Source organism: uncultured Devosia sp. (assembly GCF_913055165.1).
GTDB lineage: Bacteria > Pseudomonadota > Alphaproteobacteria > Rhizobiales > Devosiaceae > Devosia.
The window spans coordinates 55362-106285 of sequence record NZ_CAJXJS010000005.1; the positions used below are offsets into that span (position 1 = coordinate 55362).

Annotated in this window: 52 protein-coding genes and 1 pseudogene (1 of these 53 only partly in view); 22 read left to right on the forward strand and 31 right to left on the reverse strand. The window is 61.8% G+C overall.

Annotated features, from left to right (window positions below):
• From QZ564_RS03245 to QZ564_RS03265, 5 genes are all read left to right on the forward strand, one after another.
• On the forward strand, window positions 1-895 hold the 3' portion of the coding sequence (locus QZ564_RS03245) for an ABC transporter permease (RefSeq protein WP_297104669.1). Its footprint begins 29 nt before the window's first position; the window shows 895 of its 924 coding nt (coding positions 30-924); the start codon falls outside the window, past its left edge; it ends in the stop codon at window positions 893-895.
• Window positions 896-950: 55 nt separating this feature from the next.
• The gene (locus tag QZ564_RS03250; RefSeq protein WP_297104496.1) at window positions 951-2039 is read left to right on the forward strand and encodes a BMP family ABC transporter substrate-binding protein; all 1089 of its coding nucleotides are present in this window, start codon (window positions 951-953) and stop codon (window positions 2037-2039) included.
• A gap of 187 nt (window positions 2040-2226) precedes the next feature.
• Window positions 2227-3453: a urate hydroxylase PuuD gene (locus tag QZ564_RS03255; protein ID WP_297104499.1), complete on the forward strand. Its 1227-nt coding sequence runs from the start codon at window positions 2227-2229 to the stop codon at window positions 3451-3453.
• Window positions 3450-4751: a guanine deaminase gene (guaD, locus tag QZ564_RS03260; RefSeq protein ID WP_297104501.1), complete on the forward strand. Its 1302-nt coding sequence runs from the start codon at window positions 3450-3452 to the stop codon at window positions 4749-4751. The genes QZ564_RS03255 and guaD overlap by 4 nt, the downstream gene beginning before the upstream one ends.
• A gap of 74 nt (window positions 4752-4825) precedes the next feature.
• Window positions 4826-6988, forward strand: a complete 2163-nt coding sequence (locus tag QZ564_RS03265) for a malate synthase G (protein WP_297104504.1) — start codon at window positions 4826-4828, stop codon at window positions 6986-6988.
• 39 nt (window positions 6989-7027) lie between these two features.
• Here the strand turns inward: QZ564_RS03265 and QZ564_RS03270 are convergent, their stop codons facing one another.
• The 3 genes from QZ564_RS03270 to ade form a co-directional block, all read right to left on the reverse strand.
• Entirely contained in the window at window positions 7028-8692 is a 1665-nt protein-coding gene (locus QZ564_RS03270; RefSeq protein ID WP_297104507.1) for a tannase/feruloyl esterase family alpha/beta hydrolase, read from the reverse strand.
• Window positions 8693-8910: 218 nt separating this feature from the next.
• Window positions 8911-10539 (reverse strand): CocE/NonD family hydrolase, encoded by a 1629-nt coding sequence (locus QZ564_RS03275; RefSeq protein ID WP_297104509.1) that lies wholly within the window; start codon window positions 10537-10539, stop codon window positions 8911-8913.
• 4 nt (window positions 10540-10543) lie between these two features.
• Window positions 10544-12253: an adenine deaminase gene (ade, locus tag QZ564_RS03280; RefSeq protein WP_297104512.1), complete on the reverse strand. Its 1710-nt coding sequence runs from the start codon at window positions 12251-12253 to the stop codon at window positions 10544-10546.
• Between the two features lie 134 nt (window positions 12254-12387).
• Between ade and QZ564_RS03285 the strand changes: the two genes are divergently transcribed.
• Complete coding sequence (locus tag QZ564_RS03285) at window positions 12388-12546, forward strand: hypothetical protein (protein ID WP_297104516.1); 159 nt, start codon at window positions 12388-12390, stop codon at window positions 12544-12546.
• Between the two features lie 4 nt (window positions 12547-12550).
• Here the strand turns inward: QZ564_RS03285 and QZ564_RS03290 are convergent, their stop codons facing one another.
• Entirely contained in the window at window positions 12551-14023 is a 1473-nt protein-coding gene (locus QZ564_RS03290) for a diguanylate cyclase (RefSeq protein ID WP_297104519.1), read from the reverse strand.
• Between the two features lie 163 nt (window positions 14024-14186).
• Here QZ564_RS03290 and QZ564_RS03295 point away from each other — a divergent pair, with 163 nt between their 5' ends.
• The gene (locus QZ564_RS03295; RefSeq protein WP_297104523.1) at window positions 14187-14678 is read left to right on the forward strand and encodes an MgtC/SapB family protein; all 492 of its coding nucleotides are present in this window, start codon (window positions 14187-14189) and stop codon (window positions 14676-14678) included.
• 291 nt (window positions 14679-14969) lie between these two features.
• Here the strand turns inward: QZ564_RS03295 and QZ564_RS03300 are convergent, their stop codons facing one another.
• Window positions 14970-15416 (reverse strand): response regulator, encoded by a 447-nt coding sequence (locus tag QZ564_RS03300; RefSeq protein ID WP_297104526.1) that lies wholly within the window; start codon window positions 15414-15416, stop codon window positions 14970-14972.
• Window positions 15417-15738: 322 nt separating this feature from the next.
• On the opposite strand from QZ564_RS03300, the gene QZ564_RS03305 reads away from it, so the two are divergent.
• Window positions 15739-17448: a tetratricopeptide repeat protein gene (locus tag QZ564_RS03305; RefSeq protein WP_297104529.1), complete on the forward strand. Its 1710-nt coding sequence runs from the start codon at window positions 15739-15741 to the stop codon at window positions 17446-17448.
• A 6-nt stretch (window positions 17449-17454) separates the two neighbouring features.
• On the opposite strand, the gene murD is transcribed toward QZ564_RS03305, so the two are convergent.
• The 7 genes from murD to QZ564_RS03340 all read right to left on the reverse strand — a co-directional run bounded on the left by murD (window position 17455) and on the right by QZ564_RS03340 (window position 24568).
• The gene (gene murD / locus QZ564_RS03310; protein ID WP_297104532.1) at window positions 17455-18765 is read right to left on the reverse strand and encodes a UDP-N-acetylmuramoyl-L-alanine--D-glutamate ligase; all 1311 of its coding nucleotides are present in this window, start codon (window positions 18763-18765) and stop codon (window positions 17455-17457) included.
• Window positions 18755-20086, reverse strand: coding sequence for a hypothetical protein (locus QZ564_RS03315; RefSeq protein WP_297104535.1), 1332 nt, complete (start codon window positions 20084-20086; stop codon window positions 18755-18757). The genes murD and QZ564_RS03315 overlap by 11 nt, the downstream gene beginning before the upstream one ends.
• 129 nt (window positions 20087-20215) lie before the next feature.
• A complete protein-coding gene (locus tag QZ564_RS03320) occupies window positions 20216-21427 on the reverse strand; it encodes a serine hydrolase (RefSeq protein WP_297104538.1) in 1212 nt (403 codons plus the stop codon).
• A 200-nt stretch (window positions 21428-21627) separates the two neighbouring features.
• Window positions 21628-22353 carry an amino acid ABC transporter ATP-binding protein gene (locus QZ564_RS03325; RefSeq protein ID WP_297104541.1) on the reverse strand — a complete coding sequence of 242 codons (726 nt, stop codon included), beginning with the start codon at window positions 22351-22353 and terminating at the stop codon, window positions 21628-21630.
• Window positions 22340-23005: an amino acid ABC transporter permease gene (locus tag QZ564_RS03330; RefSeq protein ID WP_297104544.1), complete on the reverse strand. Its 666-nt coding sequence runs from the start codon at window positions 23003-23005 to the stop codon at window positions 22340-22342. Before QZ564_RS03330 ends, QZ564_RS03325 begins: the two co-directional genes overlap by 14 nt.
• Window positions 23002-23676 carry an amino acid ABC transporter permease gene (locus QZ564_RS03335; protein ID WP_297104547.1) on the reverse strand — a complete coding sequence of 225 codons (675 nt, stop codon included), beginning with the start codon at window positions 23674-23676 and terminating at the stop codon, window positions 23002-23004. Before QZ564_RS03335 ends, QZ564_RS03330 begins: the two co-directional genes overlap by 4 nt.
• A gap of 64 nt (window positions 23677-23740) precedes the next feature.
• Window positions 23741-24568, reverse strand: coding sequence for a transporter substrate-binding domain-containing protein (locus tag QZ564_RS03340; protein ID WP_297104549.1), 828 nt, complete (start codon window positions 24566-24568; stop codon window positions 23741-23743).
• 266 nt (window positions 24569-24834) lie between these two features.
• On the opposite strand from QZ564_RS03340, the gene QZ564_RS03345 reads away from it, so the two are divergent.
• On the forward strand, window positions 24835-25287 hold the full coding sequence (locus tag QZ564_RS03345; RefSeq protein ID WP_297104553.1) for an Lrp/AsnC family transcriptional regulator: 453 nt from the start codon (window positions 24835-24837) through the stop codon (window positions 25285-25287).
• 30 nt (window positions 25288-25317) lie between these two features.
• Here QZ564_RS03345 and QZ564_RS03350 read toward each other — a convergent pair whose 3' ends face one another.
• Entirely contained in the window at window positions 25318-25716 is a 399-nt protein-coding gene (locus tag QZ564_RS03350; RefSeq protein ID WP_297104558.1) for a DUF1801 domain-containing protein, read from the reverse strand.
• 64 nt (window positions 25717-25780) lie between these two features.
• The gene (locus QZ564_RS03355; RefSeq protein ID WP_297104561.1) at window positions 25781-26671 is read right to left on the reverse strand and encodes a metallophosphoesterase; all 891 of its coding nucleotides are present in this window, start codon (window positions 26669-26671) and stop codon (window positions 25781-25783) included.
• 111 nt (window positions 26672-26782) lie between these two features.
• Between QZ564_RS03355 and QZ564_RS03360 the strand changes: the two genes are divergently transcribed.
• The gene (locus QZ564_RS03360; protein ID WP_297104563.1) at window positions 26783-27256 is read left to right on the forward strand and encodes an NUDIX domain-containing protein; all 474 of its coding nucleotides are present in this window, start codon (window positions 26783-26785) and stop codon (window positions 27254-27256) included.
• A 43-nt stretch (window positions 27257-27299) separates the two neighbouring features.
• Here QZ564_RS03360 and QZ564_RS03365 read toward each other — a convergent pair whose 3' ends face one another.
• The gene (locus QZ564_RS03365) at window positions 27300-28259 is read right to left on the reverse strand and encodes a glutathione S-transferase family protein (RefSeq protein WP_297104566.1); all 960 of its coding nucleotides are present in this window, start codon (window positions 28257-28259) and stop codon (window positions 27300-27302) included.
• A 360-nt stretch (window positions 28260-28619) separates the two neighbouring features.
• Here QZ564_RS03365 and QZ564_RS03370 point away from each other — a divergent pair, with 360 nt between their 5' ends.
• The 3 genes from QZ564_RS03370 to QZ564_RS03380 all read left to right on the forward strand — a co-directional run bounded on the left by QZ564_RS03370 (window position 28620) and on the right by QZ564_RS03380 (window position 31041).
• On the forward strand, window positions 28620-29168 hold the full coding sequence (locus tag QZ564_RS03370) for an N-acetyltransferase (protein WP_297104569.1): 549 nt from the start codon (window positions 28620-28622) through the stop codon (window positions 29166-29168).
• A gap of 74 nt (window positions 29169-29242) precedes the next feature.
• Entirely contained in the window at window positions 29243-29869 is a 627-nt protein-coding gene (locus tag QZ564_RS03375) for a CoA pyrophosphatase (protein ID WP_297104572.1), read from the forward strand.
• The gene (locus QZ564_RS03380) at window positions 29866-31041 is read left to right on the forward strand and encodes a CCA tRNA nucleotidyltransferase (protein ID WP_297104575.1); all 1176 of its coding nucleotides are present in this window, start codon (window positions 29866-29868) and stop codon (window positions 31039-31041) included. The genes QZ564_RS03375 and QZ564_RS03380 overlap by 4 nt, the downstream gene beginning before the upstream one ends.
• Before the next feature lie 96 nt (window positions 31042-31137).
• On the opposite strand, the gene QZ564_RS03385 is transcribed toward QZ564_RS03380, so the two are convergent.
• The 4 genes from QZ564_RS03385 to QZ564_RS03400 form a co-directional block, all read right to left on the reverse strand.
• On the reverse strand, window positions 31138-31338 hold the full coding sequence (locus QZ564_RS03385; RefSeq protein ID WP_297104579.1) for a DUF1059 domain-containing protein: 201 nt from the start codon (window positions 31336-31338) through the stop codon (window positions 31138-31140).
• Window positions 31339-31407: 69 nt separating this feature from the next.
• Window positions 31408-32544, reverse strand: a complete 1137-nt coding sequence (locus tag QZ564_RS03390; protein ID WP_297104582.1) for an AAA family ATPase — start codon at window positions 32542-32544, stop codon at window positions 31408-31410.
• A gap of 80 nt (window positions 32545-32624) precedes the next feature.
• Window positions 32625-33497 (reverse strand): oxygen-dependent coproporphyrinogen oxidase, encoded by an 873-nt coding sequence (gene hemF, locus QZ564_RS03395; protein WP_297104585.1) that lies wholly within the window; start codon window positions 33495-33497, stop codon window positions 32625-32627.
• Between the two features lie 17 nt (window positions 33498-33514).
• The gene (locus QZ564_RS03400) at window positions 33515-34003 is read right to left on the reverse strand and encodes a tRNA (cytidine(34)-2'-O)-methyltransferase (RefSeq protein WP_297104588.1); all 489 of its coding nucleotides are present in this window, start codon (window positions 34001-34003) and stop codon (window positions 33515-33517) included.
• 227 nt (window positions 34004-34230) lie between these two features.
• On the opposite strand from QZ564_RS03400, the gene petA reads away from it, so the two are divergent.
• The 5 genes from petA to QZ564_RS03425 all read left to right on the forward strand — a co-directional run bounded on the left by petA (window position 34231) and on the right by QZ564_RS03425 (window position 37884).
• On the forward strand, window positions 34231-34758 hold the full coding sequence (petA, locus tag QZ564_RS03405) for a ubiquinol-cytochrome c reductase iron-sulfur subunit (RefSeq protein ID WP_297104591.1): 528 nt from the start codon (window positions 34231-34233) through the stop codon (window positions 34756-34758).
• A gap of 14 nt (window positions 34759-34772) precedes the next feature.
• A complete protein-coding gene (locus QZ564_RS03410; RefSeq protein ID WP_297104593.1) occupies window positions 34773-36023 on the forward strand; it encodes a cytochrome b N-terminal domain-containing protein in 1251 nt (416 codons plus the stop codon).
• A gap of 53 nt (window positions 36024-36076) precedes the next feature.
• The gene (locus tag QZ564_RS03415) at window positions 36077-36892 is read left to right on the forward strand and encodes a cytochrome c1 (RefSeq protein WP_297104673.1); all 816 of its coding nucleotides are present in this window, start codon (window positions 36077-36079) and stop codon (window positions 36890-36892) included.
• Between the two features lie 235 nt (window positions 36893-37127).
• Entirely contained in the window at window positions 37128-37322 is a 195-nt protein-coding gene (locus tag QZ564_RS03420) for a hypothetical protein (protein WP_297104596.1), read from the forward strand.
• Window positions 37323-37350: 28 nt separating this feature from the next.
• Window positions 37351-37884, forward strand: a complete 534-nt coding sequence (locus QZ564_RS03425) for an adenine phosphoribosyltransferase (protein ID WP_297104599.1) — start codon at window positions 37351-37353, stop codon at window positions 37882-37884.
• Between the two features lie 20 nt (window positions 37885-37904).
• Here the strand turns inward: QZ564_RS03425 and QZ564_RS03430 are convergent, their stop codons facing one another.
• The 6 genes from QZ564_RS03430 to QZ564_RS03455 all read right to left on the reverse strand — a co-directional run bounded on the left by QZ564_RS03430 (window position 37905) and on the right by QZ564_RS03455 (window position 41990).
• Window positions 37905-38303: a GFA family protein gene (locus QZ564_RS03430; RefSeq protein WP_297104602.1), complete on the reverse strand. Its 399-nt coding sequence runs from the start codon at window positions 38301-38303 to the stop codon at window positions 37905-37907.
• A 68-nt stretch (window positions 38304-38371) separates the two neighbouring features.
• Window positions 38372-38761 carry a VOC family protein gene (locus tag QZ564_RS03435; RefSeq protein WP_297104605.1) on the reverse strand — a complete coding sequence of 130 codons (390 nt, stop codon included), beginning with the start codon at window positions 38759-38761 and terminating at the stop codon, window positions 38372-38374.
• 625 nt (window positions 38762-39386) lie between these two features.
• Window positions 39387-40406, reverse strand: coding sequence for a TerC family protein (locus QZ564_RS03440; protein ID WP_297104610.1), 1020 nt, complete (start codon window positions 40404-40406; stop codon window positions 39387-39389).
• 174 nt (window positions 40407-40580) lie between these two features.
• Window positions 40581-40925 carry a hypothetical protein gene (locus QZ564_RS03445; protein WP_297104613.1) on the reverse strand — a complete coding sequence of 115 codons (345 nt, stop codon included), beginning with the start codon at window positions 40923-40925 and terminating at the stop codon, window positions 40581-40583.
• Window positions 40926-40956: 31 nt separating this feature from the next.
• Window positions 40957-41514: a MaoC family dehydratase gene (locus tag QZ564_RS03450; RefSeq protein ID WP_297104616.1), complete on the reverse strand. Its 558-nt coding sequence runs from the start codon at window positions 41512-41514 to the stop codon at window positions 40957-40959.
• Window positions 41511-41990: a MaoC family dehydratase gene (locus tag QZ564_RS03455; protein WP_297104618.1), complete on the reverse strand. Its 480-nt coding sequence runs from the start codon at window positions 41988-41990 to the stop codon at window positions 41511-41513. The genes QZ564_RS03450 and QZ564_RS03455 overlap by 4 nt, the downstream gene beginning before the upstream one ends.
• Before the next feature lie 169 nt (window positions 41991-42159).
• Between QZ564_RS03455 and ychF the strand changes: the two genes are divergently transcribed.
• Window positions 42160-43257 (forward strand): redox-regulated ATPase YchF, encoded by a 1098-nt coding sequence (gene ychF / locus QZ564_RS03460; protein ID WP_297104621.1) that lies wholly within the window; start codon window positions 42160-42162, stop codon window positions 43255-43257.
• A 12-nt stretch (window positions 43258-43269) separates the two neighbouring features.
• Here ychF and QZ564_RS03465 read toward each other — a convergent pair whose 3' ends face one another.
• The gene (locus QZ564_RS03465; RefSeq protein WP_297104624.1) at window positions 43270-43590 is read right to left on the reverse strand and encodes a hypothetical protein; all 321 of its coding nucleotides are present in this window, start codon (window positions 43588-43590) and stop codon (window positions 43270-43272) included.
• Between the two features lie 215 nt (window positions 43591-43805).
• Between QZ564_RS03465 and QZ564_RS03470 the strand changes: the two genes are divergently transcribed.
• Window positions 43806-45173 (forward strand): alpha-glucosidase/alpha-galactosidase, encoded by a 1368-nt coding sequence (locus QZ564_RS03470; RefSeq protein WP_297104629.1) that lies wholly within the window; start codon window positions 43806-43808, stop codon window positions 45171-45173.
• Window positions 45174-45292: 119 nt separating this feature from the next.
• Here the strand turns inward: QZ564_RS03470 and QZ564_RS03475 are convergent, their stop codons facing one another.
• Complete coding sequence (locus QZ564_RS03475; protein ID WP_297104632.1) at window positions 45293-45874, reverse strand: TetR/AcrR family transcriptional regulator; 582 nt, start codon at window positions 45872-45874, stop codon at window positions 45293-45295.
• 53 nt (window positions 45875-45927) lie between these two features.
• Between QZ564_RS03475 and QZ564_RS03480 the strand changes: the two genes are divergently transcribed.
• A complete protein-coding gene (locus QZ564_RS03480) occupies window positions 45928-46620 on the forward strand; it encodes a DUF4336 domain-containing protein (RefSeq protein WP_297104635.1) in 693 nt (230 codons plus the stop codon).
• Between the two features lie 236 nt (window positions 46621-46856).
• On the opposite strand, the gene QZ564_RS03485 is transcribed toward QZ564_RS03480, so the two are convergent.
• From QZ564_RS03485 to QZ564_RS03495, 3 genes are all read right to left on the reverse strand, one after another.
• Window positions 46857-47732, reverse strand: coding sequence for a DUF4231 domain-containing protein (locus QZ564_RS03485; RefSeq protein WP_297104639.1), 876 nt, complete (start codon window positions 47730-47732; stop codon window positions 46857-46859).
• Window positions 47729-48124, reverse strand: a complete 396-nt coding sequence (locus tag QZ564_RS03490) for a TIR domain-containing protein (protein WP_297104644.1) — start codon at window positions 48122-48124, stop codon at window positions 47729-47731. Before QZ564_RS03490 ends, QZ564_RS03485 begins: the two co-directional genes overlap by 4 nt.
• 750 nt (window positions 48125-48874) lie before the next feature.
• Window positions 48875-49003, reverse strand: coding sequence for a hypothetical protein (locus QZ564_RS03495; protein ID WP_297104647.1), 129 nt, complete (start codon window positions 49001-49003; stop codon window positions 48875-48877).
• Window positions 49004-49163: 160 nt separating this feature from the next.
• Here QZ564_RS03495 and QZ564_RS03500 point away from each other — a divergent pair, with 160 nt between their 5' ends.
• The gene (locus QZ564_RS03500) at window positions 49164-50405 is read left to right on the forward strand and encodes an aminopeptidase (protein ID WP_297104650.1); all 1242 of its coding nucleotides are present in this window, start codon (window positions 49164-49166) and stop codon (window positions 50403-50405) included.
• 21 nt (window positions 50406-50426) lie between these two features.
• Here the strand turns inward: QZ564_RS03500 and QZ564_RS03505 are convergent.
• A pseudogene (locus QZ564_RS03505) lies at window positions 50427-50924 on the reverse strand (polyphosphate kinase 2); the annotation flags it as partial.

Sequence of the window (50924 nt, forward strand, 5' to 3'; positions counted from 1 at the left end):
GGTGGTGGGAGCCTCCACACCGATCCTCATAGCGGCGCTCGGGGAACTGGTGGTTGAGAAGTCCGGGGTGCTCAACCTTGGCGTCGAGGGCATGATGCTGGTCGGCGCGATCACCGGTTTCGTTGTCGCCTTCACGACGGGCAATCACTATCTGGCCATCCTGCTGGCCGCCGCCGCCGGGGTGGCTACCTCGATGATCTTCGGCTTTCTGACCCTCAGTCTTTCTGCCAACCAGACGGCCACCGGGCTGGCTCTGACCATTTTCGGCACCGGGTTTTCCGCCCTTGCGGGGCAGGGCTACTCGGCACGGCCGGTCACCTTGCTCGGCCCGCTGTTCCCGGCCGAACTGGCGACCCATCCCATCTGGCGGGTGCTGTTCGGCTATTCGGCGCTGGTTTACTTCTCCCTGGCCATGGTCTTTGCGGTCTGGTGGTTCCTCAAGAAGAGCCGCGCGGGATTGATCCTGCGGGCCGTGGGCGAGAACGATCTGTCCGCGCATTCCATCGGCTATTCGGTGATCGGTGTGCGCTATGCCGCCGTGGCCTTCGGTGGCGCCATGGCCGGCATAGCGGGCGCGTGCTTTCCGTTGCTGCTCACCCCGCAATGGGCCGAGCGCATGACCGCCGGGCGCGGCTGGATTGCCGTGGCGCTGGTGGTGTTTGCGAGCTGGAAGCCGTTCCGGTTGCTGGCCGGTGCCTATCTCTTCGGTCTGGTCATGACCATGGAGCTGTACGCCAAGGCGAGCGGAGGGCCGCTATCGGCAATCCCTGCCGAACTCTGGTCCGCCATGCCCTATCTTGCCACCGTCGTCGTGCTGGTGCTGATATCGATCCGCCGCGACGCATCCACCAATGCACCGGCCTGCCTTGGCAGGCCATTCCTGCCCTCCAATTAGGCCAGCGCGCAATGACTGACCTGATCATCAAAGCCCGTCATTCAGGAGAAATGTGATGACTCTGAACCGCCGTTCAATGCTCAAGGCCGGTGTAGCTGCCGCCACCCTGCCGCTGCTGGGCAGCAAGGCCTTCGCCCAGTCCGAGCCGCTCAAGGTCGGCTTCATGCTGATCGGTACCGTAAACGACAATGGCTGGAATTTCGGCCACGCTCAGGGTGCCAAGTTCATGAAGGAGCAGCTGGGCGACCTGGTTGCCGAGCCGACCATTGTCGAGAACGTGCCTGAGGGGCCGGACTGCGAGCGCGTGCTGCGTGAGTTGGCTCAGTCTGGCCACAAGCTGATCTTCGCCACCAGCTTCGGCTATGGCGACTATGTCATCAAGGTCGCCGAGCAGTTTCCGGATGTGACGTTCGAGCACGCCACCGGCTATCAGCGCTCGGCCAACGTGGCTACCTACAATGCGCGCTTCCACGAAGGCCGCGCTGTTTGCGGCACCATTGCAGGCCACATGTCCCAGACCGGTAAGGCCGGCTACATCGGCTCGTTCCCCATCCCGGAAGTGGTGATGGGCATCAATGCCTTTGTGCTCGCCGCCCGCAAGGTGAACCCGGACTTCACCATCACCCCGGTCTATATCTCGACCTGGAACGACCCGGCCAAGGAAGCTGACGCTGCTCGGGCCATGATCGATCAGGGCATCGATATCATCGCCCAGCACACCGACGGTCCGGCCGCCCTGCAGGTTGCCGAAGAGCGCGGTATCGTGGGAGGCTTCGGCCAGGGTGCAGACATGTCTGCCTTTGCTCCCAACGCCCAGCTGACCTCGATCATCGACCACTGGGGTCCGCACTATGTGAACTCGGCCCAGGCCGTGATCGACGGCACCTGGGAAACCGGCGACCGCTGGCCGGGCCTGAAGGAAGGCGAGGTGCAGATCGGGCCCTATGGTCCGAAGGTTCCCGAGGACGTTGTTGCCGCTGCCGAGGCCGTCAAGAACGGTCAGATCGACGGCTCGTTCAACATCTTCACCGGTCCGATCAACGATCATACCGGGGCCGAAAAAGTGCCCGCTGGCGTGACGCTGACCGATGCAGAACTGCTCAGCATGGACTGGTATGTCGAGGGCGTCATTCCGCCGGCCTGATCCGCGTTTGAAGGGCCAGCGGGATCGCCGGCCCATTCTTCTCCCCATCGGGGAGAAGGTGGCGCGCAGCGCCGGATGAGGGGGTGACCGCCGCGAGTCAGGAACGCGCGGGTGGCACCCCCTCACCGACTCAGCCTACGGCCGAGCCACCTCTCGCCGATGGGGAGAGGAATAGAAGGGGACGACAATGGGCGATCTGGCAATCTTTTACGAATGGGCGATGTTTGCGGCGCGTTGGCTGCATGTCGTGACGGCCATCGCCTGGATCGGTTCGTCCTTCTATTTCATCGCGCTCGATCTTGGCCTGCGCAAGACGCCGAGCCTGCCGCCGCTCGCCCATGGGGAGGAGTGGCAGGTGCATGGCGGCGGGTTCTATCACATCCAGAAATATCTGGTGGCGCCGGAGTTCCTTCCCGAGCATCTGACCTGGTTCAAGTGGGAGAGCTATGCGACCTGGCTATCCGGCGTCTTGTTGCTGGCTCTGCTCTACTATGTCGGGGCGGATCTGTTCCTGGTCGATCGCAATGTGCTGGACGTGCCGAGCTGGGTCGCCATCCTCATTTCCGCGGGCTCCATCGTGCTGGGCTGGCTGCTCTACGACACGCTGTGCAAGTCGCCGATCGGTCAGTCGACCACAGGGCTGATGCTGGTGCTTTTCGCCATCCTGGTGGCGATGAGCTGGGGATACACGCAGCTCTTCACCGGCCGCGCCGCCATGCTCCATATGGGCGCCTTCACCGCCACGATCATGACCGCAAACGTCGCCATGATCATCATTCCCAACCAGCGGATCGTGGTGGGGGACCTCAAGGCGGGGCGGGTTCCGGACGCCAAATACGGCAAGATCGCCAAGCAGCGCTCGCTGCACAACAACTACCTGACGCTGCCCGTCATCTTCTTCATGCTCTCGAGCCACTATCCGCTGGCCTTTGCCACGCAGTGGAACTGGATCATCGCGTCGCTGATCTTCCTCGTAGGCGTTGTCATCCGGCACTATTTCAACACCCGCCACGCCCGCAAGGGCAATCCGCACTGGACATGGGCGGTCGCGGTTATCCTGATGCTGGTCATTGCCTGGCTCTCGACCTCGCCCAAACTGCCCACCCCCGGCAGCGAGACGCTGGTGACGGCGACCGGAGAGAAATTCATGGCAACCGAGCACTTTGCCGCTGCCAGCCTGGCGGTGCAGACGCGCTGTGCCATGTGCCACACCCCCGAGCCGGTCTGGGAGGGTGTCTATGAGGCGCCCAAGAATGTGATCCTCGACAACGACATCGCCATTGCCAACAATGCGCATCAGATCGCCATGCAGGCGGGCTGGAGCCACGCCATGCCGCCGGGCAATGTGACTGAAATGACCGATGCGGAGCGCGCTCTGCTGGTCGAATGGTATCGCGAAGGATCGGGATCATGAACCGGACGGTTCTGCGCGGGCGCGTGCTGAGCTTTCACCGCGCGCCACAGGCCATAGACGACGTCGAGAGCTATCTCTATCTCGAGGACGGTGCCGTCAGCATAGAGGACGGGATCGTCGTCGCGGTCGGAGACTTCGACAGCGCGGAAACGGCTGAGGCGATGGTGATCGACCACCGGCCCAACCTCATCATGCCCGGCTTCATTGATCTGCATCTGCATTATGTCCAGAGCCAGATGATGGCGGCCTATGCTGGCTCACTGCTCGAATGGCTCAATACCTACACCTTCATCGAGGAACAGAAGTTTTCGCAGCAGGGCCATGCTGACGCCGTCGCCGTAGACTTCTACGACGCGCTGATCCGGCACGGCACGACGACAGCTGTAGCCTATTGTTCGAGCCATCCGCGCTCGGTCGATGCCTTCTTTGCCGAGGCCCAGCGGCGCAATATGCTGATGGTCGGCGGCAAGGTGATGATGGATCGCAACGCGCCCGAGGGCCTCTGCGATACGGCCCAATCGGGCTATGACGATACCAAAGCGCTGATCGCTCGCTGGCATGGCCGCGGAAGGGCGCTCTATGCGATTTCGCCGCGTTTTGCCATCACCTCGACGCCGGCGCAAATGGAGGCAGCGCGCGCACTGGCTGACGAGCACCCCGATTGCTACGTGCAGACGCATTTGAGCGAAAACGACGCCGAAATCACCTACTCCATGGAGCTCTACCCCAGCTCGCCGGACTATACGGGAATCTATGAGGATTTTGGCCTGCTGGGCCGTAAGACGCTACTGGGTCATTCGATCCACCTCAATCACCGGGAAACCGGGGTGTTGGCGGAGACTGGCGCTGTGGCGGTGTTCTGCCCCACCTCGAACCTGTTCCTGGGCTCTGGCCTGTTCGATCGTGAGCGGCTGGTGAGCCATGGCGTGCGTGTCGGCATTGCCACCGATATCGGCGGGGGAACAAGCGTATCCATGCTGCGCACGCTGGACGAGGGCTACAAGGTGCTGCAACTGCGCGGGCAGAGGCTCAACCCCTTCGCCTCCTTTCACATGGCGACGCGCGGCAATGCCGAAGCCTTGGGGCTTGAAGGGACGATCGGTTCGATCGCGCCGGGCATGGCAGCAGACCTGGTGGTGCTCGATTCGGCCGCGACACCGACCATGCGATTGCGGCACGCCACGATGAGCACGCTGGCTGAGGAATTGTTCCTGCTCCAGACCATGGGCGACGACCGGGCGATTGCCGAAGTCTATGTGGCTGGCGCAAGGGCGAAGTCGACTTTAGGCGGGTTGTGAGCCATTTGCGCTTCGCCTAGTTTGCGGCGGGCCTCCCCTCCCAGGGGAGGCGTAGAAAGAGCGAGACGTCACCCATGACCGACTACCTGACCAAATCCGGGCTTTCCGTGCACAAGCTGCTTGTCGACTTCGTCGAGAACGAAGCGCTGCCGGGCCTGGCAGTATCGGTGGATCAGTTCTGGGATGGTTTGGCATCGCTTGCCCGCGAACATGTGCCCACCAATGCGCGGCTGCTGGCCAAGCGCGACGACATCCAGGCCAAGATCGATGAATGGCACCGCAAGTACGGGCCGGTGGCCAACAATCCGCAGGGCTATGAATTCTTCCTCAAGGAGATCGGCTACCTGGTGCCCGAGCCGGCCGACTTCACCATCGAGACCGAAGGGCTGGATCCGGAAATCTCCAGCATTTGCGGGCCGCAGCTGGTGGTGCCTGTGTCCAACGCCCGCTATGCGCTCAATGCCGCCAATGCACGCTGGGGCAGCCTCTATGATGCGCTCTATGGCACGGATGCGATTTCGCGCGAGGGCGAACTGGCGCCGGGCCAGGCGTTCAATGCCAAGCGCGCGGCAGCGGTGGTCAACCGGGCGGCGCAGTTCCTGGATGAAGCGTTTCCGCTGACCACGGGCAGCCATGCCGATGTGACGTCCTATGTCGTCGCCGAACAGGGCGGGCTGGCCAATCTGGTCATCGATACCAAGGCCGGACCGGCGGTGCTTGAGGACAAGTCTGCCTTTGTCGGCTATGCCGGGGCGGGCGAAAAGGCCGAGATCGTGCTCCGGCACAACGGTCTGCACGCGGTTCTGGTGATCGACCCGTCAAACCCGATCGGGGCCACGCACCCCGCCGGGCTCAGCGATGTGATCGTCGAAGCGGCACTGACCACGATCCAGGATTGCGAGGACTCGGTTGCCGCGGTCGATGCCGAGGACAAGGTCGGCGTCTATCGAAACTGGCTCGGGCTGATGCAGGGCAATCTCGAAGATACCTTCGAAAAGGGCGGCAAGACCATCACCCGCAAGCTCAAGGCGGACCGGGTCTATAAGGGTGTTGATGGCAACGAACTCGTGCTCAAGGGCCGCTCGCTGCTGCTCGTGCGCAATGTCGGGCACCTGATGACTACCGACGCGGTGTTGCTTGACGGCAAACCGATCGGTGAAGGGCTGATGGATGCGGCGGTGACCGCGCTCTGCGCCATGCATGACACCGGCGCCAATGCGCGCAACGGCGCGATCTATGTGGTCAAACCCAAGATGCATGGACCCGAAGAAGTGGCCTTTGCCTGCGCCATTTTTGCTTCCGTCGAAGGCTTCCTGGGCCTCAAACCCAATACGATCAAGATCGGCATCATGGATGAGGAGCGCCGGACCTCGGCCAACCTCAAGGCGGCGATCTATGAGGCGCGCGCCCGCGTGTTCTTCATCAATACCGGCTTCCTCGACCGCACAGGCGATGAAATCCACACCTCGATGGAAGCGGGCGCCGTGCTGCGCAAGGATGAGATTAAGTCCGAAAAGTGGATTGCTTCCTATGAGGACCGCAATGTGCTGATCGGTCTGGCCACGGGCTTCTCGGGCAAGGCGCAGATCGGCAAGGGCATGTGGGCACGGCCGGACGATATGGCGGCGATGATGGATGCCAAGATCGGCCACCCGAACGCCGGTGCCAATACGGCTTGGGTACCCTCGCCGACGGCAGCAACCCTGCATGCGCTGCACTATCACCAGGTCGATGTGTTCGAGGCGCAGAAGCGTCGCCACAACCAGGCGCTGCCGGGACTGTCCGAGCTATTCTCGATGCCGGTGCAGGCGCCTTATTCGCTGAGCCGGGAAGAGATTACGCGCGAGCTTGAAAACAATGCCCAGGGTATTCTTGGCTATGTGGTGCGGTGGGTGCAGCAGGGCGTGGGTTGTTCGAAAGTGCCGGACATCAACAATGTGGGGCTGATGGAAGACCGCGCCACCTGCCGGATTTCCTCGCAGGCCGTCGCCAATTGGCTGCGGCATGGCCTCGTCAGCCGCGACGAGGTGACCGCGGTCTTCGAGCGCATGGCGGCAGTGGTGGACGAACAGAATGCGGGCGACCCGCTCTATCGTCCCATGGCCGATAATTTCCAGTCGATCGCCTTCCAGGCGGCGCTGGACCTCGCCCTGCATGGTGCCGATCAGCCTTCTGGCTATACCGAGCCGCTGCTGCATGCCGCGCGCCGCAAGGTCAAGGCGCGGGACGCACACTGAGCATAAAGGAAGGCCCGCCATCTGGCGGGCCTTCTGGTATTATTCGCAGGTGAAGCTCTCGTGGCTCTTTTCGTCGCCGCCAGCATAGCGGGCGACAAGCGGATGCGGGCAGAGCTTGCGGGTCGCGTCGATGAGATCCGGGACATATTGATTGTCCGGGGTGGCTGTGGCGACCAGGTGAGACGGGGATGTGCCATTTTCGACCCATTCGACCAGAGCCGTAAACGCATCGAACTTGTCGGTGGCCGGGCTGCCCGAGCCATGGCCCATGCCGGGTACGGTGTAGAGCAGGGCGAAATCCTCGGCATTGCCGCCATTATTGGCATCGAGTTGCTCATACCAGCGGATGGTGTCGAGGGCCGAGAAGACCGGATCGCTCATGCCGTGGAAGACGATCATCTTGCCCCCGGCGTCGCGGAAGTCGGCCATTTCGGGGTTGTCCACGTCAGTCGGTGTCATGAAGTCCATGGGAGACTCCGTGAATGTCGCATCGGTGGCATCGACGGTGGCGTCGGTATCGAAGTCATAGCCGAGCAGGAACTGCTCCAGGGCGGCTGGGCTGCCTTCCACCTGGACTGGCGGGTTGGAGAAAATCTGTGCGAGAGATGATGCGCCCATGGTGGCAATGAGCGGCATGTTATCCCAGGGCGGAATGGGGCTCTCAAGCTTCCAGAAGCGCCAGTCGCCCGATTCAATGCCACGATCCCACGCCCAGTTGGAATAGAGAGCCTCGCCCTTGGAATTGGTAGGGCCGGCATGGATGCGTCGCAGAGCCTCGACCTGGGCCGGGCTCAGGCAGGCCTCGGTGGCGTTGCCCTCGCAAGTGAGCGTCGAAATGTCGAAAGTCGACTGGCAAGCGGGGCTGTCGGCGATGACGCCGTCTTCGAGGCCATCAAGGCTGTCGCAGGCGTTGAGGACGGCGTCGGAAACCAGCTTGAGGTCTTCGGGCTTGAAGGCCGTGCGCACATCGCCGCTGATCGCCTTGAAGCTCTGGATGTCCCAGGCGTGCTGGATTGCAGCGCGCGGCAGGTTGAAGCCGGGAAAGGCCGCCAGGATGCCATCGAAGGCCTCGGGTGAACGCGTCGCCTGTACCATGGCATGGCGGCCGCCATTGGAGGCACCGACGCCATAGCTATAGGCGATCGCCTCGCCATAATAGTCCTCGACCAGCTTGGTGGCGACAGGATTGAGCTTCATCACTGCGCCATAGCCGTAGTCGCTGCGCGCCTCGGGGTCGAAGCCGAACTTCGCGCCACCCGCCAGACCTGCCTCGGGATGAACCGAACCATCATGGCCGGCATCGCTGGAGACCACGGCATAGCCGCGGGACAGGGCTGAATCGGCCGGATCGCCATTGAACAGATTGCCCATGGCGGGGACGACGGTGCCATCATTGCCGCCATTGAACTGGTGCACGAAACGACCGTTCCAGTCGTCCGGCAAGCGGAGCTCAAAGCTGACCTTGTAGATATTGCCATCAATGCCGGTGCGCTCCCCGACATGGCCGCGAACCAAACAATGAGCGACCGGTGCCTCGTCTCCAACCGGCGTCGGTGTAGCCTCGGCAATCACGAGGTCCTCCACCCCGAAATCATGCCCAACGAGTTGGCCGCAGTCGATGGCTTGGGCCTGGGCCACTCCGGCCCAGCCAGCAGCTGCCAGCAACGTGCCCAGCGCGACGGAATTCCGCCAAACTGAAGTCATTTTCTCCTCCCTTAGAGCATCCGCGATGCACCCTGATTGTTATGTAGAATATCAAATCGAGCAAGGCCTCGGCCTGGAGGAGGCTGAGAGGCTTGACCGGCGCGTGTGACGGCGCCCGAAAATCGCAGGCATTTCAGTGAGCTGAGATTTATCGATTCAGCCGGCCGACAAGGGTGTGCTGTGGACAAGTGCCGCGCCGCGAAAATGAGGTGCGTGCCTCAGGTCAGAGCGTAGGTCGGGAGGGTGATGGATGTGCCGGCCCGCTCGATCACCACGTCATTGGCGACCATGTCGATGGCCGTGTTGATCGGCTCGCCAGTCCCCATATTGCGCGCATATCGCGGGTGAGCGCCTGAGGCGATCAGCAGACGCAGGCGGTGGCCGGGGCGGAAGCTGTGAGCCGTTGCGTGCAGGGGAAAAGTCAGGTGCCAGGCGCCGTCTGCATCGGTCGGGGTGTCCGGCGTCACCCGGACGAAGCCGTCGCAAATGTTTCGCGATACTCCTGCGGAATCGACATCGTTCAGACGGACGAAGAAATCGGCATGAGGCAGGCTGGCGCGGGCCGTAAGGGTCACTTGGCACTGGCCGATCACTATCAACTCGCTGGTCAACACCCGGCCGGTGTAGGTGAGAACGTCGGCGCGGTCTTCGAGGCGCGCATTGTCCACGGCGCCAGCTTCCGTAAAAGCGAATATGGCGCCGCCAAGATTGGGTGTCGGGTCAGCCGGATCGTAGCGGTATCGATCGGTCTCCCCGGTTTCCGCGCAGGTGGACGTCAAGGCTCCACTATTGCCGACAAAAAGGGTCTGCGGAGATGGCGGGCCCGGTGGATAAGCGTCGAACTCGTGCCATTCGTCGCGTCCTGAAATGTGGATGCGGACGGGGCGGCGGCGCAGCTGAGACTTATCGCTCATCAACCACGCACGCATCCAGATCAGGGTCTCCCGCAAGTTGTCGCGCTGCAGTTCCTCGGCGACGTGGAACCAGGTTCCGATGGTCAGAAAGGGGCGGTGCCCAAGTGAAACCAGCTTCTGGTAGTCTTCCAGCAGCGGGTCCAGCATGAAGTCGTACCAACCGGAGATGAAGTGAACGGGCGGGGTCTTGCTCGTCAGCCTGTGGCGGTGGTCGAGTTCGGCCCAGAAGGCGTCATTGGCGATCGCATGTTCGAACCAATGACGCCAGAAACTGACCTTGTGTCCCACGGCGACCTTGTCGGCCTCGAGCAGGGGCAGCGTCGCGGCGGCCCGCTCTGTGCGGCGCTCGATGTCTCCGGAGAACATGCGGGCCGCGGTAGTTATCGGCTTTCGGCGCAATCCCTCCACGACCTGCACCCAGGAGAGCCAGAGATTGAGATGGAAGGCGCCTGAGGGGAAAACGACCGGGCGGAAGTTCGCCGTGGTGACCTTGGTTGCCAGGGCGGCGGTCTCGGGCAGGGCATCGCAGATCGCCCATTGGGCGTAACCGAGATAGCTCGGGCCAGTCAGGCCAATGCGCCCGTCAAACCAGTCTTGTTGCTTGATCCAAGCCAATGTCGCGAGGCCATCCGCGCGCTCATTGGCAAAAGGGTCGAATTCGCCACCAGAGCGTTCGGTGCCGCGGCAGGCCTGGATGATGACGTGAAAGCCACGCTCGGCATAGGCCTCGGCTATGCCGCCAAAGCCGCGTCGCCCATAAGGCAGGCGCATCAGAATGGTCGGGTGGGGCCCGGGCGTGTCTGGCGCATAGTGGTCGGTCTTCAGGACTACCCCGTCGTCCATCGTCAGGGACAGACCCCGGCGCTTGCGCACACCATTGAGGCGCGGCGGCAGATCCTCCACCCATGCCAGATAGAGGGAGGAGAGGCTCATCAGGTCAGCTCACAAAGTCGAACTTGTCGACGTCGAACAGGCCACGATCGGTCATCTTGAGGTGCGGGATGACAGGCAGGGCGAGGAAAGCCACCTGCAGGAAGGGTTCGGGTAGGACGCAATCAAGCGCCTTGGCGGCGTCGCGCAAAAGGTGGAGATCATGGGCCACTTCTTCAAAGCTCTTGAGGCTCATGAGACCCGCAAGGGGCAGGGCCAGTTCGGCCGTCACTTGCCCAGCGTCGGCGACCACGAAGCCGCCGCCGAGTTCGATCAGTCGGTTGACTGCGGCGGCCATGTCCCGATCGGTGGCGCCGACCACGGTGATGTTGTGGCTGTCATGACCCACCGAGGAGGCAATGGCGCCCCGTTTCAACCCGAAGCCGGTGACAAAGCTGCGACCGATATTGCCGTTCCGGCCATGGCGCTCGATGACGGCGACCTTGATGACATCGGCGTCCAGATCGGGCTGCAGGCCCTGCTCGGTGCTGGCGAGGGTCGCCTCTTCGCGGAAGGTGAGGATAAGGCCAGGCTTGACCCCGATGACGGGCACGCGGTTCTGACCGGTCTTGGGCTCGGTGACGAAGGCATTGGCGGTGACCGGCCTGGCCTTCATGGACCGCAAGCCAACCGGGGAGACCGCGCCACGCGTTTCGAATAATTGCGGTGTGACCAGGCGTCCGCCAGCGATGACGTCGGAGACACGGCAATCCTCGAGGCTGTCGAGAATGGCGATGTCGGCACGCCAGCCGGGGGCGACCAGACCCCGGTCGCTCAGGCCGAAAATGCGCGCCGCCGAATGGCTGGCTGCGCGGTAGACATGGTGCAGGGGGCGGCCTTTGGCGATAAGGCGTCGAATGGAACTATCGAGGTGCCCTTCCTCGGCGATGTCCAGGGGATTGCGGTCATCGGTGCATAGGGCAACGAAGCTGGAGGTGTTCTCGTCCAGGATTTCGGCCAGGGCATTCAGGTCTTTGGAGACTGAGCCCTCTCGGATGAGGATTGCCATGCCCTTGCTCAGCTTCTCGCGCGCCTCCGTAGCGCTGGTCGCCTCGTGGTCTGTGCGGATGCCGGCGGCCAGATAGCCGTTGAGCGCTTCCCCCCGCAATAAAGGGGCATGCCCGTCGATATGTCCGTCCTGGAAGGCCACCAGCTTGGCCAGAATGCCCGGATCGGCATTGAGCACGCCGGGGAAATTCATCATTTCGGCCAGGCCAACAACCTTGGGGTGCGCGCGGAAGGGCAGGAGGTCGTCGATCTCCAGTTGCGCCCCGGCTGTTTCGAAGGCAGTGGCAGGCACGCAGGAGGACAGGTTCACGCGGACGTCCATGATGGTGCGCTCGGCACAATCGAGGAAGTAGCGGATGCCTTCAGCGCCGAGCACATTGGCGATCTCATGGGGATCACAGAGTACGGTGGTGACGCCGTGAGGCAGCACGCAGCGGTCGAATTCCAATGGGGTGACGAGCGAGGACTCGATGTGCAGATGCGTGTCGATAAACCCCGGCACGGCAAAGCGACCGGTGCCGTCGATGGTCTGTTCGCCTTGGTACTGTCCGTGAGTGCCCACAATGCGGTCGGCGACGATGGCGATGTCGGTGGTGGTGACCGCGCCGGTAATGACGTCCAGCAGACCGATATTGCGGATGACCAGATCGGCTGGTGCCTTGCCCTGTCCTGCCATGATCATGCGGCTGAGCAAGGCGGAGCTGGTCATGGTGTTATTCTCATTGTTGATCATGCCGAAAGGTCCGCTTCCGGCAGCGCCTCGTCAAGTCCCTGTGAACGCTGGACAAGGAACTCTCAAGAGCGGCGCCCGTTGGTCTGGTTGATCAAGAAAAGGAGCGTCACATGGAAACCTACGATCCGGACAAGAACACCACTGAGGTGCGGCAGGGCAATCCGCGCAAGATGAACCTGCGCGTACTGATCGCTTCGCTAGTCGGGATCGTGGTGCTGTTTGCCATTGTCTACATCGTCTACGCGATGATGCAGCCGGCGCCGGCGTGACCCATCAGGCTTTGGCCCGCGAAGTGGCCAGGGCCTCGCGTAATTCCGCCTCTCGCCGGGCGGGTTCGGGCATTATGTCGAACCTGTAGAGACAATAGCGGTTGCGGCCGCCATTCTTGGCCCGGTAGAGGGCGTCATCAGCAAAGCGCAGGATCTCGGTTTCGCTGCGGGCGAAATCGGGCGCCGTCGCAATGCCGATGCTGACCCCGATTGATGCCTGGCCGGCCGCGAGACCAATCGGCCGGGACAGGGTGTCTATGATGGCCTGGGCGAGCTTTTGAGGTTCAGCATGGGTCGTGATGCCCGGCATGATGATAGCAAATTCGTCGCCACCGAAACGGATCAGGGTGTCTTCGGGCCGCATCAGCGCTCCAAGGCGGTCTGCGACGGCGGTGAGCAACTCGTCGCCCGCCTGGTGGCCCATCGTGTCATTGACCTGCTTGAACCGGTCGAGGTCGAGCGCCAGCACGGCCAAGCGAGGCTCACCTGCGGGCATGGCGCGGAAGCTGTCGTTGAGGCGGGTGCGGAAGAGGCTGCGGTTGCCCAGCCCGGTGAGCGGATCATGCAGTGCCATGTGACTGGCCTCTTCCCGCTCGGATTGCAGGGCGGTGAGGGCGCGGAGCAGGCTGTTGAGAAGAAGGCCGACGATAATGAGGCCAATCAGCAGGGCCGAGAACAAGGCCGGCATGGCCGCTTGCAAGAGCCTGGAGCCGGGCCGGTCGGGCTGCCAGACTAGCCAGGCGATGGGGTGTTCGGACGAGCTGCCGACGGGTAGGGCGGTAGCTTCAGGACTTGGGTCACTGTCGAATGCTAGATGGTCGATGCGGTATTGATCGCCAAGATCGGCCGCAAGTTCGGCATCGAGCAGAAGCACCGACACGTAGATGGCCTCGGTGCCCACCTCGGGAGCGTTGTTGCCGCTGTAGGAGAGAATGGGCATGGCCGCGACCAAGGCGGGCTGGTTCTCAAACAAGGAGAAGGCCATGGCCTGGGGCGGCTCGTCGGCTACACCGGCATTGTAGGCTGATATGCGCGCATCGGCATCGACGCTGTTGAGCTGCTCTACCAGCGGCAGGATGTCGGCGGCGGCATCGGCAATGGCCTTGGAGCGAACCTGCCCGCCGTCGCGCAGGGCAACCAGGACATTGCCCTTGCGATCCATGACCAGGCTGCGGCTGTGGCCAAAGGTGTCATATGCAGCGGCGCCGAGATTGTCGGCCAGCCACTCCCGGTCGTTGGCGATTACCGCCTCCACGGCCTCATCCCAGGTGGCTAGTTCTTCCTGTGCAAGGAACATCTGGGTCTGCAATTCCTCGATAGCCCGTTCGAGCAGGAGGCGGTCCCGGGACATGGCTTCAGCGTCGATCCGTTGAGCCGACCAGGCGAGGAATCCGGCCAGCGCCGCGACAGTGATGCCGGCCACGGCCGCGATGGGCAGCAGAAACCGAACCGTGAAGTGCGACCCCGATTTTCGCATCTTTGCCCCCGAACGTTGCGCCGGCAATGTTCCTTCGGGCCCGTTAGCGGGCGCTTAATAGTCGCCGAACGACCCATCTCTGCGTTAACGACCGGTTGCCTGGCCGGGAACCCGATCTGGGCTGGCGTGTTGTCATCTCAGCGTCACCCTAGAGATTTCCCAAATGGATATCGGCAACAGTTTCGGCCTGGTGGAAACCTATCTTCCCGCCCATATCATTGGCATTCGCCTCGCTATTGCTGCAGCACTGGGGGCTCTGATCGGCTTTGAGCGGGAGATTCACACGGCTGAGGCCGGGCTCAGGACACACATCCTGATCTCGGTGGCAGCGACGCTGTTCACCATTTTGGCCTTCGAAATCTTCCACACCATTCAGGATGCGACCCAAACCAATCCTGATCCCATCCGTGCCGTTGAAGCGGTGACGGCGGGAATTGCCTTTCTCGGAGCGGGCGCAATATTCCGGAGCGGCGCGGGCGTTCAGGGTCTGACAACCGGCGCGGGGATGTGGTTGGCCGGAGCCGTCGGGGTCGCCACCGCGCTAGGCTACTATCTGATTGCAGCCGGGACCGCGTTGCTGGCTGTGCTGGTGATGGCCGCACTGCGGGCGTTCGCGCATCATATCATTGGCGAAAAGGACCGGCCGCGGGATTAAACCGCAAGGTGAGGGCCGCGGGGAGAAGCAAACAGGCGTGCCAGCTGACGCTGAGGGACATGCGTCGCGGCAATTTGCTTCTCCCCCCGTACGGACACGACCGGGAGGTGTCGCATCCGCGCCCGTGCGCCAAATCCACAAAAGGCAGGGACCGCGCATGAGGGTTGACGGTGGTGCAGACCGCCAACCTTTTCTGGGGGCGGAGAGGACACTTGGGAATGCAGGCCGACCTAACGATCGACACGCAGCGTCACTCTCCGCCGTAAGGCATGCAACCTGTGGACGCAGGAGCTACATGCCAACCGCATCTAGGCGCTGATTGCGCGCCCAGAAACTGACTATGGCTGCCGCTTCGTGCCGGTAGGCATCGAGATCGGCTTGCCGGAAAAACACCGCCGCAGCGCCGGCATCGTGCAGCGACTGCCGACCGGTCCGGTCGGTGGTCTGTGTCATGACCACGAGAGGGACACCTTTCTGGCGTAGTCGCGCATGGTTGCGCGCCACAAATTCCAGATTGGCGCCGCTATGGGCCTTGAGATCAACGATCACCAGGCCCGGCCACTCGCGTTCGACGTCGGCGAGGCAATCGGCAAGGAAGCTCTCGCCAGCCTCCGGCGAGCCGAAGTGCTTCACCTCTGGCGCCCCGTGTGCCTTGAGCATACGGGTCAGCAAATACGCAGAATGTCCGTCATCATCGATCAGGGCGATGAAGGGCAAATCGTCCGATGCGTTACTCAAGAGCCACCTCATCCCTGCGCCGCGCAGGGGTCGAACACAACAAAAACGCCAGTTCCGCTCGAGACCGTAATGTCCCAAGACAGAGTGGCTTATTCGGATTGTAGAACACGTCCGGCGGGGCCTAGCCGCTGGAAAACATGTCGAGTTCGTGACGTCGACGGGGTGGCGTATGATGCAATCACGTGCGTCGAGGGAGGCAAAATCGGGTTAAACGGGGGTAAGTTGCCTTGCGTTTTACATGTAAAGAGTCACAATCTTGCCCAGGCTGCGGGAGGTTTGTGTCTTGGGCGCTCAACCGGATCGGGAGGAGGTAGGCCAGGCGTTGAAGCGCCTGCTTGACTGGCCCGAAATTGCGCGCTCTCCGCAGTTGGCGAGTTTCCTCTCTTATATCGTTGAACGCCGACTCAACGGCGAAGGCCAATCGATCAAGGCCTACACAATTGCTGTCGATGTCTTTGGCCGTTCACCGGACTTCGACCCCCAGGCGGACCCGATCGTTCGTGTGCAGGCAAGGCGATTGAGGTCCCTTCTGGATCAGTATTACAGGGGACCTGGAGCCCAGGAGAGGCTGCAGATCCAGTTGCCGATTGGCCGATATGTTCCTGAGTTCGCGGAAGTAGCTGTCGGGCATGAGCCGCCCCCCCAGACAGATGCGACTATTAGCGCTCCCGACCCCGCCGCCGAGAACACGGCGCCGCGCGGCCATGTGACGGTGTCTTGGTTTGTGCTGCTGGTGTTGACCCTGGGGGCGATCGCGCTGGCCTATTCGCTATCGACGCTGGGTCCACGGCAGGGCCAGCAGAACGCATCCAGCGGCGCGATCCAGGAGCCGAGCCTGCGGGTGATGGAGTTTCAGAACCTGACGGGCGAAAGCAATATCACGCCCGCCATTTCGGCCTTGGCGATCGAGCTAGTGACCGATTTCGCCCCGCTACTGGTGGTCAAGGCCTATCTCGGCGGCCGCGGGAGTCAGGAGCAGGGGGAGGCGCCGGACTATGCCCTGACCGGGATTGTCCGCGCCGATCCTACCCTGGCCGAGAATTATCAGATCAGTGCCATTCTGACGGAGATGGCCACCAATTCCATTGTCTGGAACTGGTCTACCTCAGTGCCGCGCGAACAGTTTGCACGCAGCGGTGGTGTCGATGCGATTTCGCAGGAGTTGATCCTGCTGCTGGGCGGAACGCGTGGTCCGCTGCATGATCGGGCGAGGGAGCTGCTGGCGCAGACCGATATCGAGGGACAGGAGAATTTCTACCTCTGCGGCGTGCTGTTCACCATGTATCGCAGCGTGCAATCGGTGGGCCTGGCCGAGCGGGTGCGCGCCTGCATGGATGGCCTGCCTGACCCGGTGCGCCGAAATGGCAATGTGTTGGCGGGTGAAGCAAGCCTGGTTGCCGAAGGCCTGGGGGGTGGCGCCGATGCGCTGATGACGCCGGAGGACCGCCTGGCCTACGCCGATGAGCTGATGGACGAAGCGGTACAGGCCGACCCGACGAGCAGCTTTGTGTGGGAGCAAAGGGCACGGCTGGATGAATTGATGGGGCGGCATGACAGGGCTGAATCCGCCTATGGGACAGCGCTGCAGATCAATCCGGCCAATATCGATGCCCTGGCTGCCCATGCCCGCCATATGGCGTTAATTGGCAGGCTGGACGCTGCCATTCCGGCGGCGCAGCGAGCTATTGGGGCGGTGCCGCAAACCCAGGTGCCGGACTGGTATTATTGCGTGCCGGCAATTGCCGCCTATTTTGCCGCGGACTACCGAAAGTCGCTCAGCCACGCCCAGCGCTGTGCCCGGCTGGATGTGGAATTGGGCGCCATATTCGCACTGTTGTCGGCCCAACGCTCCGGCGACAGCGCCATGGTGGCACAGCAATTGGCGCGCGTGCTGGACATCCCGTCCTTTCGCCAATCGGGCGTTATGAATCGCCTGGCGCAGCGGGTGACAGACACCGCCCTTCTCGACGAAATCGGAACTGGCCTGATGCGGGCCGGGGTGCCGGTCACCAGCCTGGATACGAGCTATTGATGCCTTTCAACCGGAGACCGGGTGCTTCTCGCCCAGAAGCGTCCGGCACAGGTCGACAAAGCGGGAGCCGCGCTCCTCGAAGTTCTTGAACTGATTATAGGACGGAGCCCCGGGGGACAGTATGAGGGTGTCGAAGTGCTTCCGCTCTTCGATGAGGGCCTTTACGGCGTGATCCAGATCTGGACACTGGATGACTGTGACCTCTGGAGCCCGTTCTCCGGTCGCCTGGGCGAGACGGAAACCGGTTACGGGAAGTGTCGCCAGCAGGCGAACGCCTCTTTGCGTCAGGAGGCCGGCCAGCTCCGCATAGTCCTGCTGGCGCTCGTGGCCGCCCGCAATCAGGGCGATGCGACGTCCAGGATAGGCGGCCAGTGCGGCCTTGGTGGCTTCGGGCGTGGTGGAAATGGAGTCGTTGACCACGGTGATGCCGCCGAACTGATGTTCCTCGAGCCGGTGCGGCAAGGGGCGAAAGGCCGCGATACCCTGCACAATGCCGTCCATTGTGCCACCCACGCCCAGCGCGATCTGCGCGGCAAGCAGTGCGTTTTCGAGGTTGTGGGCCCCACGCAGGCGTGAGCGCGACACCGCGGTTTCGATGAGCAGATTCTGATCTTCTGTCAGGGCGGGCAGGAGGCGGCGGTGATCGCGCACGGCCCTGGCGACCAGCGCATTGGAGCGGGCAGCTACGCCCAGGGCCACGGCAAAGCTACCATCGCGATCAATCAGGTGCAGCTTGTCTGCGTAGTAGCGTTCGACCGAACCATGCCAATCGACATGCTCGGGGTAGAGATTGGTGAGCGCTGCCACATCGGGCAGGAAGTTCATGTCGGCCGTCTGGTAGCTCGATAATTCAAAGACAATGACAGGGTGCTTGTCGGCGATTTCCAGGGGGGGCAGGCCGACATTGCCCGCCAGGCCCGCATCGATGCCGGATCGCGTCAGCATCAGATGGGTGAGTGTGGCCGTGGTTGACTTGCCCTTGGTGCCGGTGATGGCGATGACCGTCCGGTCATGCCGGTAGGCGGCGCCCCACAGATTGAGATTGGAGGTCACAGGTATGCCGGCATCGCGGGCGATGTCGAAGACCGGCTTGTAGCGCGACACGCCGGGACTTTTGACGATGAGACCGAAACGGTGGGCCCTGATGGCGGTGGGCAGATCCTCGGCGGCGATCTGTTCGGCATCGGGGATGTCGGCCGCGCCGCTATCGACCGTCACATAGACCTTGAGATCGGGCTGACGGGCCTTGAGAAAGGCGCGGGTGGACAGGGCCTCGCGCCCGGCGCCATAGAGCAGGACCGGTTCCTCAAACCGCATAGGCGGCCACCTTGGCGGCAAGCGCCGGGGGAATATGATGATCGTGACTGTCGGTCAGGCATTCGGCCATGGCCCGCTGCAGCTTTTCCTCGCCATATTGGGCAAAAAGGTCCGCCTTGATGGCGCGCACAATGGCGTCCTCGTGCCAGTCAGCGTGGCGGGTGAGGGTATAAAAGCAGGCTGCGGCCTCAAGGATTTCACCAACGCATTCCCAGGGCTTCTGGCCGGTGAGACCCGCCAGTTCGCGGAAGGACTGCTCATTGGCCGGTTCATTGAGCAGGTTCTTGCCGAAAATCCTGAGTAGCCGTTCCTTGGCCATGAAGGGCGCAAAGATCAGGAACACGAAATGGCACTTTGGGCACTCGCCGCACCAGAGGGCACCGTCATTGCCATTCAGGCGGAAATTGCGGTTGCAGCTGGAAAAGACGCTGTCGAACTTGCTTTCCTTGGTGAAGAGCGAGGCGATACGCGCCTCCGAATAGGGACGCAGCAATGAGAAGTATTTCAGCGCCCCTCCGGTGGCATTGGCCAGGGTGTCGGCGATCAGAAGCTCGAAACCGAGCGACTTGGAATATTGGTGATTGGTCTCGCGCCCGTCGAACATGACATTGCCCTCGCTGGCGGACCGTTCGTTGCTCAGCACGATCTGGTCGTAGCCGAACAGCAGGGCGCAGAGCGCTGCAATCATGGAGTTGATCGCCGTCGAGGGGACGTGACCGTTGAAGTATCCGGGCTCCTGGCCCAGCCGGATCATCTCGCGGTCGAGCGTCCGGGTGACATAGAGCGGATTGGTGCCGATGGCTTCCACCGAGGTCACGATCGGGCCCTTGGGATTGACCGCAAAGGGCGTGAACTGTTGTCCTGTGTGTGTCAGCAGGTCGACGCTGACGAGGGAATCCTTGCCCCCGCCAATGGGCAGCAGCGTGCGCTCGGGGAGGTTCGGTGCCGCCCTGCGCCCGACGGAATCTTCAGGCGCAGCCAGCTCCAGCTTGCCGAAGCGGGACAGGTTGTTGCGGGCGTAGAATTCGCCCAGGCCATTTTCGTACACATCGATGACGAAGGCGCGCTCGCCCTCGGTCAGCGGAATGCCCGGCGCTTGAATGGCGAAGGGCGCGCGCAGCTTAAAATAGGAGACGCCGAGCACCAGGGCGGTGAGGTCGAGCAGCTTTTCGAAGGCCGGGGACGCGGCCGCTGTGGCATCGGCGCCCGCGGGCAGGGTCAGTACCTCGGTGAAGGCAAGCCCGTTCAGCGTATAGGGAAAGCGCGCTTCGCCAGTGTCGGGGTCAAAGGAGGGGTTTTCGATGCGGAAGAATTCGGTCACGGGCTACTCGCTGGCTTTGATCACCATATAGGTGATTTGCGCCTGTGACGGGAGTGGGGCGTGAAAGCCAAGAAGGGGCCGACAGATCGGCCCCAAGCAGGTTTGTTCCGCGTAGGCGTGCCTGGATTGTCAGGGCTGGCTGACGGTCTCGACTACGGATCTGAAGAAGGCCAGATTGTCGACGCCCCAGCCGAGCGGGCTGGCGGGCGAGGCGAGCTTGACGATGACCGTGTCGGTATCGTTGTCGACATAGACATACTGATTGAACAGGCCCTGGGCGGTGTAGGCCGTGGTGCCGGGGACAGTCCACCACTGGTAGCCATAACCGAGATTGTCCACGGGATCGACGACGTCCAGGTCCGGCGCTGCGACGGTCGAGGCGGCAACCCAATCCTGCGGGACGAGCTGCTCGCCATTGGCCATGCCGTCATTGAGCATCATCAGGCCGAACCGTCCATAGTCGCGCAGTGTGGCATTGTAGCCGGCGCCATAGAACTCGCGGCCGACCGAATCCGGCCCGTCCATGAGGTAATAGGCATCTGCCTCCATTCCGGCAGGCTGCCAGATCTTTTCGCTCATGTAGTCGGCACCCTTGCCGCCAATGGCCGCTTCCAGAACGCAACCCAATACGGAGGTGTCGAGGGTGGAATAGTTGAAGACGGTACCCGGCGCTTCGCCCTTTTCCGCGCGGTCGCGGGCGTAGTCGCACCAGCGATAATTGTAGGCGACTAGCGAATTGTCATGGACTTCGGTCAGCTGGGTATCGCTGCCGAACTCGTAGACTTCCAGCCAGGCGATGCCGGAGCGCATTTCCAGCAGGTCGCGGATGGTGATCTCGGCATAGGCCGACCCCTCCCAATCCGGGAGGTAGTCGATGACCTTGTCTTCGACGCTGCCGATCTTGCCCTCGTCAATGGCAATGCCAATCATGGTGGCCAGGAAGGATTTGGCCATGGAGAACGAGATGTGACGGCTCCGCTCGGTCATGCCGTTGCGATAGGTCTCGTGGACGATCGTGCCGTCCTTGATGACCAGGAGCGCATTGGTCGAGGTCGCTTCGAGGAATTCGTCCAGCGACAGTGTCTGGTCGCCGAAAGTGAAGCTGTCGCCAGTATCACGGGTCTCGGTGGGCAGCGCCCAGACGTCTCCGCCCGCCGCGACGGTCCGGGTCGCGAACATGGTGTCGATGTGCTGGAAGGTCAGGTAATTCAGGCCCGGGGTCATGAATTCGGCGCGGGCATTGATCATGGTGTCGGTCAGCCAGCGCGCGTCGTCTGCCAGCGCGGGTGCGGTCGCAGACAGGGCCAGGGCCGCACAGGCCGTCATAAGGGTCTTGTTCACGGAAATCTCCTCCTTGGTTTTGCGGCGAAGGGTCCTCCCAGAGCCCATTGATCACCGCTATGCCCACCGGTTCCGCCGCAGGCCTCTCGCCGACCTGAAGTGGAACCGATGGCAGAAGGAGCATGGCATATTTATGTTATGTTGCATAACAAAAAAAGCTGTGCGGCGCCGATGCCCCATTTTTTCAAGGCCTATCAAGGCTATCGCGTGGAGGAGGAGAGGAAGCGCTGCAGATCAGGATCCTTGGGCGATTCCATGACTTCGCGCGCTGGGCCGATTTCAGCCAGGACACCCTGCTTGAAGAAGGCGACGCGATCGGACACGTCGCGGGCAAAACTCATTTCGTGCGTCACCACGATCATGGTCATGCCGTCGGAAGCCAGCATGCGCATGGTGTCCAGAACCTCGGTGACCAGCTCGGGGTCGAGCGCCGACGTTGCCTCGTCGAACAGCATGTAGTCGGGTTTCATTGCCAGCGCGCGGGCAATGGCCAGCCTCTGCTGCTGGCCGCCCGACATCTGGGATGGGTAGTGATCAAATTTGTCCTTCAGGCCGACGCGCTCGAGCTGGGCGGCGGCCACTTCGCGCGCTGCCGCCTTGTCGAGCTTGGAGACCACGCGCGGCGCCAGGGCGACGTTTTCCAGTGCCGTCAGGTGCGGGAAGGAGTTCCATTGCTGGAAAACGGTGCCCAGTTTCTGGCGCAGCTTGTTGATGTCGGTGCCCTTGGCATGGACATCGGTGCCGTCCACCGTCACGCGGCCGCTATCGATCTTTTCCAGGCCATTGATGCAGTAGAGCAGGGTCGATTTGCCCGAGCCGGAGGCGCCGATCAGGGAGACGACTTCGCCTTCATGCACAGTCAGGTTGACGCCCTTGAGCACTTTCAGCGAGCCGAAGGATTTGTGCACATTCTCAAGGATGATCATTCGATGCCATTTTCTTTTCGTAGCGGCTACCCAGCAGCGACAATGGATAGGAGAGGGCGAAATAGAGCACGCCGACCAGCAGCATGATCTTCACGGATTCCTGGGTCCGGGTGTTGAGGATCTGCGAGGCGCGCAGCAGCTCGACATAACCGATGGCCGAGACGAGCGCCGAGTCCTTGACGGTGGCCAGCGCGACACCCAGCCAGGACGGGAAGGCCGTTCGCAGCCCGACCGGGAACGTGACGTAGCGCAGTTCCTGAAAGTAGCTCAGCCCAAGACACCGGGCGGCTGCGCGCAGGGTTGGCGGTACGGCCTCGATTCCGGCGCGAGCGACCCCGGCGACAAGCGCCGCGGTATAGACGGTCAAGACGATCGTGCCGGAGAAGAACGGCGGCAGCGGGAATCCCGCAATCGCCACGAAGCTGTCGAACAGGATGAGCTGGATCAGCAGCGGCACCGAGCGGAAGACGTCAATGATCGACATCATGGTGAGGTTGAGCGCGGTGTTCTTGAGCGACATCAGCCAGCCGATGATCGCGCCCAGGACCGAGCCCAGGATGATGGCGACGACAGAAATCAGGATCGTATTCCAGGCGCCTTCGAGCAGGAACAGCAGGTCGCTCCACTGCAGGGAGGTAAAGACCGGCGTCATTTGGCGGCCCTCTCTGCCTTGAACAGGTTCCAGCCGATTGCCTTGAGCACCAGCAGGGCGATCTTGGTGATCACGTAGTAGATCACCGCCGCCGCCATGAAGAATTCAAATGTGCGGAACGTGCGGGAGTTGAAATACTGGGTTTCCCCCGACAGTTCCCGCAGTCCGGCCAGCATGCCGAGCGAGCTGGCCAGGATGATCCAGGTGAACTGGTTGGTCATGGGGTGGTAGATGGCCCGCAGCACCTGTGGCAGTTCGACATAGCGCAGCGATTGCCAGGCGGTCATGCCCAGGGTGCGCGCGGCCATGTTCTGCCCCTTGGGCACGGCCGCGAAGCCGCCTCGATAGGTTTCGGCCATATAACCGGCGCAGTTGAAGCTGAGCGCGGCGACAACCGAGACATAGGGGCTGAGGAAGATGCCGAATTCACCCAGCCCCCAGTAGAAGATGAAGATCTGGAACAGGCTGGGCGTGTTACGCGCGACTTCGATCCACGTGGTCGCGAACGCCCGCAAGGGCAGGATCGGCGACTTGCGGATGAAATAAAGGACAAGGCCCATGAGCAGGCCCAGTCCCATGGAGAGAACTGAAACTTGCAGCGTCACCAGGGACGCTTCAAGCAGTTGTGGCAGAGCCTGGATAACTGGCCGCCACTGGAACTGATAGTCCATCGCGCATGTCCCTCAGGGCGCTGGCGGCCTTGCCGGCCGCCAGCGCCGATTTCGATCCGGATTGCTAGTAGTATACGCCAGCCGTGGTCAGGTCCGGCATGGTGCCGCCGATATGCTTGCCATACAGGTCCTGCAGCGTGCCGTCGCGATAGGCGCGATTGATGTAGAGGTTGAGGAAGTTCAGCCAGCCATATTCGTTGCGCACGGTCATGAAGCCGACGATGTCGGCGCCGAAGGGCGCGACGGGTCCGGCCTTGATGTTCTGGTAGGTGTCGGCGGCAACGATGTTGGCAATCGCGGTATCGGTGGCAATGCCGGCGGCAACACGGCCCTGCGAAACGGCGAGATAGGTGTCGTTCTCGCTCTGGAAGGTGGTGATTTCGCCGCTGCTGTCGGTCCAGTTGGCGTCCTTGTAGGCCTGAAGCTCGGACTCATAGGTCGTGCCGATGGCAACGCCGACATTGAGATCCTTGAGTTCGTCCCAGCTGGTCACGGTCGAGTCAGCCGGCAGCAGGGCCTGGAATTGGAAGACCATGTAGGGGATGGAGAATCCGACGGTCTTGGCGCGTTCCAGCGAGTCAGACGAGGACGCGATGGCGACGTCCGAGCGTCCGGAGATCAGGGAGGGAATGCGCTCTGCCCAGGTCACGCCGACGATTTCTGCCTCGACACCCATGCGTTCGGCCAGGTCCTTGCAGATATCGACGTCCATTCCGGCGGGCTCATTATTGGCGTCGGTGTAGCCCATGGGCGGGAAGTCCAGAACCACGGCGCAACGCAGCGTGCCGGAGTTGAGCACATCGTCCAGCTTGTCTGCATAGGCCGGTGCGGCGGCAAGGCTGGCGGCGAGAATGGCCGGCGCCAAAAACGAAAAAGTCCTGAGTTTGCTCATCTGTTTCTCCTGAAGCTTTGTGAACGCCACTTCCTGGCTGTCCTGTCGCTGGATCGCGTTGAATCCGTCGCTCCAACCCTGGTAAGGCCGGCAGCTACCTGCAGACCAGGCCGGCGTCTTTCCCCTCTGCCCGTTCCCTCGCGCAAGAAGTGATGACCACGATAACCGCCAGACCTTGGTCAATCTGCCCAAATATGTTCCGGCGGTGGACTTAATGCCTATAATGGCGCAAGATCGCAGGCAGATATGACTTTGTGGGGTGCCTATTGGACTCGTTCGACAGACGCATCATTGAGGCGGTGTTGCAGGATGCCCGCATCTCCCTTGTCGACCTGGCCAATCGGGTGGGCCTCTCGCGCACGCCCTGCCAGCTGCGCTTGAAGCGTCTGATCGACGATGGGATCATTTTGGGGTTTCACGCCAGCCTGAACTACAAACATCTGGGCATGAGCCACATTGCCTTCGTGGAACTCAAGCTCAGCGACACGCGCGAACCTGCGCTGCGCGAGTTCAAGAAAGCGGTTCGGGCCGTCAAGGAAGTCGAGCAGTGCCATCTGATCGCCGGGCCCTTCGACTACCTGCTCAAGGTGCGAACCGAGAACATAGACGCATATCGGGCCACATTGGCCGAATCCATTTCGCGGCTGCCCTATGTCTCGAGCACCTCTACCTTCGTGGTCATGGAAGCCGTCAAGGACGACAATTACTCAGCCCTGTAAGCGCAGACCTGCGCTCATGCCGGCGGCTGATCAAAGCCGTTCCAGGCGGCCCTTGCGTTTGACGATATTCTTGTAGTCCCACTGAATATTGCGGGCCTCGTTGAGCCAGCTGACCAATGCGTTCGGGTTGATTTGATCGGCCGCAGTGTAGCGGGCTTCCGCGGCCTTGAAGGTGCCTTCGGGCTGAAGGCCCGGCGTTTCAAAGGATTGGCCACTCCAGAACAGCAGGCGGACGCTGTCCTTGAGTTTCGAATAGCCCACGATCGGATTGCCATCGAGAAACCAGACCGGGTGGGCATGCCAGATCTTGCTTTCGGCCTCGGGCAAATGCTGATCGATGATGTGGCGCAGCCTATCGCAAACGGCCCGGTCGGTATCCGCCAGTTGAGCGTGATAGGCGTCGATGGTGGTGGGCTTGGGTGTCGTCATGCGGGCCTCCCTCGGCATCAGATTATACGAGGACGACGAGGGAGGGATGGGGATTTCGACGGGGTCAGTAGATCCGCATCTGCATGCGCATGACAATATCGGCGCCGAGGCGCTGGAAGCCGTACTCGCGCATGGTGCAGCGCCATTCCTCGCCGGATTTCTCGATACGGAAGAGATTGTAGCGCGCCGGGTCGTCCAGGGTCCCGCCCTGGGCTGCGCTGGCGGCGGCGACGCCGATCACCGGCACTTCGTGGTTCTTGCCGGCGATGTGGTGGATCGAGGAGCGGTGCGTGTGGCCGTGCAGGATCATTTCCGCGCCTTCCTGGGCGATGACGCGGCGGAAAATGCGATGTCCCTTGAGGCCGAATGAGGGGTGCTGCAGCTCGGCATTGGGCGGGTGGTGGATCAGCACCACGCGAAAATAGCCTGCGTCGCCCAGCAGTTTGAGGATGCGGGCCAGGCGCGCGGCCTGTTCCTCCTCAAAACGGCCAACGGCAAAGAAGGGCAGGGTGGGCACGGCGCTCGAGCAGGAGATGATCGCCAATTCGCCGACGCGGCGCACGAAGGGGAAAGCCTGGCCTTCCAGGGTTTCGCCCTTGAGGTAGTCGCCCCAGACTTCCTGGGCATATTCAAGCGCGCCGGGGACATAGGCGTCGTGATTGCCGGGACAGACTGCCGTGCGCTCGGCGCCGCCCAGTTCGCGCAGCCAGCGGCCGGCGCGATCGACCTCGCTGTCGAGGGCCAGATTGGTCAGATCGCCGGTGACGGCGGTAAAATCGGCCTTCTGCTCCCGCATATGCGCGACCAGCCTGGACAGCGTCTCGGTGTTCATCTCCCCGTGGCGCTTGAGCTTCCAATTGAGAAAGCCGGTCAGGCGTTTGCCCAGAAGATCGCCAAAGCCCACCTCGGGCATGGGGGAGAGGTGGATATCGGAAATGTGCGCCAGGGTGATCATCGCGAGGGGTTGTGCCAGAACGCCTCGGACAAGAAAACGTTCAATCGACACAACGCACGATTTTGTCGCGGGCCAAGCTCTGCTACCCAGTGGGCAAAAGGAGACCGGTCAATGATGAATCGCTTCCAGCGCGTGCGCGCCACCGCTTTCCTGACGCTCAAGGGTCTTTGGCACCGGATGACCGTGGGGGCGCGGGTGATGGTGGTGGATGGCGACAAGGTGCTGCTGATCCGTCATACCTATGTGCCCGGCTGGCAGTTTCCGGGCGGCGGCGTGGGGCCGGGAGAAACTTTCGAGGAGGCCGGAGCGCGCGAGACATTGGAGGAAACCGGATACCGCGTAACCGGGCCGATGGAATTGTTCGGGCTCTATCACAATACCAGCCCGGTCACGAACCGGGACCACGTCGCCTTCTACGTGGCCAAGTCCTTCAAGCACGAATTTGAACGCAAGCCCGATCACGAGATCGCGGAAGTGGGCTGGTTCGACAGGCACGCCCTCCCCGACAAGGTCACCCCGGCAACCAGCCAGCGGATCGATGAATATTTTGATGGTGTCGAAAAGCGGACGGTCTGGGGGTATTGAGGGCCCTTACCTCTCCCTTTTGGGGGAGAGGTCGTCGCCCCTCTCAATCCAAAAACGGCAGTTCCGGTCCGATCGGGACGATCCGGTGCGGATTGATGGTAGTGTGGCTCCAGTAATAATGCGTGCGGATATGGTCGAGATCGACCGTTTCCTTGACGCCGGGCACTTCGTAGAGCGCCTTGAGATAATGCGAGAGGTTGGGATAGTCCGCGATCCGCCTGCGGTTGCACTTGAAGTGGCCGACATAGACCGCGTCGAAGCGCACCAGCGTGGTGAAGAGCCGCCAGTCCGCCTCGGTAATGGTGTCGCCGGTGAGATAGGCTGTTTCGCCCAACAGCCCCTCGACCCAGTCGAGCGCTTCGAAAAGCTTTGAGACCGCCTCGTCATAGGCCTCCTGGGTCGTCGCGAAACCGGCCTTGTAGACGCCATTGTTGATGTCGTCATAGACGCGGGCATTGATGGCGTCGATCTTCTCGCGCAGCGGCTCGGGGTAGTAGTCATCGGTGTTGCCGGTCAATTCGTTAAAGGCCGAATTGAACATGCGGATGATTTCCGAGCTTTCGTTGGAGACGATGGTGCCGGTTTTCTTGTCCCACAGTACTGGCACCGTGACGCGGCCGGTATAGTCGGGCACAGCCTGGGTATAGACCTGCCAGAGCGTTTCCTTGCCGAACAGGGCATCGCCGGTCGAGCCACCGTCCCGGTCAAAGCTCCAGCCGGTCTCATCGGGCATTTTGGGCGCCACCACGGATACCGAGATGAGGTTCTCCAGTTCCTTGAGCTTGCGGAAGATCAGCGTGCGATGCGCCCAGGGGCAGGCCAGGGAAACATAGAGATGGTAGCGGTCGGCCTCGGCAGCGAACCCGCCTTCACCGGACGGACCAGGACTGCCATCGGCAGTGATCCAGTTGCGGAACCCGGCCTGGGATCGCACGAACTTGCCGCCCGATTTTTTGGTGTCATACCACTGTGTGGACCATTTTCCGTCGACCAACTGTCCCATTGAAATTGCCTTTCGGTCATCTTGCTGTCGGCATTGCCGCATTTGATGGCGCCATGCGCCCCTGAAATCTGCTGGCCTGAACCTAGGGAACGGAGCCGGCGGCAAAAAGGATGAGGGTGGCAACAGATTGTTGCGTGTTCGCGCAACACTGGCACGAAACCGGATAAGGAATTTGGAAGCATGGTGCCAAAATTCCCATTTACGACCAACCAAGTGGGTGCTAATCGGGTTCCAGACGTGGAGGCGTCCAGGATGGTGAAGGTTTTGCAGATGAACCGACGACCCTAGTTGGTCGTTTAGAGCGGAGGGCCGTTGGCCGATCCGCATGTTTTTCTGCATATCTCTTCCTGGATCAGACCCATGACCACGCTCGTTGCGGCCGAGGCCGCGTCTTCTCCTGCTGCCGGTCGGCCGACCGTTCGGGCCGCCACCCCTGCCGACGACGTGTTCGTCGATGATCTGCAGGCCATTGCCTTTGGGCCAGGCCGGTTTGCGCGCACCGCCTTTCGGGTGCGGGAGCGCTTTCCGATCGATCCGAGCCTCAGCCTCATCGCCGAAGTGGATGGTACCGCTTGCGGGTCGGTCTGGATGACGCCGATCAGCGTGGATGGCCAGAAGGGTTATCTGCTTGGACCATTGGCCACCCATCCGAATTTTCGCAAGCGGGGCGCTGGCAAGCTTCTGGCGCGGGAAGTGAGCAAGCTGGCGCTTTCGCGCGGTGAGGGGCACTTCGTCCTGCTGGTCGGCGATCAGGACTATTATTGTCCGCTCGGCTGGGAGACAACGACACCCGGCAATATCGAGTTTCCCGGCCCCGTGGACCCCACGCGCGTGCTGCTGCTGGCCGAAGACAAGACCCTGGCCAAATCGCTCAAGGGGGCCATCGCCGCTTTCGAAGAGGGGGCATGACGGCAAAAGGGGGTGCAGGATCGGTCTGACGCGCTTACATTCCTTGCACCTTTTGATGTCCCTTGCGGTGTGTCTTGGCTCCCAGCCCCGAAATCGCCCAGATGCTCTTGCCCCGGCTGCTCGCCGAGCCGCCTCAACTGCCTCATGGGCGGGACCTGGTGCCCGATTGGCAGCCGCTCCAGCCGTTTGAACGCCCGCCGGTGCCGGCAGCGGTGCTGATTGCGCTGGTGCGGCGGCCGGAAGGGCACACGGTCCTCTATACCGAGCGCTCACCCGATCTGAGGGCCCATTCGGGGCAGGTTGCCTTTCCGGGCGGCAAGATCGACAGCACCGATACCGATGCTGCCGCAGCGGCTTTGCGGGAGGCCCGCGAGGAGGTGGGCCTGCTGGCCGAGGATGCCAGCGTTCTGGGCTACATGCAGCCGTACTACACGGGCACGAATTATCTCATCACGCCGGTTGTGGCTGAAGTGGACCCTGCCGGTCCCTTCATTCCCAATCCGGGTGAAGTGCACTCGGTATTCGAGGTGCCGCTGGACCGGATATTAAATGCGCAAAGCTATGGCCGGTTTCGCATCAGCCGCGGCGGCAAGGAGCATTCGACCTGGCAGATTGATCATGAAGGCCATGTCATCTGGGGCATCACCGCAAATCTGACGCGCCAGTTCCGCGATCTGGTGGTGGGCGAGGTCGCGGCATGATCCCGGACAGGCTCGAGCATGCCGAGTGGCTGGAACGCCCCGCTGTGCAGGCCATATTCGCGGCTCTGGACGGCGCTCAGGGGCGCACCCGCGCCGTAGGTGGGGTGGTCCGCGACAGCCTGATCGGCCGGATGCAGAGCCATGCCGACATCGACATGGCGACCGAGCTCCTGCCCGTCGTGGTGATGCAGCGGGCGAAGGCGGCTGGAATCGATGCCTATCCCACCGGCATTGACCATGGCACGGTGACGCTGCGACGTGAGGGGACAACGGTAGAAGTCACCACCCTGCGCTCTGATGTGGTGACTGACGGACGCCGTGCGCAGGTGCAATTCGGCACGGACTGGCTGGCCGACGCAGAGCGGCGCGACTTCACCCTCAACGCGCTCTATTGTTTTGCCGATGGCCGGCTCTTCGATCCGCTTGGCGGCGCAGCCGATCTGGTCAATGGCCGCGTGCGGTTCATCGGCGATGCAGCGCGGCGGATCGCCGAAGATGGGCTGCGGGTCTATCGGTTCTTTCGCTTTTCTGCGAGCCACGGCAACCAGCACCTGGACGCCGATGGATTGGCGGCCTGCCGCGACGCGGCGGAGGAGCTGGATCATATCTCGCGCGAGCGGGTCGGCTCGGAAATGCTGCGCATGCTGGCGCTGCCCAAAGTGGCCGCCACCCTGGGCGTCATGGATCGCCTCGGCCTGCTGCGCGTCGCGCCGGGTGCCATAGCCGCCTTGCAGCGCTATGAGACACTGGGCGGGCAGGGGGTGGCGGCGCGCCTCGCCTTGCTCGGCCGCGATAGCCTGGTGCAGCGGCAGGCGGACTGGCGGCTCAGCAAGGCAATTGTGGGCCAGGCCGAACGGATCGCGGATGCCGCGGAACTGCTCAGGCGTGGCGATGTGGGCTGGGCGGCCTATCGGTTTGGCGAGGACGCCGTGGAAGGGTTGGCCGTGGCGGCGGCCCTGGAGGATTGGCAGCGCGAACGATTGGCCGAAATCGCGCGCGACCTGGGCCGCCTGCCGGTGGCGCCATTGCCGGTGGGTGGCGCCGACCTGGAGGCAAAGGGCATGAAGCCCGGGCCAGACATGGGCGCGGCGCTGGCGATCATGGAGCGGGTCTGGGTGGAGAGTGAATTTTCCGCCAGCAAGGATGCGCTGCTGCAGCGGATATTTCACTGATTTTGACGGGACCGGTCGTGGCAGGTCTGGCGCTCAATGGGAAGAGTCCCGGATCACCTGCAAAGAAAAAGCCCCGGATGGCCGGGGCTTGATTGGTCAGTGCCGGGTTTCCCGGCCCATATCGTCGATATCGACGATCCGCTCCTTGATGCGTTCGACCATTTCGGGCCGCACTTCGGTTTCACCGTTGAGATTGCGCATGTTTTCGACAGCTCGCCGCACCACTTCGGCCTCGGTTTCGGCCTCGGCGCGCCAGGTGGACCCTGGAATGAGTGTGCCGGAATCAAAGCGTTTCATCGCTGAACCTCCTATTGTCACTCCCTTTGGCGGGTCTGATTAAACGTCCCTGGGCGGGAAAGGTTCCGCCTATTCCTCAGGGAAAATGCCGATGTCCGAGAGTCCCTCCAGCCAGGTCGCGCCATTGCGCCGTATGACTGTGCGGGGCGTGATGCCAGTGTGCTCGGCAATGGCCTCGGCCAGGGGTACGGAATGGGTAACGACCCAGACCTGCGTGCGCTCGGCCGCGCGGGCGATTGTTCTGGCCAGGGCAGGCAGCAAATCCGGGTGCAGTGAGGTTTCCGGTTCATTGAGCGCGATGAACGGTGGCAACCGGTAGGCCAGCAGGGCGCCCAGCAATGCCAGGAACTGCAGGGTCCCGTCCGACAGTTCGGAGGCGCCAAAAGGCCGGTGCGGGACCTCCGGGAAGATCATCGAGAAGCTGGCATCGCGTTCGGGCGGGGGAATATCGAGCCGGGCACCGGGAAAGGCCTGGTCAATAGCGGCGTCGAGATCGACCGTATCGCCCCTGATATGCCGCAGCGTAGCCAGCACTGCACCCAGATTACCGCCATCGGCATCGAGGGTGGGCGCGGTCACAGCCAGCGAAGGCCGGCGCAGGGGAGACTCAGGGTCGGTCCGAAAGCTGTGGTAGAAGCGCCAGCTCGCCAGGAGATGGCGGACAGCATCGAGCTCGGGCAGGGTGCCCCTCAGGGATGAGAGGGCGGTTTCGCTGGCCAGCAATGGATGGTCGAGCTGGCGCATGCGCCCGTCCTGGTCGCGATACCAGGCCGCCGGGCCTTTGCGCTCGAGCAGCGTGACGGTCCGCCGCCCGGGCAGGATCAGGCTCTCGGCTTTGATCTTGGGCTCCTCGCTAAAGATCGCTTCATAGCGGCTGTCGCCATAGCCGACTTCCACGGAATAGCGCGGCAGGAACGCGGCTTCGTCATCGCCGGGCAGAATGGTGTCGAGACCCACATCCAGAGCCAGGCGTGGCTGCTCATTGGCGCGACGTTGCCCGGCCCACATGGCCGAGGCCAGGCCACCTTCGCGGGCGAGCGACAATGCGAGATCACCGGTGGCCGCGGCATGCACCAGTTCAAGTGCGCGATAGAGGTTGGTCTTGCCCACGCCATTGCCACCCACCAGCACCGTCAGGCGCTTCAGGGGAAAGCGGATGGACCGGATGGAGCGATAGCCAGTGATGTCGAGATCGCTGAGGGACATGCCCGGATGTTACCTGCGCGCTTGGCAGATTCTATAGGGGTTTCCACGCAAGCTGCGCTGCTACCAGGTTCGCCATGTCCTCAGGGCCACTTCACCGCGGGAGGCATTGAGGAGAGTATCGAGTTCACATTGCCGCCGGTCTTGAGACCGAAGGTGGTGCCTCGATCATAGAGCAAGTTGAACTCGACATAGCGGCCGCGCCGCACGAGCTGTTCGTCGCGCTCGGCTTCGGTCCAGGCTTTCTCGAAATTGCGGCGGACGAGCCTTGGATAAATGCCAAGGAACGCCTCACCAACCGCCTGGGTGAAGGCGAAGTCTGCCTCCCAGTCGCCGGAGTTGAAGTGGTCATAGAAGATGCCACCAATGCCGCGTGGCTCATTGCGGTGCGGCAGGAAGAAATACTCGTCGCACCAGGCCTTGAAGCGGTCATAGTCGACGCCAGGCCGGCCGTCACAAGCCGCTTTCATCGCGGCGTGGAAGTCGATGGTGTCGGGGTCGGTCTGGGTGCGGCGATTGTCCAGCACCGGGGTGAGGTCAGCGCCACCGCCCCACCACTGCTTGCCGGTCACGATCATGCGCGTGTTCATGTGCACGGCGGGTACATGCGGGTTCCAGGGATGGATGATGAGCGATATCCCCGAGCTCCAGAAGGCGGTGCCGGCCTCGGTTCCCGGCATCTGCCGGGCGAACTCTTCAGTGAAGTGCCCGTGCACCGTTGAGATGTGCACCCCCGCCTTTTCGAAGACGCGGCCATGCAGCATGGACATCTCGCCGCCACCACCGGCCGGACGATCCCAGGGCGTGCGTTCGAAGGCGCCCGGTGCCAGGTCGGCATTGGGGACAGTCACCTCGCGCTCAAGGGTTTCGAGTTCGGCGCAGATGCGATCGCGCAGGGTGCGGAACCAGGCGCTGGCAGCAGTTTTCTTGGAGTCGATATCGGCGGGCAGGGTCATGAGGGGGGAATGGACCTTCAGCGCTGTTCTGTAAAGGGCGTCATGGCAGGCAGGCCCCCGGTCTGCCGCAAGGCTTCTCCGAGTATCATGCTGCCAGCAAGGGCGACGTTGATCGAGCGCAATCCGGGCCGCATGGGGATGCGCACGCGCAGATCACACTGCTCGCCAACCGCGTCCGGAACGCCGGCGCTTTCACGGCCGAGTAGGAGAATGTCGCCCGCTGCATATTGGACCTCATAGGCGGAGGTTTCGGCTTTGGTGGTGAGCAGAACCAGCCGCCGGCCCTGCCCGGTACGCCAGGCCTCGAAAGCGGTGAAGCTGTCGTGCTCGACCAGGGCGGCCTTGTCGAGATAATCCATGCCTGCGCGCGCCAGATTGCGATCCGTGAGGGCGAATCCGGCCGGATGGATGACGTGCACGACGACCCCCATGCAGGCGCCCAGGCGCAGCAAGGTGCCGGTGTTTGCAGCAATGTCCGGTTGATAAAGAGCCAGGTCGAGGGTCATTTGCAGTGTATTTCCGGTCGGTAGAGTGCCCCGATTTCCGGGCCAGCTCGGGTATAGTGTCGCAGTTGTGCGCTGTCACGGCGCGCGCACTGGACAAGTTCCTGTGACAGTGCAAAAAGGGCCTAGCTGACGGGCCGCTTGAGGGCGCACGGCGGTCGATTCTGCTTATGCGGACGACTAATCCGGGGCCGGCATCGTCAATTGTGCATGTTACGGGGATACGGACCTTGGCCACGCAAGCAGAACATTCATCCACAAACCGGCGCGACTTTCTGTATGTCGCCACCGGCGCCGTCGGCGCGGTCGGCGCTGCCGCCGTGGTCTGGCCGCTGATCAATCAGCTCAATCCCGACGCGTCGACCCTGGCGCTGGCCAGCATCGAGTTCGACATTTCTGCCATCCCCGAAGGGCAGTCGGTGACCATCACCTGGCGCGGCCTGCCGGTATTCGTGCGCCATCGCACGGCGGCGGAAATCGAGGAAGCCAAGGCGGTGCCGCTGGCCGAGCTGAAGGATCCGCAGACCGATGAGGAGCGTACCAAGGAGGGTCACGAGCAATGGCTGGTGATGATCGCCAATTGTACGCATCTGGGCTGTATTCCGGTCGGTGAGTCGGGTGATTTCGATGGCTGGTTCTGTCCCTGCCACGGTTCGCACTACGATACCGCAGGCCGTATCCGCCGCGGTCCCGCGCCCAAGAACCTGGTCGTTCCGCCTTATGAATTCGTCAGCGATACGCTGATCCAGATCGGTTAGTGGGGGCTTTTCCGATGTCCGAACATTCTACCTATACGCCCGGAAATGCCGTCGAGAAGTGGCTCGACGACCGTCTGCCGATCATCCGGTTCTCCAAAGAGCACCTGATGGATTTTCCGACGCCGAAGAACCTCAACTACTGGTGGACCTTCGGTGCGATCCTCGTGATGTGCCTCGGCGTGCAGATCGTCACCGGCATCATCCTGGCGATGCACTACACCCCCAATGTGGGTCTTGCCTTTGACTCGGTCGAGCATATCCGCCGCGACGTCAATGGCGGCCGCATCATTCAGGCCGTCCACGCCGTGGGCGCCTCGATGTTCTTCGTCGCCCTCTATATCCACATGTTCCGCGGTCTTTTCTACGGCTCGTACAAGGCGCCGCGCGAGATCATCTGGATCCTGGGCGTGCTGATTTTCATCCTCACCGTCGCCACTGCCTTCATGGGCTACATCCTGCCCTGGGGCCAGATGTCCTTCTGGGGCGCCACGGTTATCTCCAACATCTTCTCGGCCATTCCGGTGGTCGGCGAAAACATCAAGCAGCTGGTGCTGGGCGGCTTCGCCGTGGGCAACCCGACGCTCAACCGCTTCTTCTCGCTGCATTATCTGCTGCCCTTCGTGATCGCGGCCATTGTGGGCCTGCATATCTGGGCACTGCACGTTCCGGGCAATAACAACCCGATCGGCGTGGAAGTGAAGGAAAGCCGCGACACCGTCGCCTTCCATCCCTACTACACGATGAAGGACCTGTTCGCGATGGTGGTGTTCCTTATCCCCTTTGCCTGGTTCGTGTTCTTCGCCCCCGATATTCTGGGTCACCCCGACAACTACATCATGGCCAACAGCCAGGTGACGCCGGCCCATATCGTGCCCGAATGGTACCTGCTGCCCTTCTACACGATCCTGCGCGCCATCGACTTCAACGTGCTGTTCATCGACTCCAAGCTCGGCGGCGTTATCGCCATGGGCGGCGCGCTGGTCATGCTGCTGGTCGTGCCGTGGCTCGATACTTCCAAGGTCCGCTCGGGCACGTTCCGTCCGATGTTCAAGTGGTTCTATGCGCTGTTCGTGATCAACTTCATCGGCCTGACCTATCTGGGTGCGCAGCCGGCAGAGGGCATCTACACGGTGCTGGCCAAGGTCTGCACGGCCTACTACTTCATCTACTTCCTGGTGGTGCTGCCGGTGCTTTCGCGCATCGAGACGCCGAAGCCGCTGCCGACCAGCATTTCCGAGAGCGTTCTCGGCAAGGCACACGCGTGATCGGGGCGATAGACATGTTCAAGACCAAGTTCATCATCGCCGCTGTCGCCGCCATGGTTGGTTTGTCCACCGTCTCGGCCCAGGCCGCCGAAGCCGGTGCGCATATCGAGCGCCAGAGCTGGAGCTTTGCGGGCATTTTCGGCACCTATGACGAGCATCAGCTGCAGCGTGGTTTCCAGGTGTTCCGTGAGGTCTGCGCCAGCTGCCACAGCGCGCGCCTGATTTCGTTCCGCAACCTTGCCGAACCGGGTGGCCCGGGCTTCTCCGAGGCTCAGGTCAAGGCATTGGCGGCCGAATATGAGGTCGCCGATCCGACCGCAGACGGTGGCGTGCGTCCGGGTGTCGCGGCCGATCGCTGGCCCTCGTCCTTCGCCAATGATCAGGAAGCGCGCGACGCCAATGGCGGCTCGCTACCACCGGACTTTTCGGTGCTGGCCAAGGCCCGTGGCGTGACGGACCCGTTCCCGAACTGGGTGTTCAACTACTTCACTGGCTACCAGGAAGGTGGCGTGGACTATATCCACGCTCTGCTCAACGGCTATCATGAGGAAGTGCCGGAGACGGCGCCCGAAGGGTTCGAACTGGCCGACGGCAAGTACTACAACGACTACTTCCCGGGCCACGCCATCGGCATGGCGCCGCCATTGTCTGACGGCCTGGTGACCTATGAGCCGGGTGAAGATGGCGTCACGGTTCCAGAGACTGTGGAGCAGTATTCCACCGATGTGGCCGCTTTCATGATGTGGATGGCCGAGCCGCACCTGGTTTCGCGCAAGCAGACCGGCTTCGTGGTGCTGCTGTTCCTGGTGCTGTTCGCCGGCCTGATGTACGCCACCAAGCGCAAGCTCTGGGCCGGCATCGAGCACTGACCCACGGCGGCGCGTCGCGCCGCCAAAACTCCCCGGTGGGGAGTTTTGAGTGGGTCAGGCCCGGAGAGCTACGCTCGAAGGGCATACACGGAAAGTTGTGTCTTAGGGGCCCCGCGTGGGCCCCTTTTTGCTTTTTTCGTCGCAATCAATTGCACGTCCATGTCCGCCCGACCCCTTGCCTTCGCGGCTGCCAATCGCGATATTGGCCGCAGCCTGGGTTCCAGAGGAAACCGCGATGTCCGCAGTTCGCCTTGCCGTTACAGTTGTCAGCACTGCCCTTGCAATGAGCCGCCATCCGGCGGTTCGTGCGGGCGTGCAGGCCGTGGTCAACAATCCCAAGGCGCGCGAGACTGCCATCAGCACCACGCGCAATGTCGCCTACAATGCCGGCGTTATCGCGCGGCACGTCCTGGGCCGCAACAAGTCCTGACTTTTCACAAGAACTCACAAGGCCATCGATGTCGCTCGACCTGAAGTCGCTCGTCCGTACGATCCCCGACTATCCCAAGAAGGGCATTCTGTTTCGGGATATCACCACGTTGATCGAGCATCCGGAGGGGTTTCGGGAAAGCATCGAGCGGATCGCGCAGCGCTATCGCGGGCAGGGCTTTACCCATGTCGCTGGTATCGAGGCACGCGGATTCATCTTCGGTGCCGGAGTGGCCATCGCCATGGGGGTCGGCTTTGTGCCGGTGCGCAAGCGGGGCAAGCTGCCCGGCGAGACCATCGGCCAGAACTATGCGCTCGAATATGGCGTGGACACGATCGAGATCCATGCGGACGTGCTGAGCAATGTGCACAAGGTATTGCTGGTCGATGATCTGATCGCCACCGGCGGCACCGCTTTGGCGGCCGTGGGTCTGATGCGGCGGACTGGTGCAATTTGCGACGATGCAGCCTTCGTCATCGATCTTCCCGATATCGGCGGCGCCGCCAAGCTGGAGGCCGAGGGGGTCAAGGTGATGTCGCTGATCGCGTTTGAAGGGCACTGATTATCGCCCGCCCGCCGCACCTACCAGTTGTTGCGGCCGTCCAGTCTTTCGATATCGATCGCTGACCAATCCAGATCATCGATCAGGTTGAGGTTGACCTGGTAAACCCGCTCAGCGGGCATGGCATTGGGGTCTCCGTTCTTGGGCGTACCGTCGGCATTGTACATCGACGCCCAGTCCGGGCTGTCGCCCCAGGTCTGCATGCCGCATTTGCCACAGAAGTGATGAAGGTTCATCGGCCCGGGCGCATAGGTCGCCTCGCCGTCCCTCGACACAAAGCGGAGCTGATCCGGCCGGTAATAGGCCCAGACCGCACCGGTGCGCGCACAGAAGGTACAATTGCATGACCGCGCCTGTGTGGGCGGCGCAGGCAAGGCGATGCGGGTGCTGCCGCAGTGGCAGGATGCGATGAGCGTCATGGCCAGACTCCGTCGGTGATGGCTGACCCTATCGGCCAGGGTCACGACAGAAGCTGTCAGCACTCTCGTCAGGCAGCCATAGCCTCCTGCTTGTCGACGAGGCAGAACTGGTTGCCTTCGGGGTCGCGCATGACGGTATAGGTCGGCAGGACCCGGTCAAGACTTGCGCCGACCTGCTTGAGGCGTTCCACCTCTGCGGCCCGATCCACGACCTGAACGTCAAAATGCACGCGATTGTTGTCGGGCCGTTGGCCATCGACATTCTGGAAACAAATGGAAGGCCCCGGGCCGTCGATGATGAGGATGGTCGGCACGTCTGGATCGAGACCGAGCACTAGGCTCAAAGCCTGGTCGGTTTCCGTTTCGCGCAGCGCGTAGCCCTCGAGCAGATCGGCCCAGAAGGGGGCCAGCACCGCGGGTTCGGCACAATCAAAGACGATTTCATGGATAGCGCCCATAGGCCTGTCTCCTCTGTCACGATGACATTTCGTTAACGGCCAATTGCGGCAAGACTGGTGCAGGGGTCCGGCATGGTGCCGGGCCCCTGCTTCTCCTATTTCCGTCCCGGTATTTCCAGCAGCGCCGCGAGAGGCGGCAGGCTGGCAGCTGGGGCCTTGGCAGGCTTTGCCGTGGCTTTGGCCGGAGGCGGCACGGGCTGGCCGTGGCGCGGCACATTCTTGGTGTGCTTGACCGGCAGAGGGCGCTGGAACTGATTTTTGGGCATAGGACATCCTTTCCCGCCCGGCATGGCAATACGCGGGCTGGCTGGAGCAAATCTGTGCGTGGCAAAACCACGCGATGAGGCGGTATTGGGTGGGACGCCGGGAATGCAGGATGGAAGCAGAGGGACGGGCTCAGGCCGTCAGGGCACCTTGTCTGTCGATCTCGTCCAGGCCGGCATCCAGCACAATCCGGTCACACGCATGGCGTGGAACGGTTGCGGCGCGGCGTCCGGTACGAGTTCTCAGATCATTTGGGTGCGAAACCTCCGAATTGATGTGCGCAGCATAGGCAAGGAAAAAGGCCAGCGTCAACGCCGGCCTTTTCAATGCTTTGGATTGGTTGCGGGCTGTGCCCAAGCGGTTACGGTTCCAGCCGGCCCGTCTCGGGCGCGTCTTCCGCGCTGATGTCGGGCTCGTTGCGGGTCTTCCACAAGGAGTAGAGCACGCCACCGGCCAGGATCGAGATGGTCACGCCAAGGGCGAGCAAGGTGTCGATCTTGATGCCCAGGGGCACGAGGAAGATCTTGATGCCGATCAGCACCAGGATGATCGCCAGTGATACCTGCAGATAGCGGAAGCGGTTCATGGCCGCCGCGAGCGCAAAGTAGAGGGCGCGCAGGCCGAGAATGGCGAAGATGTTGGAGGTGTAGACGATGAAGGTGTCCTGCGTGACCGCGAAGACGGCAGGCACGGAGTCGACGGCAAAGATCAGGTCGACGATCTCAACCATGATCAGGGCGACGGCCAGGGGCGTGAGCCAGGTCACGATCTTGCCGGTCTTGGGATCAGGCTCCTTGACCGTGAAGTGGCGTCCGCGCAGCGAGTTGGTGATGCGGAAATGCCGGCGCAGGAAGATGAGAATCTTGTTGCTTTCCATGTCCGGCTCGTCGTCGGAATGGGAGAACATGCGAATGCCGGTAAACACCAGGAAGGCGCCGAAGAGGAACAGGATTGCCTCGAACTGGTGCACTAGCGCGGCGCCGACACCAATCAGAATGGCGCGGAACAGGATGACGCCCAGAATGCCCCAGAACAGCACACGGTGCTGGTAGAGCCGGGGAATGCCCAGGAAGCCGAAGATCGTGGCTATGACGAACATATTGTCCATGGCCAGGGACTGTTCGATCAGATAGCCGGTGTAGAATTCGAGGCCGGATTGCGCCCCGCGGCTGAACCAGACCCAGGCGCCAAAGGCCAGGGCAATCAGGACATAGAAACCGTAGAGCAGCAGGCTCTCCTTGGCTTCGATCTCGTGTTCATCCCGGTGCAGGATGCCAAGGTCAAAGACAAGCAGCGCAATGACGATCGCGATGAACGCGACCCAGAAATAGACGGGTGTACCGAGAAAATCGCCCGTAAGGGCGGCAAAAAGCGATTCCATCGCCGGACCTTCTCCATGTAACTAGGTGGAGCAGTTCCGACATCGCCATAGCAAGGGGCTATGACCAGAGGGGCCCGGCACTGCCCTCTCTAAATGCGGGAAAAGGCGGAAAAGTTCAACCCCCTGCTTTTGGAGGAGGAGCGGGCGGTCTTGCGCCGTCCGCCGATCGCTGCCTCAGCGCGGGTTGCAGAGCATGACGATGGCGTCGGCCGTTTCGAGCTGCAGGGCGGAGCCATAATTGACGTCGTCGATCAGCCGGCCGGCCTGAATGGCGCCATTGGCGCGCAGATTGCCGTCGTTGAAACCAACGCCGTCCTGGTACGGGGTAATGGTGCCGGTGCCGGAGCTGGGATCATTGGCTGTGCGCGCCGCCCAGCCATAGACCTGGCCATAGATGGTCAAAATGCCCGCGCGATTGGTGGTGGCGTCGCGGCAGCTCCAATTGCCCTGATAGGCCTGGGCGAGTGCCGGCATTGCGGACAGGGCGAAAAGGGCAAAGGTGAGGGCGAATCGGCGCATGGCCAGAGCATGCCGAGGTGCCCCCGCACGATCAAGAGCCGCGCCTGATCAGCTTTCCGAGAACAGGCACTCTGGTGAGCGCGAGCAACAGTTGCAGCTTGAGCGGCATGCGATAATCCCGCAGCTTGGAAAAGCCGACCAGATGCGCCTCATAGACCAGTTCCCCGCGCTGATTGACAGCGGTGAGCTGGTTGAACAGCAGGCCCCAGCCAGGGATGGAGTTGGACGGGCGCTTGTCGGTGACGGTCAAGGTGTAGGTCACCGTATCGCCGGGGCGGACAGGAGCCTTGAAATCCATGGCATTGACGCCAGGTGAGGGGCCGGAGACGCCCGGTTCCTGTCCCAGGCCGCGCAGGCGCTCCTCCTCGGCAGACAGCGCATCGACCATTTTGCGGTGGCCGACACTGACCGTATGCCAGCCGGAGGCTATCAGCCCGCCGAAATGGCTGTGTTGGGCCAGTTCGGGGTCGGTGTGGAAATATTGCGGGTCGTAAAGCGTGGCGAAGCGGATGATCTCTTCGGCCGAAAAAGTGTGATCGCCCAGCGGGAAGGCCTCGTTGACCGTGATGTCCTCGAACCAGCGGGTCATGCCGCCACCTCAGGATTGCGGCATTCGACCAGATTGGCCAGCCGCATGGTCATGACCGGCTTCTGCTTCTGGTTGCGGATATCGAAATCAAGCGTGACAATTCCCCATTGCGGATGGCTGGTGGAGCGCCGCAACTCGACGATGGTGACCGTGCCGCCAATGGTGTCGTCCACCATGACGGGGTTCTTCCATTTAAGGTCCCGGAAGCCAAGGCCGCCGCAGGAGGCGATCTTGGAAAGGAAGTTGTCAACCAGCATCCTGAGGCTCAGCGCCCCGGTCTGCCAGCCGCTGGAGGCCAGGCCGCCCAGGAGGCTCGCCTTGGCCGCCGCTTCATCGAGATGAAACGGGAAGGGATCGAACTCCCGCGCAAAGGTAATGATCATGTCCTTGGAGACGGTCGTGTGCCCCAGGTCGATCACCTCGCCCACGGCAAGGTCCTCGAAGTGACGCCGATCTTTGGTGACAGGATTGGTCATCTGCTTTCCCTATACGTCAATCGGGTTTTGCCACGCTGCGTTTCCGGGGGCAAGGGATAGATGGGCTGTACTGGCCGGCCAAGCCGGTTTCGACAGGGCAGGGCGCCAAAACATTGACATCGGCGGCGATCCCGCCCAATTGGTGCGCAACGATTTCCCGGAGATACCCATGGGCTTCAAGATGGGCATTGTCGGCCTGCCGAATGTCGGCAAGTCGACACTTTTCAATGCACTCACCCGCACCGCCGCCGCGCAGGCGGCCAATTTTCCCTTCTGCACCATCGAGCCCAATGTGGGCGAGGTGTCCGTGCCCGATCCGCGGCTGGAAAAGCTGGCGGCCATCGGCAAGTCGGTGAACATCCTGCCCGCGCGCATGAGCTTTGTGGATATTGCGGGCCTCGTCAAAGGCGCTTCGCAGGGGGAAGGGCTGGGCAACCAGTTTCTTGCCAATATCCGCGAGACCGATGCCATCGCCTATGTGCTGCGCTGCTTTGAAGACAGCAATGTCATCCACGTTTCCAACAAGGTCGATCCGCTGGCCGACGCCGAAGTGGTCGAGACCGAGTTGATGCTGGCGGACCTCGAAAGCCTCGAAAAGCGCCGTCCGAACCTTGAGAAGAAGGCCAAGGGCAATGACAAGGAGGCCAAGCAGACCCTCGAGCTGGTCGACCGCGCCCTGGCGGTCCTGCGCGAAGGTAAGTCGGCCCGCTTCGTCCAGCGCGACCCCGAGGAAGAAAAGGCCTTCACCGATCTGCAATTGCTGACCAGCAAGCCCGTTCTCTATGTCTGCAATGTCGACGAGGCCTCGGCGGCGACGGGCAATGAGCATTCCAGGAAGGTCGAGGACTATGCCGCGGCCAATCATGCCGGCGTTGTCATCATCTCGGCCGAGATCGAGAGCCAGCTGGCCCAGCTCCCCGATGATGAGCAGGCCGAATATCTGGATTCCCTGGGCCTCGACCAGCCCGGCCTCAACCGGCTGATCCGCGCCGCCTATGACCTTCTGAACCTGCAGACCTATTTCACGGTCGGCCCCAAGGAAACCCGCGCCTGGACCATCCATCGCGGCGACAAGGCCCCGCAGGCAGCCGGCGTCATCCATACCGATTTCGAGCGCGGCTTCATCCGCGCCCAGACCATCGGCTATGAGGATTTCGTGACCCTGGGCGGCGAAGTGGCTGCCAAGGAAGCCGGCAAGGCGCGCGACGAAGGCAAGGACTATGTCGTCAAGGATGGCGACGTCATGCTGTTCAAGTTCAACGTCTAGCGCTCACGTCGACTAGATGACCGGAAGGCCGGTGCCTGCGCGAAACCGCAGGGCCGGCCTTCCATCTTTCCGGGTGACGCGATAGTCGACCAGATCGCCCCAGCCGGCCTGCCAAAGCGCTGCGTCGTTCAGCAGGACAAAGATCGCCGTGTATTCCCCGCGCAGCCGCAGCAGCGCGGCGCGGAACAGCACCAGGTCTGGCGCAGCCTCTTCCTGCTCCTCATCACCTTCAATGCAGGCGAGGACCATGGAGGCGCCCCGCCAGATGCGCACCAGGATTGCGCCTTCGGGCAGATCGGTCGCTTCCAGCAGCCGGTAATATCTGTCGCGCATGGAAATTTGCCTCCACGCATCCAGACTCGCCGCGGCCGGTAAAGGCGACGCTGCCAGCCGGGTATGGACAAATGCGGGGGCAGTTCGTTTTTCTTAGAAAACCGGAATAAAGGCATTCTATCCCGGATTGCATCATCGGCAATGGACGATAGCATTGGGATCAAAGCGGCAGGAGGAGCCGCAGGCCGGTCCCGGCCCGTTACGGAGCATCCCCAATGGCAAACCCCAAGATCACCTTCATCGGTGCAGGCTCGTCCGTGTTCATGAAGAACATTGTTGGCGACATTCTGCAACGTCCAGCCCTGGCCGGCGCCGAAATCCGGCTGATGGACATCAATCCCACGCGCCTGGAAGAAAGCGCGATCATCGCCGGCAAGCTGGTCAAGACGCTGGGCGTCCCGGCCACCGTCAGCACCTATTCAAACCAGCGCGAAGCGCTGGACGGCACCAATTTCGTGGTCGTCTGCTTCCAGATCGGCGGCTATGAGCCCTCGACCGTGGTCGATTTCGAGGTGCCCAAGAAATACAATCTGCGCCAGACCATTGCTGACACGCTGGGCGTTGGCGGCATCATGCGCGGCCTCAGGACCGTGCCACATCTGTGGAGCATCTGCGAGGACATGATGCAGGTCGCGCCCGACGCGGTGATGCTGCAATATGTGAATCCCATGGCCATCAACACCTGGGCGATTGCGGAAAAATATCCGAGCATCAAACAGGTTGGCCTTTGCCATTCGGTGCAGGGCACGGCCATGGAGCTGGCGCACGACCTCGACATTCCCTACGAGGAAATCCGCTACCGCTCGGCCGGCATCAACCACATGGCCTTCTATCTCAAGTTCGAGCATCGCCAGCCGGACGGCACCTATAAGGACCTCTATCCCGAGCTGCACCGCGCCTATCGCGAAGGCCGCGCCCCCAAGCCGGGCTGGAACCCGCGCTGCCCCAACAAGGTGCGCTACGAGATGATGACGCGGCTGGGCTATTTCGTCACCGAAAGCTCGGAGCACTTTGCCGAATACACGCCCTATTTCATCAAGGAAGGGCGCGAGGACATCATCGAGAAATTCGGCATTCCGCTCGATGAATATCCCAAGCGCTGCGTCGAGCAGATCGCCAAGTGGAAGCAGACCAGCGACGACTACAAAAAGGCCGACCGCATCGAGGTCAAGGAGAGCAAGGAATATGCCTCTTCGATCGTCAACTCGGTCTGGACCGGCGAGCCCTCGGTGATCTACGGTAATCTGCGCAATAACGGCGTCATCACCTCGCTGCCCAACAATGCGGCCGTCGAAGTGCCGTGCCTGGTTGATGACAACGGGTTGCAGCCCACCTATATCGGCGAGCTGCCGCCCCAGCTGACGGCCCTGATGCGCACCAATATCAATGTGCAGGAACTCACCGTCCGGGCGCTGATGGAAGAAAAGCGCGAGCATATCTACCATGCCGCCATGATGGACCCGCACACCGCTGCCGAACTCGATCTCGACCAGATCTGGAACGTCGTCGACGACCTCATCGAAGCCCATGGCGACTGGCTCCCCGAATGGGCCCGCGGCCCTCGCAAGGCCGCCGTGGCCTGACGGAAAACCACATTCCTGCCCGAGAACTCACCACCCGGCTTTGCCGGGTGGTTTTTTGTTTGGGGGAGGCGCGGGACGTCTGAGGGGGCGCTTTTGGAAACGCGCCTGTCGCGATGTGGCTATCGCGCTGGTCGCTGACCGATGCCTTCGATGACGATACGGATGATGTGTCTGATTTCGTCCGCGCTGAATGGTCGCCCTGCGAGCACGCTCAGCATGGCCTGCCCATAAATCCCCAGCAGAACCAGCGCCATGAAATTGGGGTCGTCGTCCTTGCGGATGCGGCCCTGTTGCTGGCCAAGCAGCAGAATGTCCCTGACCAGCCCTTGAAAGGACGGCCGCTCGGCAGGCGGCTCCAGGGTCGGCCTTTCCGCGGGCGCCAAAGCGAGCTTCGCCAGTGCGGCATTGGCCAGACACCATTGCGCGCTGTCGAGCAGAACGTCCTCGAGCAGAGCCAGCGCGTTGTCTCCCGCTTCGATGCGGTGGCGATAAGGCGCGTCCCTGGCTTCCACCAGGGCGATGAGCTGGAGGGCGATATCCTCCTTGGAGGCGAACAAATTGTAGACCGTCTTGCGGGTCAGGCCTGCCCGGTTGGCGATTTCCTCAACCGAGCTTCCGGCAAATCCCAACTCCCGAAATGCGGCATCTGCCGCCTGGAGGATGAGCGCGCGGGATCGGTCAGTTCGTTTCGGCATTGTCATTTTTACATCATTGTATAAATTTACACATGTGTAAATGTCTTGGAGTGGTTGCGATGCTGAATGAGTTTGGACCCAATATCTGGACTGCAGAAGGCCCGACAATCACCGCAGCGGCCGGGTTTCATTATCCCACGCGCATGGCGGTCATCCGTCTGGCCAGTGGCGATCTGGTGCTGTGGTCGCCAATAGCGCTCACCGACGATCTGCGCGCCGGCATCGAGAAATTGGGGACGGTGCGCCATCTGGTCCCGCCCAATTCCCTCCACCACACCTTTCTCGGCGACTGGCAGCGGGCCTATCCGGAAGCAAGAACCTATGCGCCGCCCGGCCTTCGCGCGATGCGCCAGGATATTCGGTTTGACGCCGATTTTGGCGACGCCCCGATTGCGGCATGGGCCGGGCAGATCGACCACGCGATCATGTGGGGCAACCGGATCATGACCGAGGTGGTGCTGTTTCATCGCGAAAGCGGCACGGCGATCTTCACCGATCTCATCCAGCAATTGCCGCGCGGATGGTTCACCGGTTGGCGCGCACTTGTGGCCCGTCTGGACCTGATGGTGGCGGATGAACCTGCCGTGCCAAGAAAATTCAGGCTCGCCTTCACGGACAAACGCGCGGCGCGTGCGGCTCTCGAACACATTCTGGCCTGGCCCACCGAAAAGGTCATCATGGCCCATGGTCCGCTGATCCACGATGGCAGTCAGGCGTTGCTCCGCCGAGCCTTTCGCTGGCTGATTGACTGAAAAAGGCCACCACGCGGCCAAACGCGACCTGACCAGATCTTGAACCTCGTAAAGGACTTCACCGCAGCCCATTCCGTTGCATCAATGCTGCCTCACCCATCAGCCGTCACCCTCGGGCTTGAGCCGAGGGCGCTGTACTTGTAGGGCGGTTATGGGGGTGGGGAGCGGACGGGCGGCTCGTCGCAAACTGGATCCTGAAAATGGCCGTTCAGCCGCGGGCCGCGGTGGCAGAGTGATCAAGTTGCGTCCTTTCGCGCAACCCACTGTGTATGTTCTCGCGAAAAGGCCAGCTCGGCCTCATTCACGAAGTCCGAGAACTCACTCTCCGTCTTCACAGATTCGGCATTCCCTTTGATGAGGCCAATCTCGTGCGCAGCTAAATTGTAGCTGGCAACCAACTCGCTATGTCGTTTCATTTGGACCCAGCCAAGCACTGACGTGACCAAAACAATCAGCGGATCAAACAAGCGCGAAAGTCCAGAATAGCCCAACTCGTCTGAGTAAAGGGATAGTGCCGCAGCCACGTAGATCACAATCGTGATGGCCACCCAAACGTGTAACATCCGTCTGTTCCACACGGACTTCCTCGCGTACCAGCGACGCTGGTCATCGACCCGGTTGGCGATGTAGTACGCAATCCGCTCGCGCAAGCCGAGCCCGCGGATGTCGAGCATGGAAACCGTCACCTGTTCCGACTCTGGCGTAATAAGCTCCTGCGCAATAGCTTGGTTCGACTTTAAGATTCCTCGAAGCTGGTTCCGGAATGCCGCTTTTGGAATTTCGATCCTGTCGGCATCGACAAAAGGGTGCGCTCTCATGCAGAATCGCCAAGTCAAGGTCTTAACGGACTCAGCTAGCGCTCGGCACTTGTACCAGTCTTGATCGAGTTTCCGTACAACCTTGTAGACAAAAAGGCCAGCCAAGATGACAAGAAGAACGGTTACTGTTAGCCTGCTTTGCTTGAATATATCCGCACTTGCCAGCGAAGCACTAACTACCAGTAACAAGATATACTCGGTACGTATCATCCAAAGGAATTTGAACTGAGCACGAGCGGAGCCACGATCTGCGCTCGTGTAAAGCGCAGGATATTCGAGTTTCGATTCGTTCATGAAATTTGCCTGATGCCCGCCACGATGGAGTCCGAGTTCCAATTTACCACCGCGTCGGAGGCGTTTATTACAGCCTGAGGCATCACCTTCGCCGAACGGGGGCGTACACCAAGAATAGGCTTGTCGATACTTTTGGCAAAATCTATCTCGAACTGAATCCAGTCGCTGTAGTTTGTCCACATTCCACCAATGATTATTACACACTGGACGGGCCTGATTTGGTTGCGGAGTTGCTCCTTCAAGGAACTCGCGCTTAATCCCAAAAAGGCTTTGCTTTCTGGCACAGAATAGTTTTGCCATTCGAAATACGGACGATTGACCAGCAGATTAACCATGGAGTTGTAGCGCTCGCTGTACGACCAAGAGTGGCTGATAAATAGACGCTTAGGCATGTTATCTCTTTCAAAGACCTAAAGGACAGATATCATCACAGAAGCGATAGTAGAATACAATAATAAGAATTTTCATGGGTATCACGTTCTTCTATGCCCTCGTCACAGGGGGAGAAAATCATAGGAAAGGCGTTTATTTGCAGGCTCAGTTGTTCATAGTGGAACGCAGACATACGGCTGCTTTTGGAACATCTTCGGGTCAGTCAATGACCGAAAGGGGATCGAAGCCTGTCGTCCCCTCCCTTGATCCCTCCCCACAAGGGGGAGGGAAGCGAGATAGGACTTAGCTTCAGCTAAGTCCGCAAAGTCGAGCAGGGTGGGGGTGTCGGGCTATCAACGCATTGAGACGGCAGGCAATTCACAAAATAATCCCCGCCCCCAAAACCTCCCGCATAATCCGCCCGTCCTCACCGACAACACGCGGTACCGACGAAGTGCCGGGTGAGGAGGCAGGCCGCACGGTGTCGATCGGGCGGAGGCGTGTATGCTGACCACCGGCCGGTTGCCGGCGGCACGGGCATGAGATCGGGACCAAGCGCCATCGCGAGGCCCCACCGGCAGACTTTTGCCGGACGTATCCATTCCGTGATCCGGGGCAACAACCCGCAAGGGGGCCGCTCGATGCGTGCGTCCGAAATCCTGTTCGTGGGAAGCGGCTTTCGCCTCTTCTTTATTTAACTGAGGCGAAAGCCGCTTTTCACCGTGCAACCGCGAGGCAGCAATGCCAGGGCGGCGCAAGGTCATGCTTGCTCAGTCCAGTGGGCGCGCGCCGGGCGCAATCATGCCCTTGGTCTGAATTTGCGCATAGGCCACGGCCAGCGCAAACACGCCGAAGATGCAAAGGACCGCTGCAATGACAAGAATGGTGCCGGTCGACATCGAAAACCTCCAGGTTAGGGTGGCTTTCATTTCCCATCGGCCCTCCGATGCCGGATTGATCCGGATCAACGGATTTTACGATTTTGCCCGGGTGGCGCGCGGGCGCGGCGAAGGATAGGCTCGCTCCAATTGATTCAAGAGCAAGAAGGCATTTGCCCAAATGAGCAATTCCCCCATCGATCCGGTCAAACTCGACAAGCTCGGCGAAGTCGCCATCAAGGTCGGGCTGCAACTGGCCGAGGGCCAGGACCTGATCATCACCGCCCCGATGACGGCAGCCCCCCTCGTGCGCCGCATCACCGAGCACGCCTACAAGGCTGGCGCGGGTCTGGTGACCACCATCTATTCCGACGAGGAGGCAACCCTTGCCCGTTATCGTCACGCCAAGGATCTGAGCTTTGATCGTGCCGCTGGCTGGCTCTATGCCGGCATGGCCGAAGCCTACAAGAACAATGCGGCGCGTCTCGCGATCTCTGGCGACAACCCCATGATGCTGGCCAATGAGGACCCCGAAAAGGTTTCCCGCGCCAATCGCGCCAATTCGGCCGCCTATCGCCCGGCTCTCGAGCTGATCACCGGCTTTGCCATCAACTGGAACATTGTGTCCTACCCCACCCCGAACTGGGCCAAGCTGGTCTTCCCCAACGATCCCGAAGACATCGCCATCGCCAAGCTCGCCGACGCCATCTTCAAGGCCAGTCGCGTCGATCAGGATGATCCGATTGCCGCCTGGAAGGCGCACAACGCCAATCTCAAGGCCCGCTGGACCTGGCTCAACGGCAAGAAGTTCTCGGCTCTCAAATATACCGGCCCGGGCACCGATCTCACCGTCGGCCTTGCCGATGGCCATCGCTGGAAGGGCGGTGCGTCCGAGGCCAAGAACGGGGTCACCTGCAACCCCAATATCCCCACCGAGGAAGTGTTCACCACGCCCCACCGCCTGCGGGTGGAGGGCACCGTGGCGGCCACCAAGCCGCTCTCGCATAACGGCACCCTGATCGAAAACATCCAGGCCCGCTTTGAAGACGGCCGCATGGTCGAATTGAAGGCCACCAAGGGCGAGAACGTCTTCAACAAGGTGCTCGACACCGATGAAGGCGCCCGGCGCCTGGGCGAAGTGGCGCTGGTGCCGCACTCCTCGCCCATCTCGGCCTCGGGCATTCTCTTCTACAACACGCTCTACGACGAAAACGCCTCGTGCCACATCGCCATGGGCCAGTGCTATGCCGACTGCTTCGAAGGCGGCAAGGACCTGACCCCCGACCAGATCTTCGCCCAGGGTGGCAACAAGTCGCTGATCCATATCGACTGGATGATCGGCTCGGACAAGGTCGATATCGACGGCGTCCGCGCCGACGGCACCACCGAGCCGGTCATGCGCAAGGGCGAATGGGCGTTTTGATTGAGCCTGTGAAGGGGGAGGCTACTCCCCCTTCAACTCCAGGAATTCCTCCGCGCTCAGCACCAGCTTGCGGTCAATTTCGCCGATTTCGGCCTCGTCCTTGCCCTCATAGTCGAGGCCATGCAGCACAGTGCGGATGGCATTGAGCCTTAGGCGCTTCTTGTCATTGGCGCGGATCACCGTCCAAGGCGCATGGGCACTGTCGGTTTCGCGCAACATCCTGTCCCGGGCCACGGAGTAATCCTCCCACTTGGTCAAGGCCTTAAGATCGACCGGTGAGAGCTTCCAGGTCTTGAGCGGGTTATGCGCCCGGTCATGGAAACGCTTCAATTGCATTTCCCGGCCAATCGAGAGCCAGAGCTTGAAGACCTTGATGCCGTCCCGGGTTAGCTGCTTTTCAAAATCCGGTGCCTCTTCCAGGAAGCGCGTCGTTTCCTCGGGCGTGCAGAACCCCATCACAGGCTCGACCACCGCCCGGTTGTACCAGGAGCGATCGAACAGCACCATTTCCCCCGCCGC

What these genes read in the sequence shown, in the direction of transcription:
- QZ564_RS03250 (WP_297104496.1), top strand. Translation starts at nt 951, where the DNA reads ATGACTCTGAACCGCCGTTCAATGCTCAAGGCCGGTGTAGCTGCCGCC.
- QZ564_RS03255 (WP_297104499.1), top strand. Translation starts at nt 2,227, where the DNA reads ATGGGCGATCTGGCAATCTTTTACGAATGGGCGATGTTTGCGGCGCGT.
- guaD (WP_297104501.1), top strand. Translation starts at nt 3,450, where the DNA reads ATGAACCGGACGGTTCTGCGCGGGCGCGTGCTGAGCTTTCACCGCGCG.
- QZ564_RS03265 (WP_297104504.1), top strand. Translation starts at nt 4,826, where the DNA reads ATGACCGACTACCTGACCAAATCCGGGCTTTCCGTGCACAAGCTGCTT.
- QZ564_RS03270 (WP_297104507.1), bottom strand. Translation starts at nt 8,692, where the DNA reads ATGACTTCAGTTTGGCGGAATTCCGTCGCGCTGGGCACGTTGCTGGCA.
- QZ564_RS03275 (WP_297104509.1), bottom strand. Translation starts at nt 10,539, where the DNA reads ATGAGCCTCTCCTCCCTCTATCTGGCATGGGTGGAGGATCTGCCGCCG.
- ade (WP_297104512.1), bottom strand. Translation starts at nt 12,253, where the DNA reads ATGACCAGCTCCGCCTTGCTCAGCCGCATGATCATGGCAGGACAGGGC.
- QZ564_RS03285 (WP_297104516.1), top strand. Translation starts at nt 12,388, where the DNA reads ATGGAAACCTACGATCCGGACAAGAACACCACTGAGGTGCGGCAGGGC.
- QZ564_RS03290 (WP_297104519.1), bottom strand. Translation starts at nt 14,023, where the DNA reads ATGCGAAAATCGGGGTCGCACTTCACGGTTCGGTTTCTGCTGCCCATC.
- QZ564_RS03295 (WP_297104523.1), top strand. Translation starts at nt 14,187, where the DNA reads ATGGATATCGGCAACAGTTTCGGCCTGGTGGAAACCTATCTTCCCGCC.
- murD (WP_297104532.1), bottom strand. Translation starts at nt 18,765, where the DNA reads ATGCGGTTTGAGGAACCGGTCCTGCTCTATGGCGCCGGGCGCGAGGCC.
- QZ564_RS03325 (WP_297104541.1), bottom strand. Translation starts at nt 22,353, where the DNA reads ATGATCATCCTTGAGAATGTGCACAAATCCTTCGGCTCGCTGAAAGTG.
- QZ564_RS03330 (WP_297104544.1), bottom strand. Translation starts at nt 23,005, where the DNA reads ATGACGCCGGTCTTTACCTCCCTGCAGTGGAGCGACCTGCTGTTCCTG.
- QZ564_RS03335 (WP_297104547.1), bottom strand. Translation starts at nt 23,676, where the DNA reads ATGGACTATCAGTTCCAGTGGCGGCCAGTTATCCAGGCTCTGCCACAA.
- QZ564_RS03340 (WP_297104549.1), bottom strand. Translation starts at nt 24,568, where the DNA reads ATGAGCAAACTCAGGACTTTTTCGTTTTTGGCGCCGGCCATTCTCGCC.
- QZ564_RS03350 (WP_297104558.1), bottom strand. Translation starts at nt 25,716, where the DNA reads ATGACGACACCCAAGCCCACCACCATCGACGCCTATCACGCTCAACTG.
- QZ564_RS03355 (WP_297104561.1), bottom strand. Translation starts at nt 26,671, where the DNA reads ATGATCACCCTGGCGCACATTTCCGATATCCACCTCTCCCCCATGCCC.
- QZ564_RS03360 (WP_297104563.1), top strand. Translation starts at nt 26,783, where the DNA reads ATGATGAATCGCTTCCAGCGCGTGCGCGCCACCGCTTTCCTGACGCTC.
- QZ564_RS03365 (WP_297104566.1), bottom strand. Translation starts at nt 28,259, where the DNA reads ATGGGACAGTTGGTCGACGGAAAATGGTCCACACAGTGGTATGACACC.
- QZ564_RS03370 (WP_297104569.1), top strand. Translation starts at nt 28,620, where the DNA reads ATGACCACGCTCGTTGCGGCCGAGGCCGCGTCTTCTCCTGCTGCCGGT.
- QZ564_RS03380 (WP_297104575.1), top strand. Translation starts at nt 29,866, where the DNA reads ATGATCCCGGACAGGCTCGAGCATGCCGAGTGGCTGGAACGCCCCGCT.
- QZ564_RS03385 (WP_297104579.1), bottom strand. Translation starts at nt 31,338, where the DNA reads ATGAAACGCTTTGATTCCGGCACACTCATTCCAGGGTCCACCTGGCGC.
- QZ564_RS03390 (WP_297104582.1), bottom strand. Translation starts at nt 32,544, where the DNA reads ATGTCCCTCAGCGATCTCGACATCACTGGCTATCGCTCCATCCGGTCC.
- hemF (WP_297104585.1), bottom strand. Translation starts at nt 33,497, where the DNA reads ATGACCCTGCCCGCCGATATCGACTCCAAGAAAACTGCTGCCAGCGCC.
- QZ564_RS03400 (WP_297104588.1), bottom strand. Translation starts at nt 34,003, where the DNA reads ATGACCCTCGACCTGGCTCTTTATCAACCGGACATTGCTGCAAACACC.
- QZ564_RS03410 (WP_297104593.1), top strand. Translation starts at nt 34,773, where the DNA reads ATGTCCGAACATTCTACCTATACGCCCGGAAATGCCGTCGAGAAGTGG.
- QZ564_RS03415 (WP_297104673.1), top strand. Translation starts at nt 36,077, where the DNA reads ATGGTTGGTTTGTCCACCGTCTCGGCCCAGGCCGCCGAAGCCGGTGCG.
- QZ564_RS03420 (WP_297104596.1), top strand. Translation starts at nt 37,128, where the DNA reads ATGTCCGCAGTTCGCCTTGCCGTTACAGTTGTCAGCACTGCCCTTGCA.
- QZ564_RS03425 (WP_297104599.1), top strand. Translation starts at nt 37,351, where the DNA reads ATGTCGCTCGACCTGAAGTCGCTCGTCCGTACGATCCCCGACTATCCC.
- QZ564_RS03430 (WP_297104602.1), bottom strand. Translation starts at nt 38,303, where the DNA reads ATGACGCTCATCGCATCCTGCCACTGCGGCAGCACCCGCATCGCCTTG.
- QZ564_RS03435 (WP_297104605.1), bottom strand. Translation starts at nt 38,761, where the DNA reads ATGGGCGCTATCCATGAAATCGTCTTTGATTGTGCCGAACCCGCGGTG.
- QZ564_RS03440 (WP_297104610.1), bottom strand. Translation starts at nt 40,406, where the DNA reads ATGGAATCGCTTTTTGCCGCCCTTACGGGCGATTTTCTCGGTACACCC.
- QZ564_RS03445 (WP_297104613.1), bottom strand. Translation starts at nt 40,925, where the DNA reads ATGCGCCGATTCGCCCTCACCTTTGCCCTTTTCGCCCTGTCCGCAATG.
- QZ564_RS03450 (WP_297104616.1), bottom strand. Translation starts at nt 41,514, where the DNA reads ATGACCCGCTGGTTCGAGGACATCACGGTCAACGAGGCCTTCCCGCTG.
- QZ564_RS03455 (WP_297104618.1), bottom strand. Translation starts at nt 41,990, where the DNA reads ATGACCAATCCTGTCACCAAAGATCGGCGTCACTTCGAGGACCTTGCC.
- ychF (WP_297104621.1), top strand. Translation starts at nt 42,160, where the DNA reads ATGGGCTTCAAGATGGGCATTGTCGGCCTGCCGAATGTCGGCAAGTCG.
- QZ564_RS03465 (WP_297104624.1), bottom strand. Translation starts at nt 43,590, where the DNA reads ATGCGCGACAGATATTACCGGCTGCTGGAAGCGACCGATCTGCCCGAA.
- QZ564_RS03470 (WP_297104629.1), top strand. Translation starts at nt 43,806, where the DNA reads ATGGCAAACCCCAAGATCACCTTCATCGGTGCAGGCTCGTCCGTGTTC.
- QZ564_RS03475 (WP_297104632.1), bottom strand. Translation starts at nt 45,874, where the DNA reads ATGACAATGCCGAAACGAACTGACCGATCCCGCGCGCTCATCCTCCAG.
- QZ564_RS03480 (WP_297104635.1), top strand. Translation starts at nt 45,928, where the DNA reads ATGCTGAATGAGTTTGGACCCAATATCTGGACTGCAGAAGGCCCGACA.
- QZ564_RS03485 (WP_297104639.1), bottom strand. Translation starts at nt 47,732, where the DNA reads ATGAACGAATCGAAACTCGAATATCCTGCGCTTTACACGAGCGCAGAT.
- QZ564_RS03490 (WP_297104644.1), bottom strand. Translation starts at nt 48,124, where the DNA reads ATGCCTAAGCGTCTATTTATCAGCCACTCTTGGTCGTACAGCGAGCGC.
- QZ564_RS03495 (WP_297104647.1), bottom strand. Translation starts at nt 49,003, where the DNA reads ATGTCGACCGGCACCATTCTTGTCATTGCAGCGGTCCTTTGCATCTTC.
- QZ564_RS03500 (WP_297104650.1), top strand. Translation starts at nt 49,164, where the DNA reads ATGAGCAATTCCCCCATCGATCCGGTCAAACTCGACAAGCTCGGCGAA.